Source organism: Halegenticoccus tardaugens, from assembly GCF_004116405.1.
GTDB lineage: Archaea > Halobacteriota > Halobacteria > Halobacteriales > Haloferacaceae > Halegenticoccus > Halegenticoccus tardaugens.
Map to the genome: position 1 here is coordinate 57,672 of NZ_SDIC01000008.1, position 56,987 is coordinate 114,658.

The following is a 56,987-nucleotide window of genomic DNA, read 5'->3' on the forward strand; positions in this document are numbered from 1 at the left end:
TGACACGGTCGGGTAGAGAAGGACCTGATACGTGATCTCCGGGCCGTCCCGATCCCGAGCCATGTGCGCGACGACCGCCGCGAGGTTGCCGCCGGCGGAGTCACCCGCGACCGCGAGCCTGTCCGCGTCGCCGCCGAACTCCCCAGCGTGCTCGGCGACCCACTTGGTCGCAGCGTAGGCGTCCTCTACGGCCGCTGGGAACGGGTGTTCCGGCGCGAGCCGGTAATCGACAGCGACGACGGCGATATTGGACTCGGTTACCAGCACCCGGCAGAACTCATCGTGGCTGTCAAGCCCGCCGGAAACGAAGCCGCCGCCGTGGAAGAACATCGTCACCGCGAACGGTCCATTGCCCTCCGGGAGGTAGATCCGGATCGGCAACGCCCCGCCGGGGCCGTCGATCGTCCGATCGATCACCTCCTCGATCGGCACGGACTCCTCAACCGCGAAGACGTCGGTCGTGATAGCTCGAACGTCCTCGACTGGGAGCTCGTGGAACGCCGGGGCGTCCTCCGACTCTTTCATGAACGCCTGCAATTCTGGATGTGGCTTTTGTGCGCGCATTACATACAACAACCGTTCCGATCCATTAAATATGTATAGGGATGGCTTCCTACAGCGGCGCCGAGATCTCCAGGGTGTAGCCATCTGGGTCCGCCAGCAGCGTTCTCCGTCGACCCCAGTCGATGTCGGTCGGTTCCATCCGAACGTCTCGTCCGCGGCCACCGCCCGTTCGGCGACCGTATCGACCGCGTCAAGGCCTTCGACTTCGATCGCAACGACCACACCCGATCCCCGGTCGTCCCCGGGATTGTCGAGCCCGAACGCGTTGAGTACCTACTGGTCGAAGTCCTCCTCGAGGACAAACGTCGCCTACCGGTCTCGAACTCCACGTTCCCCTCCGTGGCTTCGTTCGGCTTGAGGCCGACGACGTCCATGTAGAAAGAAACCGAGTCATCCAGGTCCGCGACCATCAGCAGCGACTGGTGTCACGACGGAGTCATGCGTGTCCCCCTGTAAAGAGGTTTCGGGGGCGATGGCGGCCAGCGAAGAGACTCCACACAGCAGGACCGCGGAACGCGAAGGGGACCCTCTCGCGCGAGAGGGTGCTCGATACGCGGACGTCAGCACGTGGACGACGCGAGCACGATCAGAGTCACGGAGTGACGTCACCGATCTTGTCGACCTCGGGCTTGACCTCCTCGGCGTACATCTTCAAGTTCTTGCGCGCCTTCCAGTCAGGCAGATCACCGAAGTGGAACTGCCCGACGATCCGGCCGAATCCGCCGACTTTCTCGTACTGTTCTTCAAGCTTCTCGATGACGTATTCGGGCGTTCCGATGATGGTCTCGCCGTACTCCTGGAATTTCTCGAACTCGTAGTTGAACGCAAGATCGCCGTGCGGGTGGAGGTTCTCCACATACTCATCCCATTTCTCCGGGTCGAACGGCTGATCACCCATCATGTTGGCGGCGACGCCGATGTGGACTCCACCGGTGAGCGTTTGATAGAATTTCCGGAGATGCGGTTCGGCCTCCTCGCGGGCCTTCTCCATCGTCTCCGCGACGTAGATCGCCCGCATCACGCTGAAATGTTCGTCTTCAGGGCTCCAGTTGTAGTCCTCCTCCGCGTACTGGCGGTACTCGTCGAACTTCTCGCTGATCGTGTCAACAGGCTGGAACACGAGGCCAGTCGGTACCTTGTTCTGAGCGGTAAAACGAAGCGATTCCTCGCTCTCAGCCGGCATCCAGAGCGGCGGGTGCGGCTTCTGATAGGGTCGGGGCCAGATGTAAACGTGCTCGTACTGGAAATGCTCCCCGTCCCAGTCGAAGGGTTTGTCAGTGGACCAGGCCTTCAGGATGAGATCCCATGCCTCCTCGAAGCGGCTCCGGGACTCGTCCATATCGATGCCATACGCGAAGTACTCGCTCGGGATTCCACGCGGGAAACCGCTGATGATCCGACCCTTGGAGATGTTGTCCAGCATCGCGAGCTCCTCTGCGAGCCGAACAGGGTTCTCCCGTAGCGCGGGTAGGTTCCCGAAGAACGCGATCGTGGTGTCCTCGGTCCGGGCTACGAGGTTGGATGCCGTGATGTTCGGGCCGGGCTGGAGCCCGTACGCGTTGTAGTGATGCTCGTTGACTCCGACACCGTCGAATCCGAGGTCGGCGGCGTACTCAAGTTGGCCGAGGTAGTCCTCGTAGTACTGTGCACCCTTCTGGGGATCGTACTCGTGTTCGATCCACGGCCACGCTGATTTTTGTTCCCTGATGTCGTCGATGTCCTGATACGGCATCAGATGGAAAGCATACGTTTCCATAAATGGTGATATAGTCGTTGTTACTTAGTAGTATCTGTCATATTCGAAACTAAACCTGGCAGACTCCTGTTTTGGATCGAGCGCGAACCGCCCGAGGATCGCCCCAGGAACGTGAACGGACGGCGACACTGGCGGAAGGGGCGGTCGATTTTCTCGATGGTCGGGTCTGGCCGCACGTCCGTGGAGAACACCGTTGCGACGCCTGTCGGCGAGTGCGTCGAGGATGGCCTCGCCGTGGAACTCGAAGATCTGTTAAGTCGCCACCAGTAACGCCGTACCGCCGTGGAATGAGGCGTAGTCGCCGAGGCTGGCGACGGTGCCGGACTCGACGACGTTACTTGGTGAAACAACCGTCCGCGTCTCTCGCGAGAGTATGGTCTGGTGTACGTTATCTTATAGGCCGTTGTGAGCTATCATCAACCACGATGTTCGATTACGTCTGGACGCTCTCGTATCACCCGTCGGTGCATCCTCAATCCGATAGGGAATCGAAATCCGGGCGTTCGACGGCAGCCCCGAGGTGTGGTGCGTATCATCACTCCGGCCCGAAGCTCTCAATCTCGACGTTGTCGAGGTCGACTCCGACGTCGCCGAGCGCGTCTTTCGCCCTTTCGACGAAGCCCTGGAAGCCGAACACGTAGATCCCGTCGGCCGAGAGGGACAGCGAGTCGACCGTTGAATCGAGGTCATCGGAGAGGACCACCGTCGCGCCATCCTCCTCCAGTCGAGCGAGACGGTTCGCGTGCGGTGGTTCGCTCCCGGCGAAGACGATAGTCGCGTCGTGACCGGCGTCCCGACAGCGTTCGGCGATTCCGACGGCAGGACCGATTCCTGGACCTCCGGCGAAGACGAGAGCCGTGCCGTGGCCCCTGTACTCGACGTCGCCGAACGGACCCTCGACGGTGATCTCCTCACCGAGCGTGCGCTGCACGAGCCATGGGCCGAGCGTCCCATCGGGATCGACCGCGACCGTCATCTCGAAGCCGTCCTCAACGTCGGGGGAGGAAATCGTGTAGTAGCCAGTCTCCTCCTCGCCGTCGACGATCGCCCGGATCAGGACGAACTGACCGGGATAGGCTTCGAACTTTGGCGGCGTCTCTACTTCGATCGCCACGGTTCGGTCGCCGACATCCTCGAGTCTGGTAATGCGTAGTTCCGGCATATCACACGGTCCACGGGAATCCAATAAAAAGATTCGGTACCGGGCGACGGTTACACGCGACGTGCGAACTCCCGGAGTTCGTGGTTGAACCGCTCCGGGCACTCCCAGAACGGCGAGTGCCCTGTCTCAGGGTAGTACGACACCGTCGCGTCGTCGATGCGGTCCGCGTACTGTTCGGAGGCCGCCGCAAGGACGACGGCATCTTCCTCTCCGTGTGTGAGTAGCACCGGGATGTCCAAGGCGTCAAGTTCCGCGTCGTGCGTCACTGTCCGGTCGCGCAGGCACTCGCGCACGTATGGCGGGACAACGATGTTGTATCCGAGCATATAGTAGCGGTCCTCTGCCGGGAGCACGTCATGGACGCAGAGGTCGACGAACCGCCGCATCGTCTCCGTGCTCTCCTCGACGTCCGTCGAGCCGAACGCCGACACCAAGTCGATGTACTCCGGGCCGAGGCGCTCCGTCGCCTGCTCGGTGCCGATCGATGAGATGGCCCCGACGAGGTTGATGCCCGCAATCCGGTCGGTGCCGTAGAATTCGACGTAGTCAAGCACGACCAACCCACCGTACGACCAGCCGACAAGGACGACGTCGTCGAGATCCAATTCCGTGATGACCGCCCGGAGGTCGTTCGCCCACAGCGCAGAGTCCTCGTAGGCGTCGCGCGGCTTCCCGGACTCGCCGTGGCCTCGATTGTCCGGCGCGATCAGCCGGAACTCGTCGGTGAGGTCCGACTCGATCTGTTTGCGCCAGCACATCCGGCTCTGAGAGTAGCCGTGGACGAGTACCACCGGTCGCCCGCGCCCGGCGTCCGTGACGCGGAGCGCCACGTCGTCGCCGCCGATGACGGTGTGAGACTCCATGTCCTTTCGTATCACGACAGGACATATGTATGTTAATGGTGGGAGCACGGCCGCCGGTTCGGTGCAGTGCGCTGCTAGTGAACCCATCAAATTGTAGCATTTATGTCTCTGTCGAGCATGAGCATATGCCGAATCTGCTAACGGGCTGGACGTCCGTCATCACTGATGGCATGAGCGGCATCGGCCGCGGGATCGTACTGAAGCTAGTGCCACATGGCGCAGACGTCGTCGTCGACGTCTGTGAGTCACCGCGAACGCCGGAGACTACGCCGACGCTGGAGACGATTGAGGAGCGAACGAACTCCCAGGGATTGTTCGCGGGGTGGGACGTGACGAACTACGACGACCTGGTCGGGCAGTCGACGCAGCGGAGGAGTTCGGCGGTGTCGACGTGATGGTGAACAATGCGGGCATCGTCCATCCAGTCGAGGTCTTCGACACGACCGACGAGGACTTCGCGACGCTGATCGACGTCAATCTGAAGAGCACGTACTTCGGCTGCCAGGCCGCCGGTGAGCGGATGTTACAGAACGGTGGCGGCTCGATCATCAACGTCGCTACCACCGCCGTGGAGCAGGGTTTCGTGAAACCGGGGTCGATCCTCTACTGTGCGGTGAAGGGCAGGGTGAAGTCGATGACGGTCGCCGTGGCCGATCTACTTGGCCCGGACGTGCGGGTGAAGCCATTCAGCCGGGCTTCACCGGCGAGACGGGCCTGGCCGAGCCCCACTCGGAGGAGGCGGCGCGGGCGCGGGCAGCCGAAACGTCGCTCGACCGGCTCGGCACCCCCGACGACCTCGGGAACGTCGCCGTCTTCCTCGCGAGTGATCTCATCTTGTATGTGACTGCCGAAGCCATCCTCGTCGACGGCGGATGGGGCAACACGGGCGGCCCGTGAACGCCCAACCACTCTTCAACCCGAGATTTATTAGCTGAGGCGGGATACCAACTGCCATGACGTTCGCCCTTGACCGACGGCAGCTGCGTCAGCAGAGGAGTCCGTAGGATGAGCAAGGTAACGGACATGAGGGGGGCGATCTCGTCCGTAGTCGACGACGGGGAGACGATCTACCTTGGAGGGTTCACCCACCTCATCCCCTTCGCGGCCGGCCACGAGATCATCCGCCAGGGATACAGCGATCTGAACCTAGTGAGGGCGACCCCCGACCTGATCTACGATCAGATGATCGCGGCGGGGTGTGCGGGCAAGGTCACCTTCTCATGGGCCGGAAATCCGGAGGTCGGGAGTCTCCGCCCGTTTCGGCGGGCCGTCGAGGAGAGCGTACCGAACGAGATCGAGATCGAGGAGTACTCGCACTTCGGCCTTGTCTCTCGACTGGCCGCAGGCGCGCAGGACCTCCCGTTCCTTCCACTCCGCACGTTTGCCGGCTCCGACTACCCGGACCACGTTGACACCATCCGGACGGTTGAGAATCCGTTCGACAACGGAATCGGCGAGATTCCGGTCGTTTCGCCGCTCGAACCGGACGTGGCGATCGTTCGCGCGCAGCGGGCGGATGTGGAGGGGAACGCGCATCTATGGGGAATCCTCGGCGAGATAGTCGAAGCGGCGTTTGCCGCAGAGACGGTCGTGTTGAGCGTCGAGGAGATCGTGGACCGCGATGTCATCCAGAGCGACCCTAACCGGACATCCATTCCAAACACAGTGGTCGATCACGTTGTCGAGGAGCCGTACGGCTCGCACCCATCGTACGCTCAGGGGTACTACGACCGGGACAACGAGGCGTACCTCGAGTGGGACCAGCGGTCCGAGACCCACGAGTCGACGAAGGAGTGGCTGGACGAACGGGTGTACGGCGTGGCCGATCGCGCAGAGTATGTTGAACGGATGGAGACGAATCGGCTCGTCGACCTGCAACCGCGGTCGAACTACGCGACACCAATCGACATGGGAGGGTACTGATGGCGGAGTACACCGACACCGAGTTGATGGTTACCCGTGCGGCACAGGAGCTACGGAACGGCGACACCACCCTGGTCGGCGTCGGCGTCCCGAACCTCGCCTGCAACCTCGCCAAGCGGACCCACGCACCGGACCTCGAGATGATCTACGAGTCGGGGACCATTGATTCGAACCCGTCCAAGCTTCCCCTCTCCATCGGCGACCCAGTACTCGCGACGAACGCCCAGAGCATCGTGCCGATGAGACAAGGGTTCGGCTACTATCTTCAGGCCGGCCGGATTGACGTCGGCTTCCTCGGCGGCGCGCAGATCGACCGGTACGGCAACATCAATTCCACGGTCATCGGGGACTACAATGATCCGAAAGTGCGGCTTCCCGGCAGCGGAGGCGCCTGCGAAATTGCTAGCAACACCCGCAAAACCATCGTTATCACGCCCCACAGCAAGCGGCGCTTCCCGGAGGAGGTGGACTTCGTCACGAGTCCCGGCTACCTCAACGGCCGCGAGAGTCGTGAGAAGCTCGGCCTCCGTGGGGGGGCCGCACACTGTCATTACGGACAAGGCGGTGATGCGGTTCGACGACGACGGCGAGATGTACGTCCACTCTCTCCACCCAGGCGTGACGGAGAAGACGGTCCGGGAAGCCACCGGATGGGACCTTCGGTTTGCATCCAATCTTGGGGAGACACGGCTCCCAGGCGAGGAGGAGATCGATCTTATCAGGAACGAGCTCGACCCGAACGAGTTCTACATCGGTTGAGCACCTCGATCATGAACTAGAAGTGATGACTCCATCTCGATCGCGACGCAACCGGGCGACCAGCCTGTAAGACGATCCCGATATTAGTACAACCGGGTACTTAAAATACGTATGAGAAAAGTATTTTAAGATGCTCATTATATGTTCTGTCGTATCATACCATGCCAGAGATACCCGGAATTCATCACGTAACTGCGTTCTGTGACGATCCACAGGAAAATTATGAGTTCTTCACCGACGTTCTCGGCCTCCGTTTCGTCAAGCGGACGGTTCGGTTCGACGTGCCGGAGAAAATCTACCACCTCTACTACGGTGACGAGCTGGGGACACCCGGCACCATCGTCACCTACTTCCCGATGACCAACATGCCCATGGAGGAGGGTATGGTTGGCAAAGGAATGATCAGCTCGGTCGGCTTGACGATTCCCGAGGGATCCGTCGAGTACTGGGAGAACCGGTTTGAGGAGCATGACGTCGAGTGCATGACGGAGGAACGATTCGACGAGACCGCCATCGCGTTCGCCGACCCGGACGGGCTGCCGTTCGAGCTTGTGACCGGCGAGTCCGACATCGAGCCATGGACTGACGAGGCCGACGTTCCCGAGGAGCACGCAATCCGCGGAATGTTCAATACGACGCTGCACTCGAACGACCCCGCCGGCACTATGGACGTCCTCGAGACGATGGGCTGGAAGCGGCTCGGCGAAGCTCAACATCCCCAGGCCGGCGACCGTGTCCGGTACGAGGCGCCGGGTGACGCCCCTTGCGCCACGAAAGTCGACGTCCTCATCCGACCCAACGCCCCACAGGGCATTATGGGCATCGGAACCTATCTCCACGTCGCCTACCGCGTCAAGAACGACTGGGAGCAGGACGAGGTCAGCGACATCCTGCGGAGGAACGGCTACTACACAACCTCCACGAAGGATCGTGACTACTTCCACTCGCGATACATCACCGAACCCGGCGGAGCCATCTTCGAGTACGCGACGGACGGCCCCGGCTTCGACATCGATCAGGATCCGGAGGACTACGGGAAGGACCTGAAGGTTCCGGACTGGCTTGAGGTCGACGTCGAGCACATCAACGAGATGCTTCCGCCTCTCGAGATGACCTAGAGCACCCATCACCATTTTCATGACGCCGCCGCGATCCGTTCGAACCATGCGATTGGCACGTTAACGTTTATTGTGTATGACTGAGAATCAGACGTCGGTCTGCGAGCAGCACGCTATTACGGTCCGAGGGAGATCAGCGTCAAGGAGTCGACCCAAACGCCGTCAGGGAAAACGATGTCCGCGTAGAGATCGCCGCCTGCGGCATCTGCGGTTCTGATCTCGGCGAGTATCTCGCCGGCTCGATCACGATTCCGGACGAACCACATCCGGTCACCGGCGACCGACTCCCAGTTACGATGGGACACGAGATGAGCGGTACTATTGCCAAGGTCGGCGAGAACGTCGATATCGCGCAAGGGACGCCTGTCGTCGCCAACCCCATCGTTTGATGCGGTGACTGTTGGTACTGCGATGCGGGAACGTACCGACTCTGTACGTCGGGCGGATTCGTCGGCCTATCTGGCGGCGGTGGGGGATCCGCCGAATCTGTCGTCGTTTCCGCCTAGAAGGTCGTCCCAATCCCTGAGAAGATCTCGTTAGAACTCGCCGCGCTTGTTGAACCGTTCACCGTCGGCGTTCATGCCGTCAAACGGTCCGAGCTCGAATCCGGCGACTCGGTCGTAATCTTCGGGAGCGGTCCGATCGGGTTGACCGTCCTCCAGGCGGCACTGGCGGCTGGTGCCGGACCTCTGTACGTCTCCGAGCCCCGCGCGGCACGGCGGACGCTCGCGCCGAAGTGTGGTGCCGACGAGGTGATTGACCCGGCTGAGATGGACCCCGTGTCCAACATTGACAGCGAGACAAACGGCGGCGCGGACGTCACGTTCGAGGTCGCCGGCGCCGAGCAATCGGTCGCCCAGGCGCTTGCCAGCGCGAGAGCCGGCGGCACAGCAACCATCGTGAGTATCTTCGAGGACCTGATCCGGATCGATCTGAACAACGTCGTGATGCCCGAACAGACCGTCGTCGGAACGGCCGCGTTCGAAGGAGGTCCGCTCTCCAGACGCGAGTTCGGAACAACGATTCGTACCTTCGCGACCGGTGCGTTCGACCCGGAGCCGCTCGTCACGTCACGCATCATTTTGAAGACATCGTGGCGGACGGGTTCGAACGTCTCTTGGATGATGACGGCGATGAAGTCAAGGTTTTGGTCCGGCCGTGAACGGAGAGACCCGAGAAAGACTACACTCCTTTGCCGAGGTATTCCATTGCACAATGGTAACTAATGGCGTTCGACAAACGCAGTCTAGCAGAAAACCCAGTATTCGGGCCAGGGACCCGTTAGTCGAGCCGTTTACGACCCAAACGCCCGCTCCGAACGTATGACATTAGCTAACATCCATACAGAACACGTGAACGCCAGAAACGGAAATTGTGCTCACGTACCGTTACGAATGCGTTACAAAACTATATTTGTAAGCCTCAGTTAGTTACTATTGAAAATATAGTTGATATAATATTAACAATAATTGGTAAATAAGATGGCTTTATAACCCATCCAACTATAACAAACATTATAATGTTTGTTAATTTCATACGGGTCGGGAGCGGTGCGTGGGACCTCATCGAGTCTTCCGGTCGACGTCGCTTAATCCTCACTGACGCTCGCAGGAATCTGTTCAAATAATGCTAATGATTTTAAGCGTGTCAGTCCATGTAAGGCCATGTCACCGTACCAGCCCCCGAAACCAAAACGTTCGGTGAAGACGGCCGACAGAATAGTCGAACTGTTCGTCGCGCTCCAAAAGAAGGAGTACGCAGGGGTCACGGAACTCGCGAACGATATCGATCTGGCCAAGAGTACGACCTACCACTATCTCGCGACTCTCCAAAACGAGGGGTACGTCGTCAAAGACGGCAACAAGTACCGATTGGGGCTGCGATTTCTCGAACACGCGACTCACGTGAACGAACAACTCGGAATTCTTTCCATTGTCAGACCCGTCCTCGACGATCTCGCGGAACGGACCGGAGAAGTTGCGTGGCTGCTCTTCGAGGAGCACTCACACCCGATCTACCTCGACAAGTCCGTCGGCGGCCGTGGCGTCGTTAGGTTTAGACGGGAAGGAAAGTGCTCGCCAACGACTGCAGGCGGGAAGGCCGTTCTCGCCCAGTATTCGGAAAAGGAATCCAGGAGCATTATCGAGTACCTGAAGGAGAGACATCCCAATTACGTGATCCCGGACGTGGATACATACATCTCGAAGATTCAGGAGGTGCGAGAGCAGGGGTACGCGACGTGCTACGACGAGGTAAGTCCCGGGGTCTCGTCCGTCGCCGCCCCGATTCTCTACGCGAGCGACGTCATTGGTGCAGTATCGGTTGCGGGGCCGACGGTCCGGATTAAGGACGAACTGGGCGACACGCTTCCCGACATGGTGCGAGGCGCGACGAACGACGTCGAACTGCGCCTCGAGAACGAGTCCTGGGAGTACTACGACCCTGAGTGACGGGCTGTGCCAGGAGAAACGGTACCGATACGTGCTCTTGTTTCCTTCGATCCGTCGCTTGCGATACCTCCTGTGCACACTGGGCAACGTCGCTATGAGTCAGAGAGACGAGAGCTATGCCGGGAGTTCGGACGTTTTCGGAACGCGCCCGTATATCGGGTGGCCCGATCAGATGACGGGGAACTCGCATCCGATAGAAGCAAGTGAATATAGGAAGTTGTAGCAAGGAAGCGTCACCGAGACTACGTCCCGCTCGCGAGTCGCTCCACGGCCACATCGGTCACGTCACCCCTCGGGGACAGTGTTCGCGTCGTCACCTCCTACCGGATCACCGGTCTCGAACTTTTATGCTATTGTTTCAGTGAAAAATCACTACGGGCACGGCTCGTCGGATGGTATTACTCCCTAACGGTGGATCGCACAATTGATGTGATCCGGTCGGTCGGGAACCGGTGGGCAGTTCCAATTAGTTGTAGAAAATCGGCCGGACGGCGTTTCGCCCCGCCGTACGTTCCACGGTAACGGACCGTGGACGAACGCTAGTCCACTCGTCGAAGCCGAAGGCAGAGGGTGCGCCGTAGGGTAGTAAGCCGATCAGACAGGGTGACCCGTTCGTATTCTGAGATTGGCTTCGGACTACAACCCCAGGATCCGCTTCGGATTCTCATAGACGACCTGCTTGATGGTCTTGATGTCGATGCCCATTCGGTAAAGCTCGAAGATCGTCCGCTTGAACGAGAACACGTCGCTCTTGAGTACCCCCGCGCTGTCGGTCTCCACGAGGACGCGGTCGGGGCCGTACTCGTCGATCACGGCGGCGACGTCACGCGGGGTAACGCCGAGAAGCCACGGGTAACTCACGGTGAAGGCGAGGTAGCAGTCCGTGCTCTCCATGACATACGGCGCGACGCTCCGATCGCCGTGCGAGAGCACCAGCTGCTCGTCGGGGAGCCCCGCCTCGTCCTTCAGCTCGACGTCGAGTTCCGTCGCCGCTCGCTTCACATCCTCTCCTTCGAGCACGGGCGCCTGCTGGAGGCTCATGTCCAGCTCGTAGCCGGGGATTGGTCCGCGTTCACGGAAGGGGATGTCCACGTTTTCTAGGTTCGGCGGCGTGTGGACGACAGCAGGGAGGTCGTGGTCAGCCGCGATCTCCATCTGCCGGCGCGTGACCTCCTCCTGGTCCTCCAGGTCCCAGCGCGAGACGTGTTGGGAGGCGGTGATCCCGATCTCGCCTACTGCGGCGATCTCGTCGAGCACGCAGTAGTCGGGCATCAGCTCCAGCAGCTCCTTGTACTCGTCGACGCGTGCGCCGGTGTGGATGCCGATGCCGAGCTTCGCGTCGAAAAGATGGGACTGTCGGATCTGGTCGAGCCGGTTGAGCGCGTCGTCCCAGAGGTAGCGGACATCGTCGGGTGCCACGGGCTTGTACGGCGTCCAGTAGTAGCCCGCTGCCATCATTACCATTCCCTGGCAGCCGCTCAGCGCGAATTTCTCGCGGTCGTTCCACGAGAGCGTGTGCGCGTGGTTGTGGACGTCGATCCACGGGACGTTGGTTAGTTCGGGCGGGAGCACAGACTCGGCGTCCGCGTCAAGGTGATCTGCGTCGATCGGCCGTTTCGTCGGGTAGTGTACGTCCATCGTTTGTCTTTCGAGGGATGTCGTGTAATAATTTCGGCTCGCTCACGGTACCGTCTATCGCGCGGCACGTTGCGCTGTCGGACTCGCTTTTGGATAGTCGTTCGTCTTCTTGCTACTCCCATATCGATCTAGACCAGTTTGTCGAAAGGGCCAGTGTCGGTTAGTTTGATTAAGGACAGAGGGGTACCAGCAGAACTGTCTTTGAGTCGACTTGAGGTGAGGAAACCAGCCTCAAGAATAGCTAATCCAGCACTTTCTAGTTTAGCATCTCTAAGCTGGCGTTCTTTCGCCGGGTGATTAATGCAGTCTCTGGTGGTTGCTCGAAGCGGATGATCACGTCGAGGAGATCCCGTTGGAAACCGCTAATTTCAAACATACGAATAGAACGTAGATTGATCGAACTATTATTATTAATGTATGGCTGTGTGTAGTGAATCCATATTACGCAAAAACAATTTAAATTGGACCGTCATCGGTACAGTTTCGGTCGAAGAAAAATGAAAAATCAAAGACTAGATCACGTCGGTTACAGATGACGCGTCAACTACCCCGCCCTGACCGCCTTCGGCGTTCTGAGGACAGCTTGCGTGGCTTGGGTCGGGAATTGTGGTCCCGGACCGACTTGTGTGCCGGTGCGGTCGGTCGGCAGAGGCACTTTAATTGGACGTGACTTCGGCGACTTCGCGGCCGGCCGAGTCGGCTCGGAGCGGTCGCGTCGTCGGTCTGTCCTTTGGGGCCGGGTGACGGCGGCCGTCCATCCCGAGATACCGTCCCTTTGCCTCCCGCACTATCGGTATCGGAACCCTTTGCAGGGCTGTCTGAAGCCCGGTATGGACTACAGAAGACGACGGGCCAGCAAATACTCACTGTTTCGTCCTGCTTTGCAACGCGATTCCTCCCCCCCTCCTCGCGGCTCATTCGTCGGCGCTCGGTGAGGAAGGGAATTCCTCGCTACCGCCCGTTGAACTGATCATTCATGGTAAGATCATTACTCTGTGGAGTGTTGAGTAAGCACATAGTAGTAGCGACAGGGAAGAGAGGTATATCCGAGAGCGGTGGAGAGATTCATCCGAGTACTTTTGTTCGTCAAGGAGAAACCAGCCAAAGGAGAGTAGTATCATCACCTACTAGTATACCAGATTGTGTTCGATAGAGGTACCAGCTGCAATGATCAGATTCGCATCCTCCTCGCATCGGTTGTCGGGAAAGCCTGGGGCGGCACCTGCGAAAGAGGACGTAATGTACCTCGTCGTCGGGCAGGGACGGGACTCTAATCGCATGAACACCTCCTACTTTTGATAAGTGTAGAATTTTTCTGGTTTTTCTATTACTAAGGTGGCCTGAATCAACCAGCAAGTACGTCAGATACCTCAGAAACAGTATTAACGGGCCCTGTCTAGTCAAGCCAGTTTGAGAAGTGAATAACTCGTTGAGTGAATTGGACTCGAATGCTCGTAGACCTGCTCAGCGAGAGCTCAAGTGCAGATCTTGAAGAATCTGGGGAGAACGAGCGGACGGCGAACTTCTCGATCGTACAATCGTCTACGTACTCGCGTACTCTGGAGTTCGTAGTGGTAAAATTATTAGCAATCCTTGAGACGATCGAGGGACTGGCTCGCGACGGCAAGCCACCGATCTCAAGAATAACCAACTCCTCGTGCTAGGAAGGAATCAATAACTCGAGAGATTTCAACTTCCCTCACAAACACACTGGCCAATCAAACGCTTCGAACGAGCACTCGACCCCCCGTCTGCACACTAGCCTATCTTCTCGCAAGTCACCCACGTCATTATAGGGGTTACCTGTGAACTACTCCGACCTACCGCACTCAGGCCTCCCCGGCCCTCGCTTGTTGAGGTCGGGGCTTCCTGTTTCTGTGTCGAAACTTGCACCCGGCGTGGGCACAGTGGTTCCAGACTCCGCAGGCGACTTCCCGTTACGGGTGGTTCGGAGTGTCCCACTCCTACCAAATGGACACTCGGCCATACCCGACGGTGCGCGCTTATTGCCGCGCTTGAACACCGCCGGGAGCGTGGTGAGCATCGTACTACCTGCTTCGACCGCGCGGGTAGTAAAGATGCCGCAGACAGTGAACGTGAACTATGCGGGCGCTGTCTCCCCTCTCTGCTCGCGGCTTCGCCGCTCGCTGAGGAAGGAGGCGTAGCCCCCTCGATTACAGCTAAGACCAGACCACTACGTTGGGTCGCTGTCTTCGGGCTCTATCACTGGTTCTGCGCTCTTCACTGGGGTGTGTCCGATCTCTAGCACGTCCTCTATAGCGAGGATCCAGATGAAAAGTGCTGCAACCCACGCGAAAACTCCCGCGATGGGGCCAAGGATCCCTGTTTCTAGGATAAACTCAGCACCTGCGAAAAGCACCAGCAAGAAGAGCGCCGCGAACGCTCCTCGTATTGGTATCGCCATCCGATTTTTGAACGGCGGAACTGCCAGTATCGCAATCGGAATGAGAAGGACGAGGAAGTAGGTTCCAAGGGAAATCGGCGACAACAGATCCAGCACTTGGCCCAGCGTCTCGAGTAGGAAGAGTCCGATCAGCCAAATGCCGAACGTCGCCATCGTCGTTCCAATCAGTGTCTCCCCCTTCGAAAGCTCCCAAATTCCACCGATGCTCTCCCCGATACCCGCGATCAAGATCGCAAACATGAGTGCACCGACCGCCTGTGTCGTTACAAGCAATTCAACTCCGAGGACCGCTAACGAATACCCAAACAGCAACAGCGCAAAGATGCTCGGGTGCGTCTCCTGGTCTGACATGGTCTACGCTGTTCTCACGCTTCGAACGTACGGTATTTATAACTTTCGCAATTATCCATGATGTTTGTGAAGAGATTGGAATAGACCGTCCACGATAGCGTGCGTGCAGTACGTCGAGCTCAGCGCGTAAGAGAACGTCTATTTAATTTCTTCAAACGGGTATCTATAGAGTGATTAGATTCACGCGCCGATAACCCTTGATTCGCCATTATTGTCCCCACTACTCGAGATCGTGCCCGTCGAAGAACGCGTCAATCCCCTCGTTCTTATCCGACGAGGCGAACAACTGGACGAATAAGTAGTAGATGTTCTCGGCGGTGTGTCCGACTTTCTTTAGGCGACAATCAAAAATACCGATCTCCGAGTAGGGATTGAGCGGGCACGATCGTCTCACGGCTTCGAACGCACTACGGGGCCGCCGATTTCCGGAGGAAAATATTCGTAGCGGTCCAAGAAAGTACTTCGTCACCGTCTTGATTGTGAGCCACCAAATAATTCTTGACGTACCCGCGATCGTCACGAGTTGTTGATTCACGGACTTCCAAAATCTCGTTGCGTGCGCTAATCACGTCACTCGGCCGAACCGGCGTCTCCCACCGTAGCTCATCCAATCCGAGCGAACCGACGCTCGCTGCGTGATCCAAGAACTCATCGACCAACAACTGCATACAGACACCAGCAGTGTACCAGCCGCTGGCGATGATTCCATCGTATATGGAGTCCTCGGCGGCAGATTCGTCGACGTGAATCGGTTGGGGATCGTACTGGTGTGCGAACGCGACCATCTCGTCCTTCGGAACCCGATAGCTGCCCAGTTCTCGGACGTCGCCCTCTCGGATGTCTTCGAAGTATATCTCCGTCATACGGTGTGGTACGCTTTCTCCACTCACACATAAATCCTCGCTTTTGGGTCACACTGGAGGAGAGCGCTATAAGGTGTCGGCTCTCCCCTAACCTTTGTTTGGCCTGTGCCTGCTCCCACCATAAAAATTAGGATAAACTCATGTACCAATCGGGCGGTTGGTCTCGAACACGTACGTCGCTCCCATTCAGTTTTCGCTCTTATGTAGAACCATTCCGTGTTCGATTCGTCGACTTGTATTGGTCCCGAGATGAATGTTGGAACTGCTCCCAGACGAGGAGAAAGCCGCACGTGACCGTGACCTCCACATCTCGAATCGTGTAATAGACGGTCCTGTACGTCCTTTTGAGTACAACCTAATTTGAGAGATACTGAGCGACGTGTCCGCATAGAGGAGGTACACGAGAAGCACCTCTCCTGCGTCGGGGTGCTCCTCGTGAAAGGGCGTCCCATAGGTGTAGACCGGTTTTAAATCCCAATTTTGGCAGATAACGCGTTCAGACGATTCCCATGTGGATTCCGGGATGGCCGTAGCGTGGATACGTAGAATACTCCCAAAGCTCCTTGAGTGTCGCTCGATGTCAGTATCGAGCGGCTCAGTGTCCAACTCAAAGCATCCAAGATCAACGAGCTGAAGCAGCATCCCGTCAAATGCTGGTTGAGTCCGAGGTACAACATCGAGTGTTCGGCTTGCTCACCGTGACTACACGGTCGTTCCGCAGCTCTACCGGAGACGTATGAGAAGTCACTCCTCGGCAAACGGGGCCCGCATCGCGGGCGTGAACGAAGTCGGGCTACCCTCATCGTCGAAACAACCGTATTCGGTGACGCCCTCAATACAGATCCGATCGTCGCTCTTGAGGAGGTGTTTGATCCGGAGCGTGTCGTCAGTGACGGCGCGGACGTCCGACTCGACGGTGAGACTCGACTCGTATTGGACCGGCGAGACGAACTCCCACTGCCAGTCACGCAGGCGGAACGGCTGGCTGTCTCCGCGCAGTGCGTCGAGGTTCGTCCCCCTCGATTCGAGGAAACGTTCGAGCGCGACGGCTGCAAAGCGCGGATACTCCTCGAAGTACGCCAATTCCGACCCCTCGACGTGTGGTCCTCGAATATCGAACGAATCTGTGAAGGTCGGCCACGATCCTTGAGAATCCGTCTCACGTGGTCCGACCTCGGGGTCCGTATCCCGGAGCGAGTCGCGGAACGCCGCTCGGGTCTGTTTGGGGAGCGGTTGTGCGTCACCTTCGGGGGCGATGGTGACGTGTGTGATCCGCGCCGTCGCGAGGGGGTCGCCGTCAGTGTCCGTCATCTCGTACAGCAACTCAACGCTGCTCTGGCCGACCGAGATTGGCGTCGTCTCGACGGTCACCGTGTCCCGAAACCCGGGGTAGCGGTGGACAGTCGTCGCCGCGACGACGGGCGCGTACGGGATCCCACCCGCGTCAACGATGTCCTCGAACGAGTGGTCAAACGCCTCTGTGACGACCTGGGTCGAGATCAGTTCCCAGTCAAAGAACCGTGCACCGTGGACGAGCGGGCCGACGAGTTCGCCGAACCGAACATCGTGATTGTCGATGGTTTGCACACTCTGTGAGAGCGTGGGAACCGACAATAAATCCCTCGGCTCCGGGGAGCGAGAGCGCTACTCATTTGAGCTCGCCGCTCCGTCCTGTTCGATCAGGGGCGTGACGCGAGAGGGACGGTCGACGTCGGACGGGGCGACCGTTTCGGAGGCCTGTGTCGCTCCCCGAGCGACACCGCTAGAACGGCGAGTGCTCACGGGAGGACGGCGGATAACAGATCGAAATTCACGGACAGGCTATCAAGCGAAAGTAGATGAACGCGAGCGACGGCGGAACAAGGACTGGTCGACACCCCGTCGAGAACATCTCGTTTTCGTCGACGACCGACGGGGCGGGGCTTACTCTGGCGTGAACTTCAGTCCGTACCGGGTGACACCTTCCGCGCTGTAGATGCGACGGAACTGGCCGACGACTCGGTCGCCGACGGACACCGTCTGTGGGTCACAGTCGGTCAACTGAACCGGGAATTGTGCGCTCTCGCCCTTGGTCGTGTTCTCGACGATAGCGACGGCGAACGAGCCGTCGCGCCGCTGGAGTTCGACGAACTCCGGCGGCGCACCACCTTGTCCGATAGTTGTCACGGCGACGATCTCACCGGTTCGTGAGAGTTCGACGTCGGTGAAGGCGACTCGCTCGTGGCAGCGGGGGCAGGCCCCTTCCGGCGGGAACGCGATCGCGCCGCAATCGGGACACTGCCCGGCAACGAGTCGATACCGTTGCGGGACCGTCCGCTGCCATGAGGGGAGACTGACGTGTGCACCGCCGCCGGAGACATCCGTCTGTCCGAGCGTGCCTCGCTCGCGCAGCGCAGTCGTGTACGAAACGTCCCTCCCACCGTCGACCGCCTCGGCGACATCCGTCTTGATCGGCTCCCGAATCTCGAAGGCGAGTGCGGTCGCCGTCGCACCGCTGCCGAAGAAGCCGGCGACGGTCACGGAGTCGGGGGCGCTCGAATCGAGGGCCGCCAGTAGTCCAAGCGCCGTCGTCGCCGTTCCGGCGTCGCCGACATCGTCGATGAGCGTCCCGCGACCGACGGCCTCCCCGTCGTAAGGGAGCGACCGTGCGATTCGATGCGGGATGTCCGGCGTCGGCTGGTAGAGACTCACCCCGGTGACGGCGTCGTGATCCACGTCGAGCGCCTCGACGGACGCGGCGACGAGATCGCGGATCACCTCACGCTCGTAGGTCGTGATGTTCGGTTCGGCGACGGTCTCGCTGCCTCGCTCGCGGAACCGGACTCCCGGCGCGTCCCGAGAGCGCGTCGCCATGTCGACGAGCGTCACGTCCCCGCCGTCGGCAAACAGGAACGCGGCAGCGCCCGCACCAACCCGCTGACCGACCGCTGCCGGATCCCCTTCGGGGGCGTCGGCGACGACGGCGAGCGCGGGGACGTCTGCCGTCGCCGCCGAGCGAAGTGCGTCGGCCCCAACGGCGGTGCTTTGGGTCGACGTCTCGAGTCGGCAGTCGTCTGCGAGCCCCAGCGCCGCGGCGGCCTGCGGCGCGAACTCACCCTCTTCGAGCGGTGGCGTCGTCGTCGCAATCGCGACGTGTCCGATGTCGGTAGTGGCAACGTCACTCTCTGAGAGGGCGTCTCGACCGGCGGCGACGGCCATGGTAAGCGTGTCCTCGTCGGCAGCCGGCACCGCCGCTCGCGACACCTGCGTGGATGTCCCCCACGCTGCCTCAATCTCGTCGCGGGTGAGACGATGGCGAGGGACGTACACGCCCGTCGCGACGATACCTCGGTTCGAACTCATCGCGAACCTCCGTCGACCCGCTCGAAGACGTGGACGGTCACGCCGCCGCCCGAGCCACCGACGTTGTGCGTGAGTCCGATCTTCGAATCGTCGACCTGAACGTGGGCGTCACCACGGAGTTGTGAGAACGTCTCGACGACCTGTCCCGTTCCCGTCGCCCCGATGGGATGACCCTTCGACTTGAGGCCGCCGGACGTGTTGACCGGTAACGCTCCGTCGGGGTCGGTGAGGCCGTCGCGGAGGAGTCGAGGTGCCTCGCCCCGTTCACAGAAGCCGAGGTCCTCGTAAGCGACGAGTTCGGCGATGGCGAAGCAGTCGTGAACTTCAGCGAAGTCGATGTCGTTGGGCGTGACGCCCGCCTCTTCGTATGCTCGCTCGGCCGCCGTCTCTGACGCCGGGATGCTCGTCAGCGAGTCGCGCTGGAACAATCCGACGCGACCGCTAGCCGCCCCAGCTCCCGCGACGCGAACGGGTGCGTCCGAGAGTTCGTGTGCGACCGATTCGTTCGCGACGAGCACGGCGCTCGCTCCGTCCGTCGTCGGGCAGCAGTGATAGAGGTTCAATGGTGCGGCCACGTCCGGCGCGTTCATCGCGTCTTCTAGGGTGCACTCGAAGCCGAGTTGCGCGTGCGGATTCTGCGCCCCGTTGGCGTGGTTCTTCACCGCAACGCGAGAAAGGTCCTCTTTCTCCGCACCGTGCTCCCGCATGTAGGCGCTCGCCATCTGTGCGTAGACACCGGCGAACGTAGTGCCGGAGAGCCGCTCCCATTCCGTCTCGCCGCTCACGCCGAGCCACCACTTGGTGTGGTCGGAGCTCATGTCCGTCATCACCTCGTATCCACCGGCGAGCACAACGTCAGCCATCCCGGACCGAACCGCCATGACCGCCTGCCGGAGCGCGTACCCGGAGGCGGCACACGCGTTCTCAACGCGCGTCGTCGGAATATTGTGAAGGCCGAGATGTTCGGTCACGGCCGGACCGCTCAGTCCCAATTGCCGCCCGCCGACGCCGAGCGTTCCGAGGAACGCTTCGTCGATACGGTCGGTGTCGAAGTCGCCGTCGACACTTTCGAGCGCCTCATCGAACGCGTCGTCGAACAAGGAGCGGTACGTCTCCGAGGGAAACGAACCGAAGTCTGACTGTCCGGCACCGATTACGTACGCATCGGTCATACACTGTCGAAGAGGACAGACAACTAAAAAGTGCGGGCTCCGGCTGGATTTATACCTCCGGCCCAGAAAGAGAGACTATATGGTCCGAGTTGAGACAGACAACCGTGTTCGAACGCTCGCGTTTGATCGACCCGAATCGAAGAACGCGTTCTCTCCGATGGCGGCGGGCGAACTCATCGATGCGCTTGAGGCGGCGGCGGACGACGACGCCCGCGCAGTAGTACTCACGGGAGACGGCGACGCGTTCAGCGCCGGGGGAGATATCCAGTCGATGGCCGACCGAGACGAGACACCGTACGAATCGTACAGACGCGTACAGGCGACGCTCAACACGGTCATCGAGACGATTCTGACGTCTCCGTTCCCCATCATCGCGAAGGTGAACGGCGACGCCGTCGGTGCAGGGACGAACATCGTCGCCGCGTGCGACTTCGTCTACGCGGATACAGAGGCTCGGTTCGGAGAGGTGTTCGCTAACGTCGGTCTGATTCCCGACTCGGGTGGGACCGTGATTCTGCCGGCGCTCGTCGGATTCCGAACGGCAAAGGAACTGACGATGACGGGACGCCTCTTCGACGCCGAGGAGGCGTCGGAGATGGACCTCGTCAACCGTGCTCTCCCCGCCGAAGAGCTTGACGATGCCGTCGACGACCTGTTGGAGACGCTCGGGAAGAAACCGACGGAGACACTTGCGCTGACGAAGCGAGGACTCCACGAGAACATCGGTCGACCGCTCCGGGACGCACTCGACAGAGAAGCACACCTCCAGGTACTCGCGTACGGGAGCGAGGCGCACGAGATCGGCGTGAACGCGTTTCTGAACGGCGAACGACCCGAGTTCCGGTAAATTACCGATGAATCAACCTTTTTGACGCTTCGGAGAGGTGCTGTGAGTATGCGGTATGATGGGCCGACTCAGTTATACATCGATGGCGAATGGACTCCCGCTGTAGACGGCGGCACGATAGAGACACTCGATCCGGCCACAGAGGAGACGTACGCGACGGTCGCGTGTGCCACCGCGAAGGACGTGAGTCGCGCAGTCGCGGCCGCCGACGCGGCAGTAGAACGCGGTTCCGAGTGGCGAACGATGGGCCCGAGCGATCGGGGTGGCCTCCTGCACGCGATGGCCGATGAAATCGAGGGGATGGCCGACGAAATCACGCTCGTCGAATCCCACGACAACGGGAAGACGCCGTTCGAGGCCGGCCTCGACGTCGACATGGCCGTCGACACGTTCCGCTACTACGCCGGGTGGACGGACAAACTGACCGGCGAGACGATTCCGGTTCCGGGAGACCGACTGGATTACACACTCCGAGAGCCGGTAGGCGTGACCGCGCACATCGCGCCGTGGAACTACCCCTTCCAACTTGCTGGCCGGAGTCTCGCACCAGCGCTTGCGTGCGGCAACACAGCCGTCCTGAAACCTTCGAACACGACGCCGTTGTCGGCGCTCTACTACGCGAAGGCCGCCGAAGCCGCTGACCTCCCGGACGGCGTCCTCAACGTCATCCCCGGAACTGGCTCCGAGGTGGGGAGCACACTCGTCAACGAATCGGCCGTTGACCACGTCGCGTTCACCGGGAGCACGGGTGTTGGGAAGCACATTATGTCCGAGGCGGCGGACAACGTGACCGGCGTCACGCTCGAACTCGGCGGGAAGGGTCCGAACGTCGTCTTCCCGGACGCTGACCTCGAAGCCGCATCGAAGGGTGTCCATTACGGCATCTTCATGAACTGCGGGCAGATGTGCTGGGCGGGGTCGCGTCTTCTCGTCCACAAGGACATCCACGACGAGGTGGTTGACCGCGTCGTCGCACGGGCGGAGGCGACTCCGCTTGGGAGCGGCATCGACGACGACGGACGAATGGGGCCCGCGGTGAGTGAGTCGCACCGCGACGACGTCCTTGAGTACATCCAACTCGGTGTCGACGAAGGTGCCACGGTGGTGGCCGGTGGCGGTGTTCCCGAGGACACCGATCAGGGCTACTTCATCGAACCGACGGTCTTCACGGACGTGACGAACGATATGCAGATCGCTCGCGAGGAAATATTTGGGCCGGTACTCTCGGTCATCGAGTTCTCGAACTTCGAGGAGGCGCTCGAAATCGCGAACGACTCTCCGTTCGGACTCAGCGCCGGCGTCTGGACAACCGACATCGACAAGGCGCACGCGGCTGCCTCGCGACTCGACTATGGGATGATAAGCGTCAACGAGTACCCCCAGACGTTCCCGCAGACGCCGTTCGGCGGGTACAAAGAGAGCGGTCTCGGGCGCGAACAAGGAATGGAAGCGATCAGAGAGTACACGCAGGCGAAGAACGTCAACATCAACGTCGGATTGGATACGCAGTAGCGAACAGTAGCTGTCGGCGAAACTGCGACAAAGCAATTCCGACACGAACCGGTTCGTTCCCACACAGGGACCACCCTCCGGAGCCGACAGTTCTCTGTCAATTACCGGAAGACGTACCGACGGCGTCTACCGAGGGAAGCTGTGTTCTCACCCGACGTATACGAGAGCCGAAAGTGGCTGGTGGGAGCCGAACGAAGTGCGGACGTTTCGCTGGAATTTCCCACGAATGCGATACCCCGCGAACGACTGGAGCGCACCCCGGTGATATAGAGGTGATGCGGTCGCGGTCCGTAAACAGCGCTGTATACGACTGGAGACCCAAGCAGCCGTTATGTCGATCGGTCGTCGTGACGCCGCGGAGGAAACGCGGTCAATGGAGTCAGCGGAAGAAGCGGAGTCCGAACGGCAAAGAAAGGCGACATAGAGTGGGACAGATGGTGACAGTTCGTGTGAGCGCTGCATCGAGGCAGGCGATCAGACGAGGGAGTGCTCAGGTCCTCGTGCTGACCGCTGCGTATGTTTCGATGACTGAAGACGCTTACACATGAGGCCGCTCGTTGACGGCCGACTCATCATTCGAACCACGACCAATTACCGATTATCGTTCGTGTGAATGTTGCTGATTTTCGCTGTCGTCCCGTCGAACCGGGCACGTGGCCGCCGATACAAATCGACGTCCGATGCCACGAGACACGAGTAGTACGAGCAACGCGACGGCGTCACTCGCGTGTAAATGCGGACCGAGATTCGGTTAGGATCAGACACCGGGCGTCTCCTTCGCCTTGCTGTTTCGCCTGAGCTCAACGACGTACGCCGCGGCTCGCCAGCTCAGTTCCTACTCGGCGATGACGGTCTCAACGTCGTCTCACGCAGCTAACATCGTCTATTTGATCTCATCTTCGACCCGCTCTTATGATCATTGCCGTCGGTTGATGTTCTGCAGCCACTCAAAGTACGACACTGCCACGTCACCAGCGTTGACGAGGATGTCGGGGATCACCGGAACGTCCCGCCCGTCGAGGAGCTTGTCACCGCTGGAGGTGATGGGGCCGTTGGCGCCTTCGTCGACGAGATCCACTCGTAATCGGTTTGCGTTTTCAGTCGTGATTACGTTGCCCACTGCGGCAGGAACGAGGATGTCAACGTCCTGTTCGAGTAGCGCTTCGTTAGTCACCTGCTCAGGAGTCTCGTGGTTCATCAGTCCCTTCGGCTATTCCTTTTAGGAGGGAACGGCGTGCGCATGGAGTCCCTGCGGGTCGTAGATGCCGCCGTTTGCGTCGCTGACGGCGACGAGTGCTGAGCGATCCGCACCGCTCGTCGATTTATTCGCAGCGTCACTTGCCGCTTCGCCGACACCGAAAACTGGATCGCAAACAAAAGTCCATCTATTCCAAACCTCCCTGTCGGTCACACCGCCTTCGGAACTAGTCCGAGTTCGCCGAGCCAATTAGCACCGGGTATCACAAAACTATGTTTGTAATGATTTGCGTCGCGACGAGGGGGACGGACGTATCCGCCCGAACAGGCCGACGCTAGCGCCGTCTATTGTCGTTTACAGATTCGTTTACACCACTCGTCGGGATGATATTCCGGTGCATCGAGTGTGAGCCACCTCGACTTCGGAAGGGCGTACCTGTCCTCAGAAAGAAGGTGAAAGACGGATCGACGAAAAATCGGAGCGTCGCGGTGATAGGGCGGTGAAAGCGAACTGGGACTGGGTCGTTCAAGGGATGGCTACCGAAGAGAGGAAGTCGCGCGAGTGAGACGTTCGGTAGTACCGGTTGGTTCGATATCGCCTGACTCAGTGCGCCTGTGTTCGGAGTTCCGTCCGTCGTATCTTCCCCGTCTCAGTCCGAGGTAGTTCTGTCACGAACTCAACCTCGCGCGGGTACTTGTAGGGTGCGAGCGTGTTCTTTACATGCGTCTGGAACTCCTCGACGAGCGTCTCGTTCGGTTCGTACCCGTCGTTGAGGACAACGTACGCTTTCACGATCTCGCCACGTTCCTCGTCGGGTGCGCCGACGACGGCGATCTCCCGGACGGCGTCGCGATCCTCGAGTACCATCTCGACTTCGGGGCCGGGGATATTATAGCCACTGGAGATGATAATGTCATCCTGTCGCGACTGGTACTCGAAGCGGCCGTCCTCGCGTTGGACGAAGATATCTCCGGGGTAACTCCAACCGTCTTCGACGACCTCTCGCTGCTTTCCGGGACGGTTCCAGTAGGTGATCCCGGTCGGACCGCGAACGGCGAGGAGCCCCGACTGCCCCCGTTTGAGCGTTTCCCCCGTCTCCGGATCGATGATCTTCGCCTCGTACCCGGGGACGGGGAACCCCGTTACTCCAAGTTCGATATCGTCGGTGTGGCGGTGGCTGATGAAGATGTGGAGCATCTCCGTCGTCCCGATTCCGTCGAGAATTTCAATGTCGTACGTGTCCTTGATCCGCTCGAATGTGCGTGGAGTCAGCGGTTCTCCCGCACTCAATCCGAGTCGAAGTGAACTGATGTCGTACTCCTCTGGTCCGTCGGGGAACTTCGAGAGAAGTTGGTTGTACGCCGTCGGAACGGAGCAGAAGACGGTGATTCTGTGGTTCTCGATGGTCTCGAGCAATTTTTCGGGTGTAGCGTTCTGGACGAGACTCGTTGTCGCACCGAACCGAAGCGGATGCGTCACGAGATCGCCGTAGCCGTACGCGAAGGGCAGCGGTGGATTTCCACCGAAGACGTCCTCTTCGGACGCGTCCAGACAGTATCGCGCGTACGTGTCGGCGGTCGCGAGGATCGCCCGGTGACTGTGGACGACACCTTTCGGACGACCGGTCGTCCCGCTCGTGTACAGCATCAGGCCGATGTCAGTCCCTTCGGTCTGGTAGGCTTCGAGTTCGTCGCTCGCCTCAGCGAGGAGATTGTGGTAGCTCGGACGGTCGTGGTTGACGCCAATGTCGTCGACCACGACGATCCCCTCAAGACAGTTGACGTGCTCGGCGGCCGTTTCGAGTTCGTCGAGGAGGTCGTCGTAGACGACGGCAAACCTGATACCTGCGTCTTCGATAATCTCGGAGAGCTCCTTCGCTCGGAGCAGTTTCATCGACGGTTGCGGTATTGCACCGATCTTCTGCGCTGCGAGGCAGGTGATGATGGCCTCCGGACGGTTGGGGAAGCGAACCAACACCCTGTCGCCGGGTTCGACACCGAGTGTGCGTAGTGCGTTCCCGAGACTGTTTATCTTCTCTAACAGTTCGTGGTACGTGATCTCACGCTCTCGGAATCGAACGGCGACGTTGTCTCCTCGCCCCGCGGTCACGTGACGGTCGACGAGTTCCTCTGCCACGTTGATATGTTTGGGATAACTCACTTCGGGAAGGGCGTAGACCGGTTCCGGCGCGTGCTCCGCGTCGGGAAGGTTCTCATCCGGGAGATTCTCTTGCATGACCCAAATTATAAAACAAGTACGTTTCATTTGAGCGTTTCGGTATTCTGTATCGATCCGCGATGCGTGGATCGTTTCGAGTGTGACGGACAGCGGCTACTCCCGTCGCTCGAAGATCGTCGTGGCCTGCCAGGAGACGACCTCCTCGTCGCGCTGGTTGTAACCGGCCACCTCGTTGACGACGTATCCTCGGTCACCTCGACTATTGGACACGCGTTTGTCGGCGATCGTGTAGTACGCGGTGATCGTGTCACCCGGGCGGACCGGATGCTCCCACCGCAACTCCTCGAGTCCGAACGCGCTCAGTGCGGCCGTATCCGAGAGAAACCCGTCGACCAAGAGCCGCATGCAGATACTCGATACCTGCCACCCACTGGCGACGACGTCCCGGTCCGTCGTAGTCTCTGTCGACTCGCCGACGTGCCGTGGCCGTGGGTCGTACTGCTCGGCGAACGAGACCAACTCGTCACGAGTCACGCGGTGGCTGCCGAGTTTGTGAACGGCACCTACCTCAAGATCTTCGTAGTACAGCATGGATAGCTGTCTGTGGTAACTCGTCTAAGTGCACAAAAATACTCGTGTATCGGTGAGAAAAGTGCGAGGGGATGGAGGGCTCATCGGTGTTGTTCTCCGAGATATACTATATGTGGAGCCGGACTGAAGAATCGGGAAGGGCTTATGTAGTATCATGTAATTGTTTACGCGTATGGAATACAGCGTTCTCCCGCAGCCATCGAGGTGGTGGCGGTGACAGCCGAGTACGTCACGTCTGAGGAACACCTTCCAGAGGATCTCACAGGAGAGATCACGATCCAGGTCACAGACTCAGAGACGAAGGAGATCTTCACTACTCGCGCACGGATCGACCGGAGTCCGGGTAATCTGGAGTCGCCCGACTCGTTGACGATCGTCCGAGGACCACACGAGAACGTCGAAGAGGAGTGGTACATCGAGATTATCGAAACTGATGTGACGCTCTTCGACGTCGACGCCGAGATCCTGCGGGACTGCATCCAACGGAGCCAAGCCGAGTCGAACGTCGTCAACGCTCGTTCGGACGAACTCCGCGCATTGTTGCTGTATCTGGTCGAGACGGGACGGTACCAGTCGGTGTCGGAGGCAGTCCGGTCGATACTCGGCGAGCATCTCTCCGACCGATACCCCGAACTCGTTGACACTTACGTGGACGTCCGGACGGAACTCGAACGAGAGGAGTTGACCACCCGGCTAGGGGGTGGGGAGTAAATGGCCGTCGAGAGCTTTCGCGACTACCTCCAGCTCCTCGAGTCGAGAGACGAGCTGAACCACATCTCGCAGGAGATCTCATGGAACCTGCAGGCCAGCGCGGTTACGATGATGGCCGACAAGACGGACGATACGGTTCCCGTCTTCGAGACTATCACGAACCCGGGGGAGACGGAGGCGAAACTGGTTGGTGACCCCTATCGAGGGGCCCGACGACGACCATGGGACAGAATCGCGGCGGCGCTCGGACTGCCGGACGGACTGTCCGGAGACGAGTACTACGAGACAACCATCGAGCGACTCAAATCGCCAATTCCGCCGACGGTCGTCAACGAGGAGACCGCAGCCTGTAAAGAGGTAATACAGACGGACGGGGACGTCGACCTGTTCGAGTTCCCCTGGCCCTACATCCACGCCGGTGACGGCGGCCGGTACTCGAACCTGCACACGATGATCACCACCGACCCCGACTCTGAGTGGGTCGACTGGTCGTACCACCGGGCAATGATTCACTCGGGGACGAAAGCGAGCATCCTGTTTCTCGCCGGCGAGCAGACACCGAACCTCTACTACTACAAGTACGAGCGACGTGATGAACCAATGCCGATCGCGATCGCCATTGGAACGGAACCAGCAGTGTACTTCTCGTCGGTTATGTGGATCCCAACCGGACGAGACGAAGCGGACTACGCGGGAGGGCTCAAACAAGAGCCGGTCGAACTCGTCCAGTGTGAGACGAACGATCTTCACGTGCCGGCGAATGCGGAAGTCATCATCGAAGGGACAGTGTTACCCGACCGCCGACTCGACGAGGGTCCATTCGGCGACTACTTCGGTTACATGCATGGACCGAGACGGTCGATGCCGGTGTTCAAGGTCGACGCGATCACGCATCGCAACAAACCCTACATTCCCTTCTGTGTCGAAGGGGTCGGGACGGGACACGACCTCAACTCGAGCAGCACGATGGAGTTGGCGTGCGTCGGGCCGGACGCGACGCTCGGTCTCCGCACCGCCGGGTTCAACGTCGAACGATGCGCCCCGTGGCGGTTCACACCGCGAACGGTGTACACCGTTGCGACCGAGCGATCGGAAAAGGGGTATCTTCACAACCTTGCGAACTTCATCTTCACGACGTGGGGGATGCTCCACGTCGATTTCTTCGTGTTCGTCGACAACGACGTCGACCCGCTGGATCAGCGAGCGGTGCTCGAAGCGATCGCGCTCAACGCCGATCCAAACGAAGACTTCTACCAGTTCGGCGTTGAGACGATGCCGAAAGTGCCGCTAAACATCTACCAGACGCCCGAAGAGAAAGGTGACGCCGAGACCGGGACCTCGAAGACCAAGACGGCGAAGGCGTACATCGACGCGACCCGCGACGAGGAATCCCCGACGGTTCCGTCGTATCTCGGTGACGAAGAGTTGAGACAGAAGGGCCGAGATACGCTCTCGCGGGCGGGGCTGTCGCTGGCGTCGCCGACGGAGGGAGACCGATGACCTCCCTCCGCGACCACGTCGCGGCGCTCGACGAGGCTGGGGCTTTACTCACGATCGAGGAGGAGGTTCACTGGACGACGGACTTGCCCACGATAGCGGCAGAGGCCGCCCGAAAGAACGGACCGGCGCTTTGCTTCGAGAACGTCTCCGAGCGAACGCGGGTGGTGAGTGGCGTGTATGGCGGGCCGGACCAGATGCAGCCCCGCTCCGTCGAACCGTGGTCGCGGACGGCGCAGGCACTGGACATCGACGACGAGTACACGGCGCTCGTGCAGCACATTGCGCAGGCAGACCCGTCGCAGTCGTCGCTTCGCGAAGCAGAACTCGAAGCCGAACCACGAGACGACGATCTGTTCGCACTCGGATTCCCTGATCTCGGCGACTCGAACACACCGACGATCACTCTCGGACTGCTGGCGATCTCAACCGACGGCGAACCCACCTGGGCTCCGGTGAGAGCGAATGTGACGCGGGGGGACCGTCTCGAGATCGTCGTCCCCGATGGACTCGCACGCTCGCTGTCAGCCGGGAATTTAGTGACGATTGCTCTCGGCGTGCCGCTGGCGAGTCTCGTCGCCGCGACGCTCCAGTGGACCGGCGACACCAGCTTCTCACACGCGATCGCGAACGCGAACGCGCTCGATGAGTTTCCGCTCGCCACGACAGAGGGAGGGTTGATTCCGGCGAGCAGCGAACTCATCCTCAAGGGGACGGTGACCGACTCCAACGTCAAACGGGGAAACGGCCCGGTAGAGAGTTGGGAGCACGCAACGTCGACGACGACGATAGCCGTTCGCGTGTCGTCGATCGCCTCTCGCGAGGATCCCATCGTTCCGATCTCACCACTCGGCGCACCTCTCGCCGACGACGTGCATCTTTTGAGTCTCGTTGAATCCGCTCGACTGCTCCGGCGAGTCAACCACTACTGGGGGGTCGAGCCGGTGAAATGGGTCTCTCTCCCTGCAGAGACGAAGCTGGGGGTCTGTCTCATCTCCAGTGAGATCCTATACGCCGGGTTCGAGTGGCAGCTCGCGAACACGCTGTTCTCGTTCTCCCGGCTGTTCGATAAGGTGATTGTCCTCGATGAAGACACGCCTCCCGCGAACCTCGCCCGAGCGTTCGACGACATCTGGGTGAAGGCGCATCCGTCGCACGACTGGCAGTTCAGCGACCCGTCTGCGCCAACCGCGACGGTGACGCGCTACCGACAGGACGGCGAGACTGGGTCGCGTCTGTACATCGACGCGACGTGGGACCCGAGGTGGAACGACGAATACATCGCACCGCGGGTCGGGTTCGAGACATCGTTCCCCAACGATGTCCGCGAGTTTGTCACCGAACAGTGGAGCGAGATGGGGTTCTCGAACTCCCTCGAGTGACGAACACCGGAGTTCGAACGAGGTCGATGTGTCGAGACGAGCGACGCATCGAAAGAGTTTATGAGCCCCGGCGTGCGTTGTTCTCACATGGCGCTCATAGAGAACTCCCTCTCCGAGGAGAACCGAGAGGTACGTGACCAAGCCACCGCGTTCGTCTCGGACGTCGTCAAACCCCGTGCGGAAGAGATCGAATCATCAAACGAGTTCCCGCGGGACGTGATGGAGGCCGCCGCGGAGTACGACCTGCTCGGAATCCTCCTCCCCGAGGAGTACGGCGGTCTCAATGCTGATTTCGTCTCTTACTGTCTCGCGATCGAACAGATCGCACGGGCGAGCGGCGCGGTCGCAGAGAGCATCCAGGGACACACGTTCGCCGCTCTCCCCGTCGCACGGTTCGGCACGGAGGCGCAGTGTGAGCAGTACCTCGCGCCCATGATCGTCGGAGAACAAATCGGATCGATGCTCCTCACGGAACCGGGTGCGGGGAGCTCTCCGACCGAGTTGGAGACGCGCGCTGAACACCGAGACGGCGAGTACATTGTCTCCGGCGAGAAGTCTTTCGGGACGAACGCAGGGGTCGCAGACGTGCATCTGATCGTCGCCCGCATCGACCCGGCGCCGGAGGACTCCCACGGGGTGAGCGTGCTGCTGGTCCCGAGCGCCGCCGACGTCGACGGGTTTGAATACGAGCGGCGGGACTTCATGGGAATGCGCGGTCACGTCACCGGCGACTCGGTCATAAACGACGTCGTTGTCGACGACGATGCCCTGCTCGGCGAGGTGGGGCAAGGGTTCCGTATCGCGATGGGGACCATCGACATGGCGCGGACGGGGCTGGCCGCGATCGGAACGGGGATCGCACAGGCGGCGTTCGACCGTGCGGTCGACTACGCCGGGAGGCGAGAACAGGGTGGACAGGCCGTCGGGAGCTATCAAGCCGTGCAGGTGCTCGTCGCTGAGATGGACGCGAAACTCGACGGTGCCCGTCATCTGACGTTCGATTCGGCAGCGTCGATTGCAGCAGGCGAGGGTGACACCCGACGGTCAAGCAAGGCGAAGTTCGTCTCAAGTCACACCGCCGAGTTCATCACGCGGAACGCGATGCAAATCCATGGGGGCAAAGGCTACCAGAAAGATCTGCCGCTCGAACGTTATTACCGAGACGCGAAGATCCTGAGTATTATCGGTGGTACCTCGGAGATCCAGAAGACGACCGTTGCCCGCGAAGCGCTCGGACTCTGAGCTGCCACCCACCGGTGTCCATTCCGGTGCCGTCTCGTCTCTGCTCGGTTACCAACTAGATCGACACCTGTCCAACGGAGACGATGCTGCTGTAGTCACGACTCGCCGCGACGAGAGACTGACACAGCTTGCGCTGACGGGACTTGCAGCTAAAAAAGTGGTCGGCCGATCGCGTCGGTGCGTCTACGTCGTCGGATTAGTCGTCTGCAGTGATGTCTTCGACTTCCTTTTCGCCGAGTTCGGCCGCGACGAAGTCGGGTTCGCGCTTCTCGAGGAACGCCGAGATCCCTTCCTTCGCGCCAGCCGTCTCGAAGAGCTGGTTCTGGAGTTCACGCTCGTGGGCGAGTGCATCCCAGAGTGGGAGCTCCATCCCCTCGTTGACGGCGAGTTTGTCGAAGCCGACCGCACGGTTCGGGAGTTCGGCGATCTGGTGGGCGAACTCGAGTGCCTTCTCCTCGAGTTCCTCCGGCGGGTGGATCTCGTCGAATAGGCCGATGTCGAGCGCCTTCTGAGGATTGAGCGTCTCACCCGTTACCATCATCTTCAGCGCTTTCGAGCGGCCGATGTAGCGCGGGAGCAGCTGCGTGCCGGCCTCGCCCGGGATGAGACCGAGTTCGACCTCCGGGACGCCGACGTTGTACGAGTCGTCGTCGCCGATGTAGCGGAAATCACAGGCGAGGGCGAACTCGAGACCGCCGCCCATACAGTGGCCGTCCACTGCGGCGATGAACAGCGTGTCCGTCGTTCGCATCTTCATGATCGTCTCCTTGCTCGTCTGGCTGGCCTTCCCGATGTGGCGACCAGGTTTGTCCTGCAACGCCTGGATGTCGTAACCCGACGAGAAGAACTTCTCGTTCTCACTCGCGAGCACGACCACACGAACTTCCTCGTCGAAGCGGATGCTCTCCACTGCCGACTGGAGTTCGATAATCATGTCGAGGTCATGTGCGTTCGCTGGTGGGCGGTCGATCCGAAGGATGCCCACGTGGCCGTCCATCTCGGTCGTAAAGTTTTCTAGCTCGAGCTCGCTAAACGAGTCCATTACATGCTTGCCATCACGACCCACCTACATATAGATTTCCATGGAGTAAGAATCATGTTTGGCATCCCCCAACGGGGAGTGTGCCTCGAGACTACGACAAGATCGCACTCACCGACCAGAAGCGAGCAGAGCTCCTCGAAGAAGTACCGGTCATGCGGTTCGCGACCGTCGGCAAAGACGGACTCCCGCACGTGGTTCCGGTCCAGTTCGCCGAGGTGGACGGGCTGGTCTGTTTCGAGACCGACGACGACGCGGTCAAGACGTGGAACGTCAGAGAGACCGGAAAAGCTGCGGCAGTAGTCGACGCTGGCGGCCACGACTACATCCAGCATCGGGGAATCATGTGGCGTGGCGACGCACGCGTCGTCGATGACAGAGAGACTGAGAAGGAGATTGAGCGGGCGCTGTTCGGGACGGTGAAATCAATAGACGGAGCGGAGGGACACGACCGGGTGAAGATCGCACTGAAGCCACGGACCGAGGTCACGTGGGACTTCCGACGGCTCTTACCTTAGCGACCGGTGTCGGGCCGCTCGCCGTCGTACTTGAGTCGCTCGAACATCGTGTGACAGCCGTTGCAGTAGTACTGGCTCTTCGAGATCTCCGACCCGAACGCCGACTCCTGTTCGACGTCCTGTGACCCGCAGAAGGGACACGTCGGGACGAACTGTTCAGCGTCGGACTCGTCGTTCATGACGCTCATTCCGCCGCGAACTGCTTGTTCTTGACTCCGACGAGCGAGTCGACGACCGACTGGCTGATCGCGTTGGTGCTGACCCGTCGGCGTCGGCTCCCCCATTCGTCGACCGTCGGTCCCTCGGTGTCAACACCGTCGAGTGAGACGCCGGTCCCGGCGAGCAACGTCTCGTAGTGAGCAAGGAGTGCGGAGCGGAGTTCCGCCGCGGAGCGGTCGCTGAACCCGGCCTGGACGACGGGGTCGGAGTCGGCGTCGTACCCCTTGGGGCCGACGAACGTCAGTGCCTGCGGCAGCACCGCTTCGAGTGCCTGCTGCAGCTCCACGGGGTTCTCCTCTGCGAGCGTCTCCAGTCGCGCGTCTTGATACTCAAGGTGAAAGAACTCGTCTTCACCGATCTTGTCGACCAGTCCGCGGAAGTCCTCGGAGGTAATCGAGTCGAGCATGTACCAGGCCGCTCTGTCGACAACGGAGACGGTCGCGACGTACTCGGCCCATGTATCGGGCGTCTCGTCGAGTGGTTCCGCGTTACAGAACTCCTCAGGGTCGCGGTTTCCCTCCAGCCACTGGGGGTCGCGTCCCTGCTGTTCGAGGAGGCGGAACAGTTGACGAACGTGTCCAACCTCGTCCTGGGCGGCACTCGCACCGCCGATGTCGTCCTCGAGACTGGGGCCGCCGAGCATCCACTCGGCGTAGCGGTGAGAGAGTACCAACTTTGTGTCGGCGATGGCCTGGATGTAGTTGACCGCCTCGGTCGGCCACTCGCTCATGCATCCACCTCAGGCGACGGTGCCGCGTGTTCACCAGTCACTTCAACGACGTGTTCCCGTCGCACGACGGCCATGTAGTCCCAGCTCTCCTCGTCGAACGTGGTCCGCGCGTAGGACTTCGCCAGCGTGTCGCTGTCCGCCTCGACGCGGCCCACGTGGATCGTCTCGTCGCCCGGGTTGAGTCGGGCGAAAACTTCGTATTTCATAGGCTGATACCTGCCTCGCGCATCTTCTCGCGCACGTCGGGCGTGAGCATCTCCTTCGACCAGACCGGGTCCCAGACAACGTCGACCGTCACGGAGTCGACACCCGACACCGGACGGAGGATGCTCTTGATGTCCGACTGGATGAACTCGTAGGCGGGACAGCCCATACACGGGAACGTCATCTCGACGGTGACGTCACCGTCGTCGACCTGCACGTCGTAGATCATCGCCATCTCCACGAGGCTAACGGGGATGTGCGGATCGGGGATCTCGTCGATGAGGTTCCACAGATCACGCTCGAACGCTGTCGTCTCCTCGTCGGGTCCGAGTTCGATCATACCGCTCTCATGGGAGGCCACGTTCACACTCATGCTTTGACCTCCAGCTTCCCGGATTGGAGCATGTTCACGTACTTCTCGTTTGCCGGACCGCGCGAGCGCCAGCGATCGATGACGTCGGACCAGGAGATGGGCTGGTCGTACAGCCACTCCTTGTTCTTCTCGTCGAACGCAATTGGCATGTCGTACTCGAGGACGTACTCTTCCTGCTCCTCGTCGTAGTGAGCGGGGATGTCCAGTCCGAGTTCCTTACAGAGCGGGACGACGCTGTCCATCCACTCTTGCCGGAGTTCGTCGTTTGACTTCCCCTTGATGCGGTACTCCAACTGGTCGTCGTGCTGCTTCTGGTCGTCCGGGAGACCAAACCATTCCATGCCGATGGGGAACATCCAGTTGACCGCCTCTTGGAGCTTCTGTTTCGTCTTGTCGTTCTTCCGGGCAAGGCGACGCATCCACGTCTCGCCGTGTCGCAGGTGGAACTGCTCTTCTTTGCTCACTTTCGTCAGTGCGCGCTTCCATGGTGCATACGAGGTATTCTCGTGGATGTCGCCGAGGAGGACGATACCGGCACGGTCGAACATCCCGTGTGCGGAGACCAGTTCGGCGAAGTTGTCGATATGCTGGTCGAACCCGTACGTGTTCCGCCACTCGTGAGGCTCTCGCTCGTAGATCAGCTCCTCGCGACTGACGCCGAGGTCCTCCAGCAGCCGGTAGGCGATATGTCCATGGCCGAGTTCGTCCTGGATGACGCTTACACACGACGTGCGGGCGTCCAGACTGGGTGCGTTGAGCGACTGCTCGTAGTACGCAGGGGCGCTCATGAGTTCGGTGTCGCCGGACACCTTGAGGATCGTCTTCAGCGCTTTCAGATAGCCGTCGGTCATCTCATTGGTCGATTCGATCATCCGTCCGTTCTGCAGCTCTTTCTTGAACTGCTGCTCGCTGACCATAGTAGTTGCCTCAACTAAAGATGAGAAGCCATCGTTAATAACTCTTTCTAGTATTATTACACTGTCATTATTGGCGGCGCAAGGCGAGAACGACCGAGGATTTATTGTCCCAATACCGAGAGGGCGTACCATATCGAAGCGGAGCAGGACACCATCTGACGGTGTCGTCGACACGCACGCCCACATGAACCCGTTCTGGCGCCTGAACGACGAGGGCGGATCGACGCTCGAATCCCCCTTAACGGACTTCACCGCGAAGCGGACACTCGCAAAGAACCCCGACGAGTTCGGCTCCTATCTCAACTCGCACGGAGTCCCTATGGCCACGATCATCAACTACGTTACAGAGAACATAGGAGTACACCCACGACACCAACGAGTGGGCGGCGAAGTTCCTCGATACGAACCCCAACCGAATCATAGCGTTCGGCGGGTTTGATCCGCGTCTCGCCGATAACCCCGAAGAAGTCGTCAAACGAGCGATCGACGACCTCGCGCTGGACGGAATCAAACTCCATCCGCCTCACCAAGGGATCAACGCGAACGACTCCCGCGACGGCCCAGGCACGCGCGGCCTCGAGGGACTGCGCGGCCTCTATGAGCGATGTGAGAGCGCCAGCGTCCCCGTCATGATTCACCCGGGGGAGAGTATCTTCCCGAGTGTGCGTTCGCGCTACACCGACCCGATACAACTCGACGACGTCGCCGTCGACTTCCCCAATCTCCCGGTCGTCGTGGCACAATGCGGGCGGCCTATGTACACCGACGAAGCGTGATTCCTCCTCTCTCGGCACGACAACGTCTACCTCGACATCTCGTCATTCCCTCCACAGAACCTGCTCGACTACCTCCAGGACATCGAGGAGGTGGTCGAACGTGTATTGTTCGTGAGCAACTGGCCCGGACCGATGGTCCCCGACATCGGCGACAACGTCGAAGCGTTGCGGCGTTTGGAGCGTCCCGACGCCGTCGTCGACTTGATACTCCGCGGTACGGCCGAAGAACTGTACGGTCTCTGAGAGGGACAACATATTTAATGTAGGTTACCGACCATCCGGTATGGAATTCACAGTCAGACAGGCCAGTCCCAGCGACGAAGACGAGTTGCTGGAACTGTGGCATGGATTCACATCCCACCTCTCGGAGTACGACGAACGATACCGCCACAAAGAGAGCGCAGACGACCGGTGGCTGTCGTACTTCGAGAGCCACCTCGTCGACTCGAAGTACGGTACCGTGTTCGTGGCCGAACACGAGGGCGAACTCGTCGGGATCGCCGAAGCGCGAGTGATGGGAAACCATCCGATCTTCCGTCTCGAGAACCACGGCTACATCAACGGCCATTTCGTCGCCGAATCCCACCGGGATCAAGGGATCGGCAGAGCGCTCGTCGAAGCGGCAGCAGACTGGTTCGCGAGTCCGCCACGTGAAGTCGATTTCTTTAGGATCAACACGATCGAAGGCGACGACACCGCTGAAGAGGTCTACGAAGCACTCGGGCTCCGTCCAGTCGAACACATCTACGAAAAACGTCTCGAGTGATATGGTTGAAACGTACGAAGTCGAGTTCGTCGACGAGGGAATCACACTCGAGGTTCCGGCCAACAAGCCGTTACTCGAAGCAGCAGAGGAGGTCGGTCTCGATCTCAATTACCAGTGTCGGATGGGAGTGTGTGGCGTCTGCTCGGGGCGGATTCTCGAAGGTGAGGTCGACCAAACGGAAGGGATGTTTCTCTCGGACAGTGAGCGGGAGGAGGGATACGTGCTGACGTGTATCGCCAAACCTCGCTCCGATCTGAAAATCGAGACCAACACTGGTCCGTAACCGTCCTGGGGTCCGAACTACCCTCTCCTCTCGTGTCCATCGAATTGGTGAGTAACGACGCCGAACTCCGTCCATGACTGGTGTTTACAGTTAATGTTTACAATCTCCACCCACTATCCATCACAACCGTACAACTGTAACACTTCACTGTCTCAATCTTTTCTGAGAGGAACTTGAGAAGGAGATGAAATAAGATAGTATATCCCATTACAACGATAGGGCTGTACGTCTCCATGCTTTCTTCAGGCATACCGGGTAAGGTGGCAAGGACAGAAGCAATTCGAGCGGGCGTAAACGCGTCAGTATACGTTGTTCGTTAACTTTTGGCGTGATTAGACGTAGGGCCTTCGAGACGGACGGACCGACGGTTCCCGGCCGGTCGTCAAGAGAAGAGTGTCTCTACAGGAGGAGGGCTACGACTTAGGAACGGGACCGTCGCATCAGGCGAGTTGGCGCTCTTGCTTCCGAAGCTCGGTCCGTCGGATCTTTCCGGTCTCCGTTCGCGGGAGCGCCTCCACGAACTCGATCGCCCGGGGATACTTGTACGGTGCGAGCGTGTTCTTCACGAGATTCTGGAGTTCCGCGATCAGTGCATCACTCGTCTCGGCAGTGGGCGTCGAGACGATAAACGCTTTGACGATCTGACCGCGCTCATCGTCGGGGACGCCAACGACGGCCACCTCGGCGACCGACTCGTGACCTTCCAGCACCGTCTCGACTTCCGGACCGGGGATGTTGTATCCGCTGGAGATGATTAGGTCGTCGCGGCGTGATTTGTACTCGAAGCGGCCGTCCTCTCGTTGGACGAAGATGTCTCCCGGGAGCGACCAACCGTCGGCGACAACCTCCTCCTGTTTGTCCGGCCGATTCCAGTAGGTCATCCCGGTCGGACCGCGGACGGCGAGCAGCCCTGGAGTACCGCGAGGGACCTCCTCTTTCGTCTCTGGGTCGACGATCTTACACTCGTAGCCCGGGACCGGGAACCCGGTCGCGCTCGGGTCAATCTGACCGTCATACCGGTGGCTGACGAAGATGTGGAGCATCTCCGTCGTCCCGATGCCGTCGAGCAGCGGGATACCGTACTCGTCCTGAAATTCGTTGAACGTCGTCGGGGTGAGCGGTTCTCCCGCACTCATCCCGACGCGAAGCGACGAAACATCGTACCGCTCGGGACCGTCGGGATGTTTCGCAAGAATCTGATTGTACCCCGTGGGGATCGAACAGAAGACGGTGATGCCGTGGGACTCGATGGCGTCGAGCAACGACTCGGGTGTCGCGTCCTCGACGAGCGCTGTACTTGCGCCGAACCGAAGCGGGAACGTGACCAGTCCGCCATAGCCGTACGCGAAGGGAAGCGGCGGATTCCCGCCGAAGACGTCGTCCTCGGTCGGTTCGAGGCAGTACCGCGCGTAACTGTCCGCAGTGGCGAGCAGCTGCCGGTGCGTGTGGAAAGTTCCCTTCGGTCGTCCAGTCGTCCCACTCGTGTAGAGCATCAGCGCGAGGTCGTCGCGTTTAGTCTCGTAAGGTTCGAGTTTCGGGGAGGCAGTTTCGAGGAGTTCGTCGAAGTCGTGGTGGTCATGGTTGGTTCCGTTTCGATCGACGACGATCACCTCGTCAAGCGTCTTGAGATCGTCGAGCGCAGCATCGAGTTCGCCGAATAGCTTGTCGTAGACAATGGCGGCCGTCGCTTCGGCGTCGTTGATGATGTACGTCAACTCCTTCGCGCGAAGCAGCTTCATCGATGGAAGCGCGACGCCACCGATCTTCTGCACCGCCAGACAGGAGATGACGGCCTCGGGCCGGTTCGAGAACCGGACTAACACCCGGTCGCCTGGCCCGACGCCCAGTTCGCGAAGCGCGTTGCCGAGCCGGTTCACTCGCTCTTGCAACTCGGTGTACGTCAGTTCAGAATCTTCGAACTTGATGGCGACGTTCTCGCCCTGACCCTCGGCGACGGGTGTATCGACGAGTTTTGCTGCGACGTTGAGCTGCTGTGGGTAATGTAACTCGGGAAGCGGATGGACGAAATCCGGAGTAGTATCCTGATCAGGGAGGTATCCCTGTGGAATATTCTCTTGCATATGCGGATAGACGATACTGGTTTACCATGAAATAACTTACGGTGAACACGGCCAATCGACGTCGGGTGGTCGGGTCGAGTTCGGTCACTTGGCTGATATCGAAGCGAACCGTTCGTGCGTCGGACAGGCGTCTCCTCCATGCGGGTGATGGCGAGAGAGAGACGGGAGATCATCGGATCCTATCCACGGACCTTCTCGAAGTCGCTCATCCCGATACACTGTACAGGGGAACTTTTCGAACCAATCGGCGGGTGAGTTGAGTTTCAGTCCGAGAAAGTTGAGACACTATTGAAGATGATGTTTCAAGTCACCTCTAAACTTCGTCAGCCATTGACGAAGTAATCTATGATGGTTCTCGCGAGTGTTTGTGTGAGCGTAACTGATCACGTGTGTGTCGGAAGGCGTGGACGGCAATCTGATGTTCCACGCCCTCCACTTTCTCGATCTCGCTGTAGATCGTGTAGTCGTCGGTACAGAGAATCACGCTTCTGGCTCCGGATACAGCGATGTCTTCGTCGGCATCTTTGAGATCCCTACACGCGAGAAACCGAACTGGTCCGTCGGGATGACGGATGAGTATCAACACTGGTGGCTTGCCTGAGTCGAATCGTTCTCGTCCTTTTTTGAGTCCGCGCGAGCGCGGACTCTCATCCCATTTACTCGACTCACTAACTGGTAGTTTCGCGTACCAAAGACTCCCCCTCCAAACGACCATACTTATACACCGAGACACTTCTACTATCTATTGTGTTGATTTAAGATGTCGTCCGAGAGTTCCAAGGAGAGGATATATGTACGAAAACGTTAAACACGTGCTATGGTCGAGCCGTTCATCGAGATCGATACCGAGAACGAGAATTTCGAATCCATGAGAGCGATCCAAGAACTTTCACCCGAAACACTGGCGGGAGAGGTGACAACGGTCATCGGTCCGACGGAGCCGGGAAGACGACGAGGATTCGGAGAATCATGAACCCCGCGCCACACGAGATCCGGCGCAAGGACGTCTTGTGGGTAACAGAAGACCGACTCGTCTTTTCGAACCTCACCGCCGAGGACAACGTCGCACTCGCCGCCAACGTCGAGGAGATGAAGATCCACAGCGACGTGTTCGACCGCTTTCCCCGACTCGACAAACACCGAGACCAGATCGCAGGGACAAAGAGCGACGGAGAACAGCAGATGCTCGCGATTGCCCAAGCGATGGTCGGGCCGACCCCCGACCACCCTAGGCTCGACGAACCATCTGAGGGATCCACCCCGCAGATCGTCGACGATGCGATGGAAACGGCACACGAATTCAACGAGGACGGGATCACTGACCTCCTCGTCGAACAGAACGCCGAGATGGCACTCGAAATAAAAGACTACGCGTACGTCTTAGAGCGGGGACGCATCGTCCACGAGGCACCGCCGGCGGAACTTCTCGCAGAGCGTGAGACAGTGGAGTCGTACCTCGGAGTCCACTGATGATCCGAACAGCGCCACAAAAGATGGTTCGACCAGCATTACAGAAATACCACACACGAAATCAGCGACGGAGGGATCTCGAATGAACACGGACACGAAACGTTATCATGAACGGGTCGTCAGGCATGTCGAGCCTGTCGAAGAGACGCGCGTCGCGAGGGTGGTGATGGAGCGACGGGGCGAAGCGGCCAACTCGTTTACACCTGCGATGGTCGACGCGCTGACGGAGGCAGTCGAGGAGGCGGTTGACGACGTGCAGTCCGTAGTGTTGATCGGTGAGGGTGAGTTCTCCGTCGGGGCCGACCTCCGGAGGTTCAAAGAGACGCCACCCGAGATACGACCATCGCTAATCGATCAGACTGCTGCCGCGTCGAATCGATTCATCCGGGCGATCCGAACCGCCGAGACGCCGGTTATCGCCGCCATCTGGGGTGCGGCCGCAGGCGGTGGACTCGGCTTTGCGCTCGCTTGTGACCTCGTCGTCATGCACGAGGAGTCGGTACTGGACACCGCGTACGCCCGGATCGGCCTCACGCCCGACAACGCGACGCCGTTCTTCCTGACGCAGACGGTCGGGCCGTACCGAGCGAGAGAACTGCTGTTTGCACCGCGTTCCATCGAGGCGGCCGAGGCGGAGGAGCTCGGCCTCGCGAACGTTGTGTACGGCGGGTCGGCAGCCGAGTTCCGAACTCGAGCGATGGAGTACGCGGCGACGATGACGATGCCTCCGAGGGGCGTCCAAGCAGAGACGAAGACGCTCGTCGATACGGCGCTGTTCGGCGACCTTGACCGACATCTCGAACGCGAACGTGACACGATAAAGCGTATCAGCGACTCCGAGACGTTTGACGAAGGACTGACCGCGTTCTTCGAGAAACGATCCCCGGACTGGACGTGAGCGCAGGACAGGCGTAGAACGACGCCTCGCGTCGAGCGTCCTACGCCGCTTTTACCGAAAAAACCATTATAGTAGCTACGGTTGGTGTGACCAATGGGCTATGAGACACTCGACGTGACGGTCAAAAACGGCGTCGCGACCGTTCAGCTCGCGAACGAACCGGTCAACGCGATCAGTCAGGAGGTGCGCTACGAACTCGCTGATGCGGTCGACGAACTTCGCGACGACCGAATCCGCGTCGGCGTCTTCGCCGGCGCGGACGACGTGTTCTCGGTCGGCGCTGACATCAGTTTGTTCGAGGAGGCCCAACAGTGGACGACACAGGAGTTTCGGTCGAACTCCCGGGTACTGGGACGGGTGTTCACCGGTATCGAAGAGCTGGAGAAACCAGTGATCGCCGCCATTACCGGCACCTGCGTCGGCGGTGGGCTCGAACTCGCACTCGCGTGTGACGTCCGGATCGCGAGACCGGATGCGACGTTCGGGTTCCCTGAACACAACATCGGGCTCATCCCCGGACTCGGTGGCTGTTCGCGGTTCGTCCAGGTCGTCGGTGCGGGGAAAGCGAAAGACCTCATCTTCACGGGCGAACTGTTCGACGGGAAGAGAGCCCACAGTCTTGGCGTCGTCGAACGACTCTCGGACACCCCGTCGGTGACGGCACAGGAGTACGCCAAGGACCTGCTCGATCAACCGCCGCAGGCACTCGGCCTCGCCAAGCGAGTGATCAACACGGCTCGGGACACCGACATGCAGACGGCGGGGGTCGTCGAGTCGCTCGCACAGAGCACGCTTATCAAGACGCAGGACCACGCGGAGGGGATTCGCGCGTTCCGTGACAAGCGCGACCCGGAGTTCGAAGGGAAGTAACGGGCGGCGTTCGAACACGATTTCTCAGGGAACAGCGCGCGACGGTGGAAGCAACTGTGACTCCGATCGCCAACGCCAATGGCTCGCCGTACACGTTCGGTTGTCGACCTCATGGCGAGGACTCGCCTGCGAGTCAGGACGGCGTTTACAGGTCGAGAAAACAGGCTACGGTATCAGTGGTTCATCGAGCGTTCCACCGCCTGTTTCGACCGTGCGGTCGCTCGGTAGGTGCGGGGTTGTTCGTCGACTCGCTCGACGAAACCGAGCGTCTCTGCGTACGTGAGATGAGCCGCGGCTTCACCCGCACCCATCTTGGCATGGATACCGGACATCTCCCCAAAGAGGGTCCGGGCGACTTCCCACGGAGTCACCATCTCCTCTGTCGGCGTCGCCTCGACGACGGCACGGACGCGCTCTCGGTGGTGCTCTCTCGTCGTCTCGATGCGCTCGGGGAGGCAAACCGACTGCCCGTGACCGGGACGCGCTCGCGGGTCAACGTCCAACTCGGAGAGACGGTCGAGCGTGTCAAGATACGTCGCCAACGGGTTCTCTCCATCGGTACGGGTGTCGCTCCCGCCGACGTTAGGAGTGTACATGGGAAGCACCGCGTCACCGGTGTAGAGCGTTCGGTCCGCCCGAACGGCGACATGGCCACACGTATGTCCGGGCGTGTGGTGCAACGTGAGACCGACGACGCTGTCTCCATCCTCATGTCCGACCACGGGGACGGTGTCAGGAATCGACGAGGGGGCGTCGCTCGCTCGGACATTGGAGACGACCGGGGCCGGCACGCCCCACCGTTCGAGAGTGGCCGCGTCTCGTCGCGTCCGTCGACGTCGCGCCACCGCATAGTCGCTGAGCAACGGTACATCCTGGACATGCATGTGGATTCGCGCCTTTGCGGCCGTCGCTAGACGCGGCGCGAGACCCGCGTGGTCGGAGTGCCAGTGGGTCACAAGGATCTCCCCGACGTCCGTGAGGTCGAGTCCACGGTCGTCGAGTCCGGCACAGAGCGTCGCGTACGGTCTGTCACCTGATGGCCCGGGATCGATGACGACTCCACGCTTTGGGAAGACGTACGTGCTGTTTTCGCCCTCTGGACTCCCGTGCTCGTGAGGGATGCGGAACGCGGTCATAGTCGTGCGAGTAAGTATTGCATGAACGATCGCCGGGGAACCCGTCGCTCTGTCGTTGCCGTCATTCGAATCGCCCTGTCTGTTTGTATTCCTGCCCCATCTGGAGGTAGTGGTCGTGCACTCGGTCGATTTCCGCCCGTTGAGCGTCGCTCAGGGGACGCGTCTCCGCTGGGACACCGTAGGCGAGATGTCCCTCCGGGACGGTTTGTCCCTGTCTGACGAGACTCCCTGCCGCGACGAGACAGTTCGGCCCGACCGTCGCGTCCCGAAGCACCGCGCTGTTAATCCCAACCAACGAGTGTTCACCGACGGTGGCGTAGTCGACGACGGCGCTGTGGCCGACCGACACCTCATCTTCGAGGGCGGCCCCATGGAGCATCGTAAACTCCTGGACGTTGCACTCGTCACCAACGGTCGTCGGGACACCATCCTCGTCGCCCCGTAGACAGACAAACGGCCAGAGACTCGACTGCTCACCGACTGTGACGTCCCCGATGAGGTAGGCCATCTTGGAGACGAACGCCGACTCTGCAACTGTCGGTAGCGCTCCGTAGATCGACTCTTGCATGTACGGTGCCTTATCGACCACCCACATGATTCTTCCGCTGGAGTTGAGACAAGCCGTTCTTCCACCGCTGCCGAGACGGGTCGTTCCGCTGGTGCGCCTAGAAGAGGACGCGTCGATACCTCTCCGATACGAAAATTTAAGGTGGCCGCTGTGCCGTGTTGAGGTATGCGAGTTACTGTACTAGGCGCAGGTACGATGGGCCATGGCATCGCGCAGGTCAGTGCGATGGCCGGTCACGAAGTGGTCCTTCGGGACCTCGAAGCGGAGTTAGTAGCCGACGGAATCGACGCCATCCGAGCGAACTTGGAGGGTGGAGTCGAGCGGGACAAGGTGTCCCGAGAGGAGATGGCCGCGACGCTCGACCGGATTTCCGGCGAGACGGACCTCCAAACGGCGGTAGACGGGGCCGGCCTCGTGGTCGAAGCGGTGCCGGAGAAACTCGACCTGAAGCAGAGTGTCCTATCAGAATCTGAAGAATTCCTCGACGAACGCGCCGTGCTCGCGACCAACACGTCGTCGCTCTCCGTAACCGAACTGGCGAGCGCGCTTGAGCGATCTGACCAATTCGTAGGGTTGCACTTCTTCAATCCGGTTCACATTATGTCGCTCGTCGAGGTCATCGTCGCCGAGCGGACGGGCGACGAGACGCTCGAGTTCGCCACTGATTACGTTGAAAGCGTCGAGAAGACCCCAGTCGTCGTGCGCGACGCACCGGGGTTCGCCTCCTCTAGGCTCGGCGTCGCGCTCGGCGTCGAAGCGATTCGGATGGTAGAGGAGGGTGTCGCCTCGCCGCGGGACATCGACAACGCAATGGAGCTCGGCTACAATCACCCAATGGGACCGCTCGAACTGACGGACGTTGTCGGACTGGACGTCCGCCTCGACATCCTCGAGTACCTCCGCGAGGAACTCGGCGAGCGGTTCAAGCCGCCGCAGTTGCTCAAGCGCAAAGTGCGGGCCGGGAAAAACGGGAAGAAGTCTGGCGAGGGGTTCTACGTCTGGGAGAACGGCGAACCGGTCGCGACGAGTGGCGAGTGGAGCAACCAATGACAGACAACCCGGAGACCGTATTTGCGGCAGACTACGAGACGATCTGCGTCGACCGCGGCGATGGTGTCACCACGATCACGATCGATCGACCGGACGCTCGCAACGCGTTGAACGCGACGGTCCGTGACGAACTGTCGACCGTACTGCCGGCCGTCGAGGCATCCGACAGTCGCGTCGTCGTCATCACCGGGTCGGCAGAGTGTAACGCCTTCGTCGCCGGTGCCGACGTCAACGAACTCCGCGAACGAGGGATGCTCGAACAGCGGCGGGCGAGTGAGCGTCCCCGTGTCTACGAGGTTGTCGCGGAAATGAAGACGCCAGTCGTCGCCCACATCAACGGTCACGCGCTTGGTGGTGGACTCGAGTTGGCAACGGCCTGCGACATCCGCATTGCTCAGTCCGGGGCGAAACTCGGACAGCCCGAGATCAACCTGGGTCTCATCCCCGGCGGCGGCGGCACCCAGCGGTTACCGCGGCTTGTCGGTGAGGGACAGGCGATGAAGCTCGTCCTCTCAGGTGAACTCGTCGACGCGGAGGAGGCCGCCGGCATCGGTCTCGTCGACGAGGTCTGTGCGCCAGACGAGATCGAAGAGCGGGTCGGGGCGCTCACCGAGTCAATCGCGGCGAAGAGCCCCGTCGCACTCGAGTTCGCCAAGGAGAGCGTCCGAGCGGCATCTCGGATGGGACTCGACGAAGGCATCGATTATGAGGCGGAGCTGTTCGTACAACTGTTCGCCACCGAAGACAAAAACGAGGGTATCGACGCCTTCTTCGAGGGTCGCGACCCGCAGTGGAAAGGACGCTAATCGATATTCGAACGAGACTCCGAACGGCAAAACAGTTAATGTCCGCCGATCCCCCCTCACGCCAGTAACTCAAGGATCGATGTCGAGAGGATTAACATGCCGACAGGGAGGACAATCTCGTCGATGTCGAACCGCGACGTCTGGTGACCGCTCGGGTTGCTCGCGCGATCCCGAGGTAGGTCGCGGTGCCGCCGTTCTGGCTGACGGTCCGCATCAGGTAAGTCCCGTCCTCGCTGGCACCCAAGACTCCCGTGGGATAACGTTGTCGACGCCATCGACGCCCTCAGCGACGTTGGCGACGAGATCGACCATCGGCTGGAAACATTCCTACCGAATCACCTCCCCGATGACCGAGATGTCGACCGAGCAGTCGTGCATCTCCGCCGCGGAGTTGGGACAGCGGTAGACCGACTCGCGCATGTATTCCATCAGTTCGGTCTCGTCGCCGCGGATCTCCAGGTTCGCAGTCGCGTGATTGGCGATCACGTCGGCGGCGTTGTCCGACCAGAGCTCGCCGACGCTCACCCGTGTCGACTCCTCCGCGTGGCAGGGGACTCCGTATATATTGCTGGCAGCAGTCACCAACGCTTGGACCGTGTTCCGCCCGATGTTCAGCGCGAAACCGGCGTGTGCCGACTTACCTTCGAAGGTGATGTCGAATCGGGAAGAGTGCGAGTGCTTCGTCGAGACCGGCCACGACGGTCCCCCCTCCCGTGTCAGAGACCGGAGCACGGCCGATCGAGATCAGTGCCTTATCGGTCGCAAGCCATTCGATAGCGTCCTCGCCCGATTCGTCCCCGGTAGGTTCAGTCACGATCCGTATCCGCCCGTCGCTGGTCCGCCCCAGTCCGCCGCGACGCTCGAGCGACTAGGGCTGCGGGTATCGTCGACGGTGAGACGTCGATCGGCGACCCGCCCACGGACAGAACGGGTACGGAGTCTACAGGCCGAGACGAGATCGACTGAAACCTACCGCGATCGACCGCTCGCGGGTCATCGGAGCTCCATTCCTTTGGCGCGTTCGACCGCGAGGTCCGTGACCTCGTCGATGGAGCTGTCGGAGCGGTCCGCGAGAACACGGACCAACATGCCGAGCTGGATCGCGGCCGTCTCCTGGAGTTCCGTCGCATCTTCGGTGTCGTTTCCGAAGTAGTACTCGTGTCGGCCGTCGTCGTGGACGAGTCCAGTATAAACCGACAAGAGATCGTCGTCGGCAATCGCGTCGGCAGTCCGTGCTCGTAGTTCCTCGAACTGGGGGTTTGTCATCGTTCCGGCAAAGCGGTCGACGCCTACTCAACGCTTCGGTACCGTCCGTCGTGATACCATCAGGGTCGTTGAGTCGCCTTCTCGAGGTGAAGCAATAACGCGTTCGGCAATCGAGCTTCGGCCGATGATAACTGCTCGATCGATCGGACTTGCTGTCGTCACGCTCGTGATCGCGTGCGTACTCGGCCGTCGATAACAACGGAGCCCGCACTAGAGCCGCCGTTCTGAACGAGCAGCGGATAGTTCCGGCAGTGCGATGCAACATCCCCTCCGGCAGTGCGGCCCCCTATGAGCGATACGTATCCATCTCGGAACCGGTCGACGTACGCCACACTATCGCTTTCGAGTAGTTTTTAGTACCGGACGGGGAATTGTGGGTAACAATGACGGTTGTCTCAGGAAGCGTTCGCTGTTCGCCGATCGTCCGTGTGTCGGCGGAGATCGGAGCGAGCCGCGGTGATCACGTCTACGCTGCTGCTCGCGACGCCGCGGGCTCCGTTCCGGTCGTTCGAACGGGACCGACCGGCATCGTCGAGCTCGAGCCGTTGCTTCTCGCGACCGATGGCGAACGGACAGGATTCTTTTATTCGCCTGCCCCGTCGACGGCTCGCAAACTCGCGGCCGAGCTAGACTCGAGCGGACTGCCGGTCGACCGCGCCGATGCAGTCGTCGAACACGACCGGGACGCTCCGTCACTCCCGGTTCCCGACACGGGGCCGCTGTCGGTTGGTCACCGACGCGTCCTCGGACCGTGCGGCTGGGTCGACCCGCTCGAACCGACCGACTACGAACTCCGTTCGACCGAGCAGAACGTCGGCGCTACTGACGCGGGGATCCTCGGTCGTGGAAGAGGTGACGCGCTCGCGGACGAGTCGGCCGCCGACGCGTGGGAATTGGCCCGCGAGACGGACGGCGAGCCCGTCGTCGTCGTCAACGCTAACGAGCCAGACGATCGACAGCGAGTCGACCGGACGTTGCTCGCCGGCGCGCCGATCGCAGTCCTTGATGGGGTCGCGGCGGTCGCGGCGTCAGTCGGTGCCGAGGACGCGGTGATTTATCTGAACGAACGCGAGAAGATACTCCAGCGCCACGTGCAACGGGCTGTGAACGCGGCCGCAGACGAACTTCAGGTCGTCCCAGACATCGTCGTTGGTCCCGATGAGTACCGCGCCGGTGCACCGACGGCTGCGCTCGAGGCGATGGAGGGGGCGGATCGAATCGAGCCGCGTCGGCAACCCCCGACGCCGGCCGAGCACGGCCTCTACGGTCGGCCGACGATCGTGCATACACCGCGGACGTTCGTACAGGTCCAGCGAGCGCTTTGCGAGCCGTCGTCGTTCGACGCGGACGCTTCGGATCCGGGGACGCGGCTCGTGACCGTCACCGGCGACGTTGACGCGCCGGCAATCGTCGAACTGGACTCGACGACGGTACTCGCGGCGAGCCGGGATGCCGTTTCGATGGACGGCTCGTTCAAGATGGCCTGTGTCGGTGGCGTTTTCGGCGGGATAACCGCTGATTTAGATGTCGTTCCTACCGCGCCGTCGCTCATCGCCGCGGGGCTTGGAACCGACGGCGTCGTCGAACTGTTATGCGACGAACGATGTGCTGTCGCGACCGCCGGCAAGCGGGCGAGCTTCGCCTCACGGGAGAACAGCGGACGGTGTGTTCCGGGGCGAGAGGGAACGAAACAGCTCACGGAACTGCTCCGAGAGATCTATCAGGGATCTCATCGAATAGACGACATTCGCGAACTGGGGCGAGTAATGGAACGGACGAGCAACTGCCAGATCGGCACCCACGCACCGCGTCCGGTTGTAACGGCCATGGACGAGTTCGGACCCGAATTTCGGGAACACGCTACTGGACGATGTCCCAACGGGACGTGTACTGAGAATCTATGAGTACGGACGAACCACTTCCGCAAGTACCGGCGATCGACGATCAGCGCGAACGGACGCCAGTGACGGCGACGTTCAAGACGGGTACTGCAGACGATCCGCCTGCCGGAACGGCCGGCGACGGGCCGACGACGCTCTCGATCAACGGGCAATCGGTGACCGTGCCGCCCGGATCAACCGTCATTGACGCGATGCAGGCTGTCGACGCTGAGAATGTGACCGTCGGCTCGTGTGCCGATAGCCTCATGGCCGACGCCGACGTGCCCGCGCTGTGTTACTACGACCGGGACGGGTCAGCGAGCGATGAGATAGGGCCGCGAAGCGAGTGTCGGACCTGCATGGTCGAGACAGAGAAACATGGCCTCGTGCCTGCCTGTTCGTTCCCAGCCGAAGATGGGTTGACTGTCCGGACCGATACCCCTGACGCCAAGGAGAGTCGGAGCGTTAACCTCGACCTCGTCCTGTCGAACCACAATCTCCGCTGTACGACCTGCAACGGGAACGGCCGATGCGAACTTCAGGACGCCGCGATCAGCGAAGGCGTCGATCACCCGCGTTACGGCGTCTTCGCGGACCGGGACGAGTACGAACCGCTCGACGACACCTCGTCATTCATCCAGATCGACCGCAACAAGTGCATCCTTTGCAACCGATGCGTCGAAGGCTGCAACGACGTGCAAGTCGAGGGCGTGCTCCGCATCGAAGGCCACGGCGACGACACCCGGATCGGGTTCCAGTCGGACGCCGAAACGATGGCCGAGTCCGAGTGCGTCTCCTGCGGTCACTGCGCGACGGTCTGTCCGACTGGTGCACTCACTGAGAAAGGGATCGGCGGCGCCGCGACACTGCCGCTCCCTGGGTTCACTCAACGCAACTCCATCGGGAACGTCATCGATACCGACGACGTCGAGACGCTCGACGACACGACCGCCCCCAATCGGTCACCCTCACCGGGTGGGGCGGAGACCGCCGGGGCGGCCGGAGCGTCCGACGGCAATGCAACTGGGCTCACTCACTTTATGAAGGGGGCCAGAAAGCGAGCGACGGAGCTGGCCGGCGAGTACGGCCGTAAAGCGATGATGGTCGGCGAACACACCACTGAGAGCATTGCGATGACCACGATACCAGAAGGTCGACTCTTCGATATCGCCGACTTCGTCAGCGACGTTCGCCTCGATCGTATCGAAGCCGAAGAGACGACGTGCGGCTTCTGTGCGGTCGGCTGTCGATTCGAGATGTGGGGGAAAGACGGCGAGACGATCGGTGTCGAACCAGTCGACGATCCGTCCGCAGCACCCGCCAATAACTTCTCGACCTGCGTGAAAGGGAAGTTCGGCCACGAGTTCGCCAACAGCGACCGACGACTCACGGAGCCGCTCGTCCGCAACGACGCCGGCGAGTTCGAACCAGTCTCCTGGGACGCCGCTCTTGAGTACGTCGTGGAGAACCTCCGCGAGATCCAGGACGAACACGGCGTCGACGCCGTCAGCTGTCTCGCGTCGTCGAAGGGGACGAACGAGGAGGCCTACCTCGTCCAGAAGTTCGCCCGGCAGGTTTTGAGAACGAAGAATATCGACAACTGCGCCCGTCTCTGTCACTCTTCGACGGTTGCAGCTCTTCAGCAGACTCTGGGCTACGGCGCAATGACCAACCGTATCAATGAGGACGTCGGCGAGGCCAATGCCTACCTCATCACCGGGTCGAATACGACCGAGTCCCATCCAGTACTGGCGACGCGGATCAAGCAGAACGTCCGCGACGGTGCTGATCTGGTGGTGTTCGATCCGAGAAAGGTCGGCATCGCCAAACACGCCGATCAGTACACCCGGACCAAACCTGGGTACGACGTGGTCTGGATCAACGGGCTGATCCGGTATGTCATCGAACACGACCTCCACGACGAGGACTTCATCAAACGCAATACGACGGGCTTCGATGACCTCCGCGAGAAGGTCCAGCCATACAAACCGGAGAAGGTCGAGGAGGTTGCCGGCGTTCCGGCCAAAGAACTCGAGGCGGCCGCTGAGACACTCGCCAATGCCGATACCGTGATCTTCGGGTGGGCAATGGGCATGACTCAGTCGAGTCATGGTACACAGAACGTTCTCGCGCTCGCGAACCTTGCGCTTACGCTTGGACAACTCGGAAAACCGGGGGCTGGCCTCTCGCCGTTCCGTGGCCAGAACAACGTACAGGGCGGTGGCGGCGATATGGGGACGCTCCCTGGGAGCCTGCCTGGTTATCAGGACCCGTCCGACGATGAGGTCGGAGAAAAGTTCGCGGACGTCTGGGGAGACCGCCCACCGGCCGAACCCGGCCTCACGGTCCCTGAGATGTTTGCCGAAGCTCACGAGGGGAACCTACGTGGGATGTACATCGTCGGCGAAAACCCCGCCCTCTCCGAACCGGACATCGAGCACGCCGGAGAGGCTCTCGAGGCGCTTGACTTCCTCGTCGTCCAAGACATCTTCATGACCGAGACAGCTGAACACGCCAACGTGATCCTCCCCGCGGCGACATCCCCAGAGAAACACGGCACGTTCACGAACACGGAGCGCCGTATCCAGCGCGTCCGGCCGACGGCTGAGCCGCCTGGAAATGCACGCCAGGACTGGGCGATCACCCAGGGGCTGGCGAACTGTATGGGATATAACTGGGACTACGACCACCCTCGGGAGATCATGGATGAGATCAGCAATCTCGCCCCGATCTACGGCGGCGTCAGCTACGACCGACTTGAAGAGGGATCCCAGCACGGCCTCCAGTGGCCGGTCCCGGACAAGGACCACCCTGGAACGCCGTATCTATACGATTACGAGGACGGGGATTTCAACTTTGACGACGGACTTGCCCGCTTCGTACCGGCAGATAGCGGCCAACCCGGCGAAATCCCCGACGAGGGGTATCCCCTGACACTCACCTCTGGGCGCGTCCTCTATCACTGGCATACTGGACAGCTTACCCGCCGTGTCGAGGGGTTGATGAGCCACGTCGGCGAGAGCTTCGTCGAGATCCACTCCAACCTAGCCGCGCGACTAGACGTCGACGACGGAGACTACGTTCGTGTGGAGTCCCGGCGCGGCGAAATCGTGGTCAAAGCAAAGGTGACCGACCGCGTCAACGCAGGAACAGTGTTCATCCCGATGCACTTCGCCGCCGGTGCGGTCAACAAACTCACGCAGGAAACGTTTGATCCGACGTCGGGAATCCCCGAGTACAAGGTCTCGAGCGTTCGTATCGAACCGCTCGTCCCGGAGATTGACGCGAACGTGCTTCGAACGCCCGATATCGGGGTGGGAAGTGGCGGGGCGGCCGACGACGACTGAGCCTGTGATTGTCCCGCCGAAATCGACGAGTCGAAGTGACTTCATACTGACCGACGGATATGAGTCTCGTCGAAATGCTGGAGACGAACAGGGGTGTCATCTGTGTCCTAGGTGCTGGCGGGAAGAAAACGACGTAGTATACGCTCGCTTACCGGATCGAGTGATCGATCATTCCCTTTCAACGTAGTCTTGCTGGACGAGCGTATCTAAGTTCGGGTACAACCGCCCGTGGTTGATCTCGTCTTCGTACACGTGTTCACTCTCCTCTTTGACGTCTTGGCCTGATGGTTGCTTGAAGCGGGTGCTCACGACCAGGAGGTCACGTTGGAAGCCGCTGAACTCAGCCATATGACTAAGAAATAGACTGATCGCACTATAGTTAATAATATATAACACCGTGTAGCGTGCCCATACTATCTAGAAACAATTTTACTTGGAGCGTCATTGGGACAGATACGGTGTGAATCGTCCTGGAGCAAGAATGAAGATTCCAATACTATATCAGATCACTCCGATTACAGACGACGTCGTGAATCGTGAGAGCAACCGTGAACCGCCGTCAACTCACATGATTGCAGGGCGAGGAAGCCCACGACTCTAGTCGTGGGTAGCTTACTTAGTACCTTCCACGCTGGCTCGCCGATGGGGATCAGTTGTTTGTTGTGATTGCTTAACAACGTGAGTCGACACTCAGTTCAACGTGTGTAGCAAGCCCAGCCGACCGTACATACCAACGAAGGTCAATTGTGCCGAACATGGCAGTTAGAAAGTTGATGAGACGATGAGTGACTGCCATCACGTATGGTGATACACTTGAATATCTATATATTTGAAATATTAATCCATATGTAAATAATCGCTCTGTTGGATAATGTGTCGTCCAATTACTTGAGTAAAGATTCACTGCTCTGTTTGAGAGTCGACGTTCCCAGAAGCTCGCGAAGAGGCGCCCGTCTATTGATGCTATCATAACACCCCCGTAATGAAGCCGAGTCCCATGATAATGAGGACGGCTGCGGAGAAGGCGGGGAGGTACGGTGTGTACTGTTCAACCTTCTCCTCGGAGTGTTGGTAGCCCGCGATCAAGAGCATCGTCAATCCAACGATACCGACTATGACAGTGATCGCATAGGCGCTCATTAGTTCGAGACAGTAGTTCGACCCTGCACACAGGGCGATAATCTCGAACTCTTCCTCGTGGGCGAATCCAAGAACGAATGCAAACCACGCGATACCGAGGAGTCCACGGTCAGCTGCCTCGTCCAGGTCGCCGTGTGAATGCGAGTGTCCACCGACGAACGGAATGAATCCTTTTACACGAGACAGCAGTCCACCCTCATCGTGGTCGTGCGAATGGCTGTGGCCATGTGAGTGATCGTGGTTATGCGAGTGATCATGGTGGCCGTGGTCATGCCCGTGTTCGTGTCCATCGTCGTGATGATCGTGGTGGTCGTGACTATGCTCGTCACCGTGGTTCCCGTGTGAATGCCCGTGGAAATACTCGCGGATGCCGAGTGCGATGAGCAAAACGCCGGCGACGAGACTTACTGGGCCGCCAATGAAAATCGTTGCCGAGAACAGATCGAGTGGGATCGGCTCGTTGACTTGTGTGAGATTGAAATACTCCTTCGCGTAGAAGAACACCGCCACCATCGCGATACTACTAATGAGGTGACCGATGCCGAGGATAAAACTCGCCGCGAACCCGTGGACCCATTTGTTCGTCTGATCAAGCGCATACGACGCGGCAACGGGCCAGCCGTGTCCCGGCTCAATACCGTGAACCACACCGAGGAGGATGGCTCCGATAAGAAGACCGAGTGCTTCACCGTGTAACATCTATGTCAGAGAATCCGTCAACGACGCGGATAACGGTTGTTAATACCGAAATGGGGATTTCGTCATACGGGGCGGGGAACTCTTGTGGAGCGACAACGAGCCAGTAGATATGCGAACGAGTTTCAATATCCCCGACGAGGTCGTCGCCGAGTTCGACCAAGTCTGGCAGGACGAAGGTCTAGAAAATCGCTCCCGAGCCGTTCGAGAGGCAATGCTGGAGTACATCGAATCACACTCTCGCCTCGAGGACACATCCGGGGAGATCGTGGCCCTCATCGGCTTCGATTATCGGCACCACGACGTGATACAGGAACTCCATGCCGTTCAGCACAACTACCAGGACGTCATTCTCAACACGAGTCATACCCATCAAGGCGAGTGGTGTCTCGAATCACTCTTCTGTCGCGGGGCCGCCGAGCGGGCTCGTGACCTTACATATCGGCTTCGCGATTTCGACGACGTTCGCCGCGTGAAGGTGATGGTTATCCGTGATGAGGACGCGTAGCAGCCGTCAATCACGACCTCAGCTTTGCACGTTGGCTATTTCACACATATGTGGCCGGAACGGGCAGTAGAAGCGGCCTTTGAACCGGTCTTCGGAAGGCCAGGTGGACGGTGACTCCTCGACTGGAGTCACGAGCTACGCCGAAGTCCGGTCACATCGTCCCAATGAAGACCGGCTCACTCTCCCGCTGCGTGCAAGGATCTGCCAGGAGACCGATTCTCGGGTCCGTTTTTGAGGTTAATATGTTATTTTATCAATGTTAAAATCTGAGTCACGACTTGACCTCCTCCCACGACTACAGTCGTGGGATTCCCCGAAGGGGAGTTCACGGTTGCACGTTTCCTCGGGGGCGAAGTGCGCTTTCGCGTCCCCCCTCGACGGTTGCCGTCCAATTATTCCCAAGGACGTGCTTTGCAGTGCGTGTAGCCGTGCCAAAGCGGCCTTCCCACCGACATGTAGCCGGCGTTTCACCCGCGTTCGAGATAGAGCGAGTACATGACGATTGCCAAGCCAACCGCCACAAGCACGCTATTGATCAGGATCCCCATCTCCAGCGACACGGAGAGGACTTGATGGGCGATCCCAGCGAGTAGCGCCCCTAAAGTGACGGTTCCAAATCCAATACCGAGGGCCCGCATCGAAGGGGATCCAGTCCGGCGATACGCTTTAAATGCGATATACGTGATACCACTTCCCAAAAGTAAAATTACTGTCTTGACGACAACAATCGCCGTCCCTATCCAGATCACAGCTCGTCACCCATCTTGGACCAGATGTCTTCGAGCCGTTCATCAGCCTTCCGAGACGGCCGTTCGACCGTGACCGAGAAATTATCGTCCTCATCCATCGAAATCGTCACGTCGTCGAAATCCCGCTCATACCGGGTGGTTCGCCCGCCACTTGGATTGATCGTCACTTGCTCATGGACGAGGGCGGCGTCGCTGAGGAGGTCGAGTTTCCTATACAACGTCGATCTGGGGATGTCACAGGTATCGATGAGTTCGGTTGCGGTCATGGGTTCAGCTGTTTCACGGAGAATGGCCCGACAGTTAGCGTCGTCCAGCGCATCAAGGACAGCCTGCAACGATGGCGAGTCCTCAGATGACGCTGAATCGCGCACCATTGTCTGAATTTGGCTCGTGCTCGGGAAATGCTATCCGGTTACGACTCACCCGTTGGGGGGATGGAGCCAGCTTGTGAACGCTATCTCGCTCAGGATTCGGCGGTGGAGCTATCCCCGACCCGTTGTTTTCCATCCTCAGTAACGTCATAGACCCCGCGACCAACTGGCTGAATCTGGCCGTCCTCATGGAGGCGCGCACACGTTTGGTCGACCGTGATGGGGTGGCGATCGGCAGCACTGGCGATGTCCATAACATGGAGTGGCGAATTCCCTGCAAGTATAATGAGGATTTCCCGATCGGTTTCGCGACTATGTTCACTCGTCACATCCCTCGCTCGGCCAGCGGCTGTTGACTCATCGTGGGTTGATTCTACTGATTCATCCATCACGCATAGCCTCCGTTTTCAGCATAGACGTCAAGCAGTTCCTGGTAGCGATTCCGGATCGTTACCATACTCACGTGGGCCGCGTTGCTCACCGTCTCCTGTGTCAGTTGTTCGTTCGTGAGATGTGTCGCCGCGTAGAGTGCGGCCGCGGCGAGACCTGCAGGATTTTTCCCGCTATGTGCACCCTGTGCCTTCGCCGTACTGAGGAGGTCGCGAGCTTGGCGCGTAGTCTCATTGCTCACGTCGAGTGCTGACGCGAACTGGGGGACGTATTCCAGCGGATCCGCTGGTTCGATTGCCAAGCCGAGTTCGCGGGAAAGATACCGATAGGCCCGCTGAATCCGGATTTTCTCCACGCGACTGACCTCAGCGAATTCGGAGAGCGACCGTGGC

General features: G+C 60.0%; 55 protein-coding genes and 6 pseudogenes (2 of these 61 cut by a window edge). 28 read left to right on the plus strand and 33 right to left on the minus strand.

What is annotated here, in order from left to right; translation table 11 throughout:
* The 5 genes from C3L37_RS19050 to C3L37_RS19065 form a co-directional block, all read right to left on the minus strand.
* Positions 1–564, minus strand: the 5' portion of a protein-coding gene (locus tag C3L37_RS19050; protein WP_228546364.1) for an alpha/beta hydrolase. 375 nt of this gene lie to the left of the window's left edge; only the first 564 of its 939 coding nucleotides appear in the window; it begins with the start codon at positions 562–564; its stop codon lies beyond the left edge, outside the window.
* Positions 564–974 carry a hypothetical protein gene (locus C3L37_RS25885; protein ID WP_394345812.1) on the minus strand — a complete coding sequence of 137 codons (411 nt, stop codon included), beginning with the start codon at positions 972–974 and terminating at the stop codon, positions 564–566. The genes C3L37_RS19050 and C3L37_RS25885 overlap by 1 nt, the downstream gene beginning before the upstream one ends.
* A 182-nt stretch (positions 975–1,156) precedes the next feature.
* Positions 1,157–2,296 carry an LLM class flavin-dependent oxidoreductase gene (locus C3L37_RS19055; RefSeq protein WP_164974816.1) on the minus strand — a complete coding sequence of 380 codons (1,140 nt, stop codon included), beginning with the start codon at positions 2,294–2,296 and terminating at the stop codon, positions 1,157–1,159.
* Positions 2,297–2,855: 559 nt separating this feature from the next.
* Positions 2,856–3,482 (minus strand): FAD-dependent oxidoreductase, encoded by a 627-nt coding sequence (locus C3L37_RS19060; RefSeq protein ID WP_129116154.1) that lies wholly within the window; start codon positions 3,480–3,482, stop codon positions 2,856–2,858.
* A 50-nt stretch (positions 3,483–3,532) separates the two neighbouring features.
* On the minus strand, positions 3,533–4,345 hold the full coding sequence (locus C3L37_RS19065) for an alpha/beta fold hydrolase (protein ID WP_129116155.1): 813 nt from the start codon (positions 4,343–4,345) through the stop codon (positions 3,533–3,535).
* Positions 4,346–4,470: 125 nt separating this feature from the next.
* Between C3L37_RS19065 and C3L37_RS25100 the strand changes: the two genes are divergently transcribed.
* The 9 genes and pseudogenes from C3L37_RS25100 to C3L37_RS19105 all read left to right on the plus strand — a co-directional run bounded on the left by C3L37_RS25100 (position 4,471) and on the right by C3L37_RS19105 (position 10,595).
* Entirely contained in the window at positions 4,471–4,740 is a 270-nt protein-coding gene (locus C3L37_RS25100) for a hypothetical protein (RefSeq protein WP_228546365.1), read from the plus strand.
* Positions 4,740–4,964 (plus strand): annotated as a pseudogene (locus C3L37_RS25410) (SDR family NAD(P)-dependent oxidoreductase); the annotation flags it as partial. The gene C3L37_RS25100 and the pseudogene C3L37_RS25410, both read left to right, overlap by 1 nt.
* 95 nt (positions 4,965–5,059) lie before the next feature.
* Entirely contained in the window at positions 5,060–5,242 is a 183-nt protein-coding gene (locus C3L37_RS25415) for an SDR family oxidoreductase (protein ID WP_267195346.1), read from the plus strand.
* Positions 5,243–5,350: 108 nt separating this feature from the next.
* Complete coding sequence (locus tag C3L37_RS19075) at positions 5,351–6,268, plus strand: CoA transferase subunit A (RefSeq protein WP_228546366.1); 918 nt, start codon at positions 5,351–5,353, stop codon at positions 6,266–6,268.
* Positions 6,268–7,027 (plus strand): annotated as a pseudogene (locus C3L37_RS25890) (CoA-transferase subunit beta). Before C3L37_RS19075 ends, C3L37_RS25890 begins: the two are co-directional and overlap by 1 nt.
* A gap of 161 nt (positions 7,028–7,188) precedes the next feature.
* The gene (locus C3L37_RS19085; protein ID WP_164974817.1) at positions 7,189–8,145 is read left to right on the plus strand and encodes a VOC family protein; all 957 of its coding nucleotides are present in this window, start codon (positions 7,189–7,191) and stop codon (positions 8,143–8,145) included.
* Between the two features lie 203 nt (positions 8,146–8,348).
* Positions 8,349–8,534 (plus strand): alcohol dehydrogenase catalytic domain-containing protein, encoded by a 186-nt coding sequence (locus C3L37_RS25895; protein WP_267195347.1) that lies wholly within the window; start codon positions 8,349–8,351, stop codon positions 8,532–8,534.
* Positions 8,535–8,792: 258 nt separating this feature from the next.
* Positions 8,793–9,371, plus strand: coding sequence for a zinc-binding dehydrogenase (locus C3L37_RS19100; RefSeq protein ID WP_164974818.1), 579 nt, complete (start codon positions 8,793–8,795; stop codon positions 9,369–9,371).
* Between the two features lie 438 nt (positions 9,372–9,809).
* The gene (locus tag C3L37_RS19105) at positions 9,810–10,595 is read left to right on the plus strand and encodes an IclR family transcriptional regulator (protein WP_129116158.1); all 786 of its coding nucleotides are present in this window, start codon (positions 9,810–9,812) and stop codon (positions 10,593–10,595) included.
* Between the two features lie 636 nt (positions 10,596–11,231).
* Here C3L37_RS19105 and C3L37_RS19110 read toward each other — a convergent pair.
* The 7 genes and pseudogenes from C3L37_RS19110 to C3L37_RS19145 all read right to left on the minus strand — a co-directional run bounded on the left by C3L37_RS19110 (position 11,232) and on the right by C3L37_RS19145 (position 20,386).
* Positions 11,232–12,233 (minus strand): TatD family hydrolase, encoded by a 1,002-nt coding sequence (locus C3L37_RS19110; protein ID WP_129116159.1) that lies wholly within the window; start codon positions 12,231–12,233, stop codon positions 11,232–11,234.
* A 2,194-nt stretch (positions 12,234–14,427) separates the two neighbouring features.
* On the minus strand, positions 14,428–15,009 hold the full coding sequence (locus tag C3L37_RS19120; RefSeq protein WP_129116160.1) for a GPR1/FUN34/YaaH family transporter: 582 nt from the start codon (positions 15,007–15,009) through the stop codon (positions 14,428–14,430).
* Between the two features lie 407 nt (positions 15,010–15,416).
* On the minus strand, positions 15,417–15,872 hold the full coding sequence (locus tag C3L37_RS19125; RefSeq protein ID WP_129116161.1) for a MaoC family dehydratase: 456 nt from the start codon (positions 15,870–15,872) through the stop codon (positions 15,417–15,419).
* A gap of 215 nt (positions 15,873–16,087) precedes the next feature.
* Positions 16,088–16,514: pseudogene (locus tag C3L37_RS19130) on the minus strand (IS1595 family transposase); the annotation flags it as partial.
* Positions 16,515–16,616: 102 nt separating this feature from the next.
* On the minus strand, positions 16,617–17,459 hold the full coding sequence (locus C3L37_RS19135; RefSeq protein ID WP_129116162.1) for an acyl-CoA thioesterase: 843 nt from the start codon (positions 17,457–17,459) through the stop codon (positions 16,617–16,619).
* A 336-nt stretch (positions 17,460–17,795) separates the two neighbouring features.
* Positions 17,796–19,214, minus strand: coding sequence for a zinc ribbon domain-containing protein (locus tag C3L37_RS19140; protein ID WP_129116163.1), 1,419 nt, complete (start codon positions 19,212–19,214; stop codon positions 17,796–17,798).
* Positions 19,211–20,386, minus strand: a complete 1,176-nt coding sequence (locus C3L37_RS19145) for a thiolase domain-containing protein (protein WP_129116164.1) — start codon at positions 20,384–20,386, stop codon at positions 19,211–19,213. The genes C3L37_RS19140 and C3L37_RS19145 overlap by 4 nt, the downstream gene beginning before the upstream one ends.
* A 79-nt stretch (positions 20,387–20,465) precedes the next feature.
* Between C3L37_RS19145 and C3L37_RS19150 the strand changes: the two genes are divergently transcribed.
* Together C3L37_RS19150 and C3L37_RS19155 are read left to right on the plus strand one after the other, a co-directional pair.
* Positions 20,466–21,233 (plus strand): enoyl-CoA hydratase/isomerase family protein, encoded by a 768-nt coding sequence (locus tag C3L37_RS19150; protein WP_129116165.1) that lies wholly within the window; start codon positions 20,466–20,468, stop codon positions 21,231–21,233.
* A 48-nt stretch (positions 21,234–21,281) separates the two neighbouring features.
* Positions 21,282–22,745 (plus strand): aldehyde dehydrogenase family protein, encoded by a 1,464-nt coding sequence (locus C3L37_RS19155; RefSeq protein WP_129116166.1) that lies wholly within the window; start codon positions 21,282–21,284, stop codon positions 22,743–22,745.
* Positions 22,746–23,661: 916 nt separating this feature from the next.
* Here the strand turns inward: C3L37_RS19155 and C3L37_RS25115 are convergent.
* The 3 genes and pseudogenes from C3L37_RS25115 to C3L37_RS19175 all read right to left on the minus strand — a co-directional run bounded on the left by C3L37_RS25115 (position 23,662) and on the right by C3L37_RS19175 (position 26,712).
* A pseudogene (locus C3L37_RS25115) lies at positions 23,662–24,156 on the minus strand (hypothetical protein).
* Positions 24,157–24,546: 390 nt separating this feature from the next.
* Positions 24,547–26,178 carry an acyl-CoA synthetase gene (locus C3L37_RS19170; RefSeq protein WP_129116169.1) on the minus strand — a complete coding sequence of 544 codons (1,632 nt, stop codon included), beginning with the start codon at positions 26,176–26,178 and terminating at the stop codon, positions 24,547–24,549.
* A gap of 96 nt (positions 26,179–26,274) precedes the next feature.
* The gene (locus C3L37_RS19175; RefSeq protein WP_129116170.1) at positions 26,275–26,712 is read right to left on the minus strand and encodes a MaoC/PaaZ C-terminal domain-containing protein; all 438 of its coding nucleotides are present in this window, start codon (positions 26,710–26,712) and stop codon (positions 26,275–26,277) included.
* 213 nt (positions 26,713–26,925) lie between these two features.
* Between C3L37_RS19175 and C3L37_RS19180 the strand changes: the two genes are divergently transcribed.
* From C3L37_RS19180 to C3L37_RS19195, 4 genes are all read left to right on the plus strand, one after another.
* Entirely contained in the window at positions 26,926–27,423 is a 498-nt protein-coding gene (locus C3L37_RS19180) for a hypothetical protein (RefSeq protein WP_129116171.1), read from the plus strand.
* Positions 27,424–28,923: a UbiD family decarboxylase gene (locus C3L37_RS19185; protein WP_129116172.1), complete on the plus strand. Its 1,500-nt coding sequence runs from the start codon at positions 27,424–27,426 to the stop codon at positions 28,921–28,923. It begins immediately after the preceding gene.
* On the plus strand, positions 28,920–30,302 hold the full coding sequence (locus tag C3L37_RS19190; protein ID WP_129116173.1) for a UbiD family decarboxylase: 1,383 nt from the start codon (positions 28,920–28,922) through the stop codon (positions 30,300–30,302). Before C3L37_RS19185 ends, C3L37_RS19190 begins: the two co-directional genes overlap by 4 nt.
* An 87-nt stretch (positions 30,303–30,389) precedes the next feature.
* Entirely contained in the window at positions 30,390–31,544 is a 1,155-nt protein-coding gene (locus C3L37_RS19195; RefSeq protein WP_129116174.1) for an acyl-CoA dehydrogenase family protein, read from the plus strand.
* Positions 31,545–31,740: 196 nt separating this feature from the next.
* Here the strand turns inward: C3L37_RS19195 and C3L37_RS19200 are convergent, their stop codons facing one another.
* Positions 31,741–32,586, minus strand: coding sequence for an enoyl-CoA hydratase/isomerase family protein (locus tag C3L37_RS19200; protein ID WP_129116175.1), 846 nt, complete (start codon positions 32,584–32,586; stop codon positions 31,741–31,743).
* Between the two features lie 80 nt (positions 32,587–32,666).
* Here C3L37_RS19200 and C3L37_RS19205 point away from each other — a divergent pair, with 80 nt between their 5' ends.
* The gene (locus tag C3L37_RS19205) at positions 32,667–33,101 is read left to right on the plus strand and encodes a pyridoxamine 5'-phosphate oxidase family protein (protein ID WP_129116176.1); all 435 of its coding nucleotides are present in this window, start codon (positions 32,667–32,669) and stop codon (positions 33,099–33,101) included.
* Here C3L37_RS19205 and C3L37_RS19210 read toward each other — a convergent pair.
* The 6 genes from C3L37_RS19210 to C3L37_RS26025 all read right to left on the minus strand — a co-directional run bounded on the left by C3L37_RS19210 (position 33,098) and on the right by C3L37_RS26025 (position 36,338).
* Positions 33,098–33,280: a PaaD-like zinc ribbon domain-containing protein gene (locus C3L37_RS19210; RefSeq protein ID WP_129116177.1), complete on the minus strand. Its 183-nt coding sequence runs from the start codon at positions 33,278–33,280 to the stop codon at positions 33,098–33,100. The two genes, C3L37_RS19205 and C3L37_RS19210, sit on opposite strands and share 4 nt — an antisense overlap.
* Positions 33,281–33,285: 5 nt before the next feature.
* Entirely contained in the window at positions 33,286–34,050 is a 765-nt protein-coding gene (locus C3L37_RS19215) for a Phenylacetic acid catabolic protein (RefSeq protein ID WP_129116178.1), read from the minus strand.
* On the minus strand, positions 34,047–34,256 hold the full coding sequence (locus tag C3L37_RS19220; protein WP_129116179.1) for a phenylacetic acid degradation PaaB family protein: 210 nt from the start codon (positions 34,254–34,256) through the stop codon (positions 34,047–34,049). Before C3L37_RS19220 ends, C3L37_RS19215 begins: the two co-directional genes overlap by 4 nt.
* A complete protein-coding gene (locus C3L37_RS19225; RefSeq protein WP_129116180.1) occupies positions 34,253–34,627 on the minus strand; it encodes a metal-sulfur cluster assembly factor in 375 nt (124 codons plus the stop codon). Before C3L37_RS19225 ends, C3L37_RS19220 begins: the two co-directional genes overlap by 4 nt.
* Positions 34,624–35,544 (minus strand): Phenylacetic acid catabolic protein, encoded by a 921-nt coding sequence (locus tag C3L37_RS19230; RefSeq protein ID WP_129116181.1) that lies wholly within the window; start codon positions 35,542–35,544, stop codon positions 34,624–34,626. Before C3L37_RS19230 ends, C3L37_RS19225 begins: the two co-directional genes overlap by 4 nt.
* 341 nt (positions 35,545–35,885) lie before the next feature.
* Positions 35,886–36,338: a hypothetical protein gene (locus C3L37_RS26025; protein WP_449267287.1), complete on the minus strand. Its 453-nt coding sequence runs from the start codon at positions 36,336–36,338 to the stop codon at positions 35,886–35,888.
* 42 nt (positions 36,339–36,380) lie between these two features.
* Between C3L37_RS26025 and C3L37_RS26030 the strand changes: the two genes are divergently transcribed.
* The 3 genes from C3L37_RS26030 to C3L37_RS19250 are packed head-to-tail and all read left to right on the plus strand — an operon-like array spanning position 36,381 to position 37,369.
* The gene (locus tag C3L37_RS26030) at positions 36,381–36,563 is read left to right on the plus strand and encodes an amidohydrolase family protein (protein WP_449267290.1); all 183 of its coding nucleotides are present in this window, start codon (positions 36,381–36,383) and stop codon (positions 36,561–36,563) included.
* 40 nt (positions 36,564–36,603) lie between these two features.
* Positions 36,604–37,086: a GNAT family N-acetyltransferase gene (locus C3L37_RS19245; protein WP_129116183.1), complete on the plus strand. Its 483-nt coding sequence runs from the start codon at positions 36,604–36,606 to the stop codon at positions 37,084–37,086.
* Position 37,087: 1 nt separating this feature from the next.
* On the plus strand, positions 37,088–37,369 hold the full coding sequence (locus tag C3L37_RS19250) for a 2Fe-2S iron-sulfur cluster-binding protein (RefSeq protein ID WP_129116184.1): 282 nt from the start codon (positions 37,088–37,090) through the stop codon (positions 37,367–37,369).
* A gap of 440 nt (positions 37,370–37,809) precedes the next feature.
* Here C3L37_RS19250 and C3L37_RS19255 read toward each other — a convergent pair whose 3' ends face one another.
* Both C3L37_RS19255 and C3L37_RS19260 read right to left on the minus strand, forming a co-directional pair.
* Positions 37,810–39,450 carry an acyl-CoA synthetase gene (locus C3L37_RS19255; protein ID WP_129116185.1) on the minus strand — a complete coding sequence of 547 codons (1,641 nt, stop codon included), beginning with the start codon at positions 39,448–39,450 and terminating at the stop codon, positions 37,810–37,812.
* Between the two features lie 222 nt (positions 39,451–39,672).
* Positions 39,673–40,102, minus strand: a pseudogene (locus C3L37_RS19260) (IS1595 family transposase); the annotation flags it as partial.
* A 165-nt stretch (positions 40,103–40,267) separates the two neighbouring features.
* Here C3L37_RS19260 and C3L37_RS24530 point away from each other — a divergent pair.
* The 4 genes from C3L37_RS24530 (at position 40,268) to C3L37_RS19275 (ending at position 42,688) form a co-directional block, all read left to right on the plus strand.
* On the plus strand, positions 40,268–40,423 hold the full coding sequence (locus C3L37_RS24530; protein ID WP_164974820.1) for a hypothetical protein: 156 nt from the start codon (positions 40,268–40,270) through the stop codon (positions 40,421–40,423).
* Positions 40,420–40,920 carry an ATP-binding cassette domain-containing protein gene (locus C3L37_RS19265; protein ID WP_129116186.1) on the plus strand — a complete coding sequence of 167 codons (501 nt, stop codon included), beginning with the start codon at positions 40,420–40,422 and terminating at the stop codon, positions 40,918–40,920. The genes C3L37_RS24530 and C3L37_RS19265 overlap by 4 nt, the downstream gene beginning before the upstream one ends.
* 82 nt (positions 40,921–41,002) lie before the next feature.
* Positions 41,003–41,818, plus strand: a complete 816-nt coding sequence (locus tag C3L37_RS19270) for an enoyl-CoA hydratase/isomerase family protein (RefSeq protein ID WP_129116187.1) — start codon at positions 41,003–41,005, stop codon at positions 41,816–41,818.
* Positions 41,819–41,911: 93 nt separating this feature from the next.
* Positions 41,912–42,688, plus strand: a complete 777-nt coding sequence (locus C3L37_RS19275) for an enoyl-CoA hydratase/isomerase family protein (protein ID WP_129116188.1) — start codon at positions 41,912–41,914, stop codon at positions 42,686–42,688.
* A 173-nt stretch (positions 42,689–42,861) separates the two neighbouring features.
* Here the strand turns inward: C3L37_RS19275 and C3L37_RS19280 are convergent, their stop codons facing one another.
* Positions 42,862–43,824, minus strand: a complete 963-nt coding sequence (locus C3L37_RS19280) for an MBL fold metallo-hydrolase (protein WP_129116189.1) — start codon at positions 43,822–43,824, stop codon at positions 42,862–42,864.
* Positions 43,825–43,885: 61 nt separating this feature from the next.
* The gene (locus C3L37_RS19285; protein ID WP_129116190.1) at positions 43,886–44,392 is read right to left on the minus strand and encodes a gamma carbonic anhydrase family protein; all 507 of its coding nucleotides are present in this window, start codon (positions 44,390–44,392) and stop codon (positions 43,886–43,888) included.
* Positions 44,393–44,557: 165 nt separating this feature from the next.
* On the opposite strand from C3L37_RS19285, the gene C3L37_RS19290 reads away from it, so the two are divergent.
* Positions 44,558–45,442 carry a 3-hydroxyacyl-CoA dehydrogenase family protein gene (locus C3L37_RS19290; RefSeq protein WP_129116191.1) on the plus strand — a complete coding sequence of 295 codons (885 nt, stop codon included), beginning with the start codon at positions 44,558–44,560 and terminating at the stop codon, positions 45,440–45,442.
* A complete protein-coding gene (locus C3L37_RS19295; RefSeq protein WP_129116192.1) occupies positions 45,439–46,248 on the plus strand; it encodes an enoyl-CoA hydratase/isomerase family protein in 810 nt (269 codons plus the stop codon). The genes C3L37_RS19290 and C3L37_RS19295 overlap by 4 nt, the downstream gene beginning before the upstream one ends.
* Before the next feature lie 327 nt (positions 46,249–46,575).
* On the opposite strand, the gene C3L37_RS19300 is transcribed toward C3L37_RS19295, so the two are convergent.
* Entirely contained in the window at positions 46,576–46,980 is a 405-nt protein-coding gene (locus tag C3L37_RS19300; protein WP_129116193.1) for a peptidase dimerization domain-containing protein, read from the minus strand.
* A gap of 261 nt (positions 46,981–47,241) precedes the next feature.
* Positions 47,242–47,514: a hypothetical protein gene (locus C3L37_RS19305; RefSeq protein ID WP_129116194.1), complete on the minus strand. Its 273-nt coding sequence runs from the start codon at positions 47,512–47,514 to the stop codon at positions 47,242–47,244.
* A 383-nt stretch (positions 47,515–47,897) separates the two neighbouring features.
* On the opposite strand from C3L37_RS19305, the gene C3L37_RS19310 reads away from it, so the two are divergent.
* Positions 47,898–49,418 (plus strand): NADH-ubiquinone oxidoreductase-F iron-sulfur binding region domain-containing protein, encoded by a 1,521-nt coding sequence (locus tag C3L37_RS19310; protein WP_129116195.1) that lies wholly within the window; start codon positions 47,898–47,900, stop codon positions 49,416–49,418.
* Complete coding sequence (gene fdhF, locus C3L37_RS19315; protein ID WP_129116196.1) at positions 49,415–52,741, plus strand: formate dehydrogenase subunit alpha; 3,327 nt, start codon at positions 49,415–49,417, stop codon at positions 52,739–52,741. Before C3L37_RS19310 ends, fdhF begins: the two co-directional genes overlap by 4 nt.
* A gap of 174 nt (positions 52,742–52,915) precedes the next feature.
* Here the strand turns inward: fdhF and C3L37_RS19320 are convergent.
* Both C3L37_RS19320 and C3L37_RS19325 read right to left on the minus strand, forming a co-directional pair.
* A pseudogene (locus C3L37_RS19320) lies at positions 52,916–53,089 on the minus strand (PadR family transcriptional regulator); the annotation flags it as partial.
* A gap of 618 nt (positions 53,090–53,707) precedes the next feature.
* Positions 53,708–54,580 carry a HoxN/HupN/NixA family nickel/cobalt transporter gene (locus C3L37_RS19325; protein WP_129116198.1) on the minus strand — a complete coding sequence of 291 codons (873 nt, stop codon included), beginning with the start codon at positions 54,578–54,580 and terminating at the stop codon, positions 53,708–53,710.
* 109 nt (positions 54,581–54,689) lie between these two features.
* Between C3L37_RS19325 and C3L37_RS19330 the strand changes: the two genes are divergently transcribed.
* Positions 54,690–55,085 carry a CopG family ribbon-helix-helix protein gene (locus tag C3L37_RS19330; protein WP_129116199.1) on the plus strand — a complete coding sequence of 132 codons (396 nt, stop codon included), beginning with the start codon at positions 54,690–54,692 and terminating at the stop codon, positions 55,083–55,085.
* A 467-nt stretch (positions 55,086–55,552) separates the two neighbouring features.
* Here the strand turns inward: C3L37_RS19330 and C3L37_RS19335 are convergent, their stop codons facing one another.
* From C3L37_RS19335 to C3L37_RS19350, 3 genes are all read right to left on the minus strand, one after another.
* Positions 55,553–55,834 carry a DUF7521 family protein gene (locus C3L37_RS19335; RefSeq protein ID WP_129116200.1) on the minus strand — a complete coding sequence of 94 codons (282 nt, stop codon included), beginning with the start codon at positions 55,832–55,834 and terminating at the stop codon, positions 55,553–55,555.
* Entirely contained in the window at positions 55,831–56,208 is a 378-nt protein-coding gene (locus tag C3L37_RS19340) for a winged helix-turn-helix domain-containing protein (RefSeq protein WP_129116201.1), read from the minus strand. The genes C3L37_RS19335 and C3L37_RS19340 overlap by 4 nt, the downstream gene beginning before the upstream one ends.
* A 385-nt stretch (positions 56,209–56,593) precedes the next feature.
* A protein-coding gene (locus C3L37_RS19350; RefSeq protein ID WP_129116202.1) for a transcription initiation factor IIB crosses the window boundary here: on the minus strand, positions 56,594–56,987 show its final stretch. It continues 581 nt past the right edge of the window; 394 of the gene's 975 nt are visible here — the last part of the coding sequence; its start codon lies off the right edge, out of view; it ends in the stop codon at positions 56,594–56,596.

Coding starts and splice junctions, on each gene's coding strand:
- C3L37_RS25885 (WP_394345812.1), bottom strand. CDS start 974: ATGGTCGCGGACCTGGATGACTCGGTTTCTTTCTACATGGACGTCGTC.
- C3L37_RS19290 (WP_129116191.1), top strand. CDS start 44,558: ATGCGAGTTACTGTACTAGGCGCAGGTACGATGGGCCATGGCATCGCG.
- C3L37_RS19220 (WP_129116179.1), bottom strand. CDS start 34,256: ATGAAATACGAAGTTTTCGCCCGACTCAACCCGGGCGACGAGACGATC.
- C3L37_RS19270 (WP_129116187.1), top strand. CDS start 41,003: ATGAACACGGACACGAAACGTTATCATGAACGGGTCGTCAGGCATGTC.
- C3L37_RS19175 (WP_129116170.1), bottom strand. CDS start 26,712: ATGCTGTACTACGAAGATCTTGAGGTAGGTGCCGTTCACAAACTCGGC.
- C3L37_RS19145 (WP_129116164.1), bottom strand. CDS start 20,386: ATGACCGATGCGTACGTAATCGGTGCCGGACAGTCAGACTTCGGTTCG.
- C3L37_RS19140 (WP_129116163.1), bottom strand. CDS start 19,214: ATGAGTTCGAACCGAGGTATCGTCGCGACGGGCGTGTACGTCCCTCGC.
- C3L37_RS19195 (WP_129116174.1), top strand. CDS start 30,390: ATGGCGCTCATAGAGAACTCCCTCTCCGAGGAGAACCGAGAGGTACGT.
- C3L37_RS19275 (WP_129116188.1), top strand. CDS start 41,912: ATGGGCTATGAGACACTCGACGTGACGGTCAAAAACGGCGTCGCGACC.
- C3L37_RS19155 (WP_129116166.1), top strand. CDS start 21,282: ATGCGGTATGATGGGCCGACTCAGTTATACATCGATGGCGAATGGACT.
- C3L37_RS19110 (WP_129116159.1), bottom strand. CDS start 12,233: ATGGACGTACACTACCCGACGAAACGGCCGATCGACGCAGATCACCTT.
- C3L37_RS19245 (WP_129116183.1), top strand. CDS start 36,604: ATGGAATTCACAGTCAGACAGGCCAGTCCCAGCGACGAAGACGAGTTG.
- C3L37_RS19125 (WP_129116161.1), bottom strand. CDS start 15,872: ATGACGGAGATATACTTCGAAGACATCCGAGAGGGCGACGTCCGAGAA.
- C3L37_RS19250 (WP_129116184.1), top strand. CDS start 37,088: ATGGTTGAAACGTACGAAGTCGAGTTCGTCGACGAGGGAATCACACTC.
- C3L37_RS19085 (WP_164974817.1), top strand. CDS start 7,189: ATGCCAGAGATACCCGGAATTCATCACGTAACTGCGTTCTGTGACGAT.
- C3L37_RS19120 (WP_129116160.1), bottom strand. CDS start 15,009: ATGTCAGACCAGGAGACGCACCCGAGCATCTTTGCGCTGTTGCTGTTT.
- C3L37_RS19065 (WP_129116155.1), bottom strand. CDS start 4,345: ATGGAGTCTCACACCGTCATCGGCGGCGACGACGTGGCGCTCCGCGTC.
- C3L37_RS19105 (WP_129116158.1), top strand. CDS start 9,810: ATGTCACCGTACCAGCCCCCGAAACCAAAACGTTCGGTGAAGACGGCC.
- C3L37_RS19255 (WP_129116185.1), bottom strand. CDS start 39,450: ATGCAAGAGAATATTCCACAGGGATACCTCCCTGATCAGGATACTACT.
- C3L37_RS25100 (WP_228546365.1), top strand. CDS start 4,471: ATGCCGAATCTGCTAACGGGCTGGACGTCCGTCATCACTGATGGCATG.
- C3L37_RS19225 (WP_129116180.1), bottom strand. CDS start 34,627: ATGAGTGTGAACGTGGCCTCCCATGAGAGCGGTATGATCGAACTCGGA.
- C3L37_RS19280 (WP_129116189.1), bottom strand. CDS start 43,824: ATGACCGCGTTCCGCATCCCTCACGAGCACGGGAGTCCAGAGGGCGAA.
- fdhF (WP_129116196.1), top strand. CDS start 49,415: ATGAGTACGGACGAACCACTTCCGCAAGTACCGGCGATCGACGATCAG.
- C3L37_RS19285 (WP_129116190.1), bottom strand. CDS start 44,392: ATGCAAGAGTCGATCTACGGAGCGCTACCGACAGTTGCAGAGTCGGCG.
- C3L37_RS24530 (WP_164974820.1), top strand. CDS start 40,268: ATGGTCGAGCCGTTCATCGAGATCGATACCGAGAACGAGAATTTCGAA.
- C3L37_RS19185 (WP_129116172.1), top strand. CDS start 27,424: ATGGCCGTCGAGAGCTTTCGCGACTACCTCCAGCTCCTCGAGTCGAGA.
- C3L37_RS19310 (WP_129116195.1), top strand. CDS start 47,898: ATGACGGTTGTCTCAGGAAGCGTTCGCTGTTCGCCGATCGTCCGTGTG.
- C3L37_RS19325 (WP_129116198.1), bottom strand. CDS start 54,580: ATGTTACACGGTGAAGCACTCGGTCTTCTTATCGGAGCCATCCTCCTC.
- C3L37_RS19060 (WP_129116154.1), bottom strand. CDS start 3,482: ATGCCGGAACTACGCATTACCAGACTCGAGGATGTCGGCGACCGAACC.
- C3L37_RS19215 (WP_129116178.1), bottom strand. CDS start 34,050: ATGAGCGAGTGGCCGACCGAGGCGGTCAACTACATCCAGGCCATCGCC.
- C3L37_RS19295 (WP_129116192.1), top strand. CDS start 45,439: ATGACAGACAACCCGGAGACCGTATTTGCGGCAGACTACGAGACGATC.
- C3L37_RS19330 (WP_129116199.1), top strand. CDS start 54,690: ATGCGAACGAGTTTCAATATCCCCGACGAGGTCGTCGCCGAGTTCGAC.
- C3L37_RS19075 (WP_228546366.1), top strand. CDS start 5,351: ATGAGCAAGGTAACGGACATGAGGGGGGCGATCTCGTCCGTAGTCGAC.
- C3L37_RS19150 (WP_129116165.1), top strand. CDS start 20,466: ATGGTCCGAGTTGAGACAGACAACCGTGTTCGAACGCTCGCGTTTGAT.
- C3L37_RS19190 (WP_129116173.1), top strand. CDS start 28,920: ATGACCTCCCTCCGCGACCACGTCGCGGCGCTCGACGAGGCTGGGGCT.
- C3L37_RS19340 (WP_129116201.1), bottom strand. CDS start 56,208: ATGGTGCGCGATTCAGCGTCATCTGAGGACTCGCCATCGTTGCAGGCT.
- C3L37_RS19055 (WP_164974816.1), bottom strand. CDS start 2,296: ATGCCGTATCAGGACATCGACGACATCAGGGAACAAAAATCAGCGTGG.
- C3L37_RS19210 (WP_129116177.1), bottom strand. CDS start 33,280: ATGAACGACGAGTCCGACGCTGAACAGTTCGTCCCGACGTGTCCCTTC.
- C3L37_RS19170 (WP_129116169.1), bottom strand. CDS start 26,178: ATGCAAGAGAATCTCCCGGATGAGAACCTTCCCGACGCGGAGCACGCG.
- C3L37_RS19230 (WP_129116181.1), bottom strand. CDS start 35,544: ATGGTCAGCGAGCAGCAGTTCAAGAAAGAGCTGCAGAACGGACGGATG.
- C3L37_RS19265 (WP_129116186.1), top strand. CDS start 40,420: ATGAACCCCGCGCCACACGAGATCCGGCGCAAGGACGTCTTGTGGGTA.
- C3L37_RS19200 (WP_129116175.1), bottom strand. CDS start 32,586: ATGGACTCGTTTAGCGAGCTCGAGCTAGAAAACTTTACGACCGAGATG.
- C3L37_RS19305 (WP_129116194.1), bottom strand. CDS start 47,514: ATGACAAACCCCCAGTTCGAGGAACTACGAGCACGGACTGCCGACGCG.